This is a genomic window from Bradyrhizobium sp. WSM3983, assembly GCF_000473045.1.
Taxonomy (GTDB): Bacteria; Pseudomonadota; Alphaproteobacteria; order Rhizobiales; family Xanthobacteraceae; genus Bradyrhizobium.
Genome location: NZ_AXAY01000022.1, coordinates 1 through 55,484, shown reverse-complemented (window position 1 = coordinate 55,484; position 55,484 = coordinate 1). Strand labels below are relative to the sequence as shown.

52 protein-coding genes are annotated in these 55,484 nt (G+C 64.5%); 25 read left to right on the top strand and 27 right to left on the bottom strand.

What is annotated here, in order from left to right:
- Positions 1–34: 34 nt before the first annotated feature.
- The gene (locus tag YUA_RS0126445) at positions 35–457 is read right to left on the bottom strand and encodes a cupin domain-containing protein (protein ID WP_027533422.1); all 423 of its coding nucleotides are present in this window, start codon (positions 455–457) and stop codon (positions 35–37) included.
- A gap of 37 nt (positions 458–494) precedes the next feature.
- Positions 495–1,262: a hydroxyacylglutathione hydrolase gene (gloB, locus tag YUA_RS0126440; RefSeq protein WP_027533421.1), complete on the bottom strand. Its 768-nt coding sequence runs from the start codon at positions 1,260–1,262 to the stop codon at positions 495–497.
- 108 nt (positions 1,263–1,370) lie between these two features.
- Here gloB and YUA_RS0126435 point away from each other — a divergent pair, with 108 nt between their 5' ends.
- Positions 1,371–2,114, top strand: a complete 744-nt coding sequence (locus YUA_RS0126435; protein WP_027533420.1) for a methyltransferase domain-containing protein — start codon at positions 1,371–1,373, stop codon at positions 2,112–2,114.
- A gap of 61 nt (positions 2,115–2,175) precedes the next feature.
- On the opposite strand, the gene YUA_RS0126430 is transcribed toward YUA_RS0126435, so the two are convergent.
- Positions 2,176–2,964, bottom strand: a complete 789-nt coding sequence (locus tag YUA_RS0126430) for a DUF4167 domain-containing protein (RefSeq protein ID WP_027533419.1) — start codon at positions 2,962–2,964, stop codon at positions 2,176–2,178.
- A gap of 461 nt (positions 2,965–3,425) precedes the next feature.
- Positions 3,426–4,322 (bottom strand): peptide chain release factor N(5)-glutamine methyltransferase, encoded by an 897-nt coding sequence (prmC, locus tag YUA_RS0126425; RefSeq protein ID WP_027533418.1) that lies wholly within the window; start codon positions 4,320–4,322, stop codon positions 3,426–3,428.
- A gap of 90 nt (positions 4,323–4,412) precedes the next feature.
- Here prmC and YUA_RS0126420 point away from each other — a divergent pair, with 90 nt between their 5' ends.
- Positions 4,413–4,838, top strand: a complete 426-nt coding sequence (locus YUA_RS0126420) for an HIT family protein (RefSeq protein ID WP_027533417.1) — start codon at positions 4,413–4,415, stop codon at positions 4,836–4,838.
- On the opposite strand, the gene YUA_RS0126415 is transcribed toward YUA_RS0126420, so the two are convergent.
- The 4 genes from YUA_RS0126415 to YUA_RS0126400 form a co-directional block, all read right to left on the bottom strand.
- Positions 4,835–5,533 carry an ABC transporter ATP-binding protein gene (locus tag YUA_RS0126415; RefSeq protein WP_027533416.1) on the bottom strand — a complete coding sequence of 233 codons (699 nt, stop codon included), beginning with the start codon at positions 5,531–5,533 and terminating at the stop codon, positions 4,835–4,837. The genes YUA_RS0126420 and YUA_RS0126415 overlap by 4 nt on opposite strands.
- Positions 5,530–7,371, bottom strand: coding sequence for an ATP-binding cassette domain-containing protein (locus tag YUA_RS0126410; RefSeq protein ID WP_027533415.1), 1,842 nt, complete (start codon positions 7,369–7,371; stop codon positions 5,530–5,532). The genes YUA_RS0126415 and YUA_RS0126410 overlap by 4 nt, the downstream gene beginning before the upstream one ends.
- 11 nt (positions 7,372–7,382) lie before the next feature.
- Positions 7,383–8,258 carry a branched-chain amino acid ABC transporter permease gene (locus YUA_RS0126405; protein ID WP_027533414.1) on the bottom strand — a complete coding sequence of 292 codons (876 nt, stop codon included), beginning with the start codon at positions 8,256–8,258 and terminating at the stop codon, positions 7,383–7,385.
- Between the two features lie 94 nt (positions 8,259–8,352).
- On the bottom strand, positions 8,353–9,687 hold the full coding sequence (locus YUA_RS0126400; protein ID WP_027533413.1) for a substrate-binding protein: 1,335 nt from the start codon (positions 9,685–9,687) through the stop codon (positions 8,353–8,355).
- Positions 9,688–9,938: 251 nt separating this feature from the next.
- On the opposite strand from YUA_RS0126400, the gene YUA_RS0126395 reads away from it, so the two are divergent.
- Positions 9,939–10,553 carry a hypothetical protein gene (locus YUA_RS0126395; RefSeq protein ID WP_027533412.1) on the top strand — a complete coding sequence of 205 codons (615 nt, stop codon included), beginning with the start codon at positions 9,939–9,941 and terminating at the stop codon, positions 10,551–10,553.
- 126 nt (positions 10,554–10,679) lie between these two features.
- Positions 10,680–11,162, top strand: coding sequence for a MarR family winged helix-turn-helix transcriptional regulator (locus YUA_RS0126390; RefSeq protein ID WP_027533411.1), 483 nt, complete (start codon positions 10,680–10,682; stop codon positions 11,160–11,162).
- A 22-nt stretch (positions 11,163–11,184) separates the two neighbouring features.
- On the opposite strand, the gene prfA is transcribed toward YUA_RS0126390, so the two are convergent.
- The 3 genes from prfA to YUA_RS0126375 form a co-directional block, all read right to left on the bottom strand.
- Entirely contained in the window at positions 11,185–12,270 is a 1,086-nt protein-coding gene (prfA, locus tag YUA_RS0126385; RefSeq protein WP_027533410.1) for a peptide chain release factor 1, read from the bottom strand.
- A 57-nt stretch (positions 12,271–12,327) separates the two neighbouring features.
- Positions 12,328–14,595 carry a phosphoenolpyruvate--protein phosphotransferase gene (gene ptsP / locus YUA_RS0126380; protein WP_027533409.1) on the bottom strand — a complete coding sequence of 756 codons (2,268 nt, stop codon included), beginning with the start codon at positions 14,593–14,595 and terminating at the stop codon, positions 12,328–12,330.
- A gap of 288 nt (positions 14,596–14,883) precedes the next feature.
- Positions 14,884–16,140, bottom strand: a complete 1,257-nt coding sequence (locus YUA_RS0126375; protein ID WP_027533408.1) for an aspartate kinase — start codon at positions 16,138–16,140, stop codon at positions 14,884–14,886.
- A gap of 151 nt (positions 16,141–16,291) precedes the next feature.
- On the opposite strand from YUA_RS0126375, the gene YUA_RS0126370 reads away from it, so the two are divergent.
- The 3 genes from YUA_RS0126370 (at position 16,292) to YUA_RS0126360 (ending at position 18,704) form a co-directional block, all read left to right on the top strand.
- Entirely contained in the window at positions 16,292–16,759 is a 468-nt protein-coding gene (locus tag YUA_RS0126370) for a PH domain-containing protein (protein WP_027533407.1), read from the top strand.
- Between the two features lie 14 nt (positions 16,760–16,773).
- Complete coding sequence (gene ubiG, locus YUA_RS0126365; RefSeq protein ID WP_027533406.1) at positions 16,774–17,547, top strand: bifunctional 2-polyprenyl-6-hydroxyphenol methylase/3-demethylubiquinol 3-O-methyltransferase UbiG; 774 nt, start codon at positions 16,774–16,776, stop codon at positions 17,545–17,547.
- 257 nt (positions 17,548–17,804) lie between these two features.
- Positions 17,805–18,704, top strand: coding sequence for an EamA family transporter (locus tag YUA_RS0126360; protein WP_027533405.1), 900 nt, complete (start codon positions 17,805–17,807; stop codon positions 18,702–18,704).
- A 46-nt stretch (positions 18,705–18,750) separates the two neighbouring features.
- Here YUA_RS0126360 and YUA_RS0126355 read toward each other — a convergent pair whose 3' ends face one another.
- From YUA_RS0126355 to YUA_RS0126340, 4 genes are read right to left on the bottom strand one after another with little or no spacing between them, the layout of a single operon-like run.
- Complete coding sequence (locus tag YUA_RS0126355) at positions 18,751–19,233, bottom strand: DUF1178 family protein (protein WP_027533404.1); 483 nt, start codon at positions 19,231–19,233, stop codon at positions 18,751–18,753.
- On the bottom strand, positions 19,230–20,108 hold the full coding sequence (locus YUA_RS0126350; RefSeq protein WP_027533403.1) for a carbon-nitrogen hydrolase family protein: 879 nt from the start codon (positions 20,106–20,108) through the stop codon (positions 19,230–19,232). The genes YUA_RS0126355 and YUA_RS0126350 overlap by 4 nt, the downstream gene beginning before the upstream one ends.
- On the bottom strand, positions 20,105–20,380 hold the full coding sequence (gene grxC / locus YUA_RS0126345; RefSeq protein ID WP_027533402.1) for a glutaredoxin 3: 276 nt from the start codon (positions 20,378–20,380) through the stop codon (positions 20,105–20,107). Before grxC ends, YUA_RS0126350 begins: the two co-directional genes overlap by 4 nt.
- A gap of 47 nt (positions 20,381–20,427) precedes the next feature.
- Positions 20,428–21,225 carry a ComF family protein gene (locus YUA_RS0126340; RefSeq protein WP_027533401.1) on the bottom strand — a complete coding sequence of 266 codons (798 nt, stop codon included), beginning with the start codon at positions 21,223–21,225 and terminating at the stop codon, positions 20,428–20,430.
- Between the two features lie 64 nt (positions 21,226–21,289).
- Here YUA_RS0126340 and YUA_RS0126335 point away from each other — a divergent pair, with 64 nt between their 5' ends.
- On the top strand, positions 21,290–22,138 hold the full coding sequence (locus YUA_RS0126335; protein WP_035971917.1) for a methyltransferase domain-containing protein: 849 nt from the start codon (positions 21,290–21,292) through the stop codon (positions 22,136–22,138).
- A gap of 113 nt (positions 22,139–22,251) precedes the next feature.
- Here YUA_RS0126335 and YUA_RS0126330 read toward each other — a convergent pair whose 3' ends face one another.
- The 3 genes from YUA_RS0126330 to YUA_RS0126320 all read right to left on the bottom strand — a co-directional run bounded on the left by YUA_RS0126330 (position 22,252) and on the right by YUA_RS0126320 (position 24,958).
- Positions 22,252–22,662, bottom strand: a complete 411-nt coding sequence (locus tag YUA_RS0126330; RefSeq protein ID WP_027533399.1) for a (deoxy)nucleoside triphosphate pyrophosphohydrolase — start codon at positions 22,660–22,662, stop codon at positions 22,252–22,254.
- 9 nt (positions 22,663–22,671) lie between these two features.
- Complete coding sequence (gene argJ, locus YUA_RS0126325) at positions 22,672–23,913, bottom strand: bifunctional glutamate N-acetyltransferase/amino-acid acetyltransferase ArgJ (RefSeq protein ID WP_027533398.1); 1,242 nt, start codon at positions 23,911–23,913, stop codon at positions 22,672–22,674.
- Positions 23,914–24,043: 130 nt separating this feature from the next.
- Positions 24,044–24,958 carry a peptidylprolyl isomerase gene (locus YUA_RS0126320; RefSeq protein WP_027533397.1) on the bottom strand — a complete coding sequence of 305 codons (915 nt, stop codon included), beginning with the start codon at positions 24,956–24,958 and terminating at the stop codon, positions 24,044–24,046.
- A gap of 353 nt (positions 24,959–25,311) precedes the next feature.
- On the opposite strand from YUA_RS0126320, the gene secA reads away from it, so the two are divergent.
- Positions 25,312–28,152, top strand: coding sequence for a preprotein translocase subunit SecA (gene secA / locus YUA_RS0126315; protein WP_027533396.1), 2,841 nt, complete (start codon positions 25,312–25,314; stop codon positions 28,150–28,152).
- A gap of 86 nt (positions 28,153–28,238) precedes the next feature.
- Here the strand turns inward: secA and YUA_RS0126310 are convergent, their stop codons facing one another.
- Together YUA_RS0126310 and YUA_RS0126305 are read right to left on the bottom strand one after the other, a co-directional pair.
- Positions 28,239–28,574 carry a GYD domain-containing protein gene (locus tag YUA_RS0126310; RefSeq protein ID WP_027533395.1) on the bottom strand — a complete coding sequence of 112 codons (336 nt, stop codon included), beginning with the start codon at positions 28,572–28,574 and terminating at the stop codon, positions 28,239–28,241.
- Between the two features lie 271 nt (positions 28,575–28,845).
- Complete coding sequence (locus YUA_RS0126305) at positions 28,846–29,280, bottom strand: MarR family winged helix-turn-helix transcriptional regulator (protein ID WP_027533394.1); 435 nt, start codon at positions 29,278–29,280, stop codon at positions 28,846–28,848.
- Positions 29,281–29,459: 179 nt separating this feature from the next.
- Between YUA_RS0126305 and YUA_RS0126300 the strand changes: the two genes are divergently transcribed.
- From YUA_RS0126300 to YUA_RS0126270, 7 genes are all read left to right on the top strand, one after another.
- Complete coding sequence (locus YUA_RS0126300; RefSeq protein WP_027533393.1) at positions 29,460–30,644, top strand: substrate-binding domain-containing protein; 1,185 nt, start codon at positions 29,460–29,462, stop codon at positions 30,642–30,644.
- A gap of 154 nt (positions 30,645–30,798) precedes the next feature.
- Positions 30,799–32,313, top strand: a complete 1,515-nt coding sequence (locus YUA_RS0126295) for an amidase (RefSeq protein WP_027533392.1) — start codon at positions 30,799–30,801, stop codon at positions 32,311–32,313.
- A gap of 138 nt (positions 32,314–32,451) precedes the next feature.
- Positions 32,452–33,309 carry a branched-chain amino acid ABC transporter permease gene (locus YUA_RS0126290; protein WP_027533391.1) on the top strand — a complete coding sequence of 286 codons (858 nt, stop codon included), beginning with the start codon at positions 32,452–32,454 and terminating at the stop codon, positions 33,307–33,309.
- A 4-nt stretch (positions 33,310–33,313) separates the two neighbouring features.
- Positions 33,314–34,528, top strand: a complete 1,215-nt coding sequence (locus YUA_RS0126285) for a substrate-binding protein (protein ID WP_027533390.1) — start codon at positions 33,314–33,316, stop codon at positions 34,526–34,528.
- Positions 34,529–34,593: 65 nt separating this feature from the next.
- Positions 34,594–35,682 (top strand): branched-chain amino acid ABC transporter permease, encoded by a 1,089-nt coding sequence (locus tag YUA_RS0126280; RefSeq protein WP_027533389.1) that lies wholly within the window; start codon positions 34,594–34,596, stop codon positions 35,680–35,682.
- Positions 35,672–36,403, top strand: coding sequence for an ABC transporter ATP-binding protein (locus tag YUA_RS0126275; RefSeq protein ID WP_027533388.1), 732 nt, complete (start codon positions 35,672–35,674; stop codon positions 36,401–36,403). Before YUA_RS0126280 ends, YUA_RS0126275 begins: the two co-directional genes overlap by 11 nt.
- Entirely contained in the window at positions 36,396–37,091 is a 696-nt protein-coding gene (locus YUA_RS0126270) for an ABC transporter ATP-binding protein (RefSeq protein ID WP_027533387.1), read from the top strand. Before YUA_RS0126275 ends, YUA_RS0126270 begins: the two co-directional genes overlap by 8 nt.
- 22 nt (positions 37,092–37,113) lie before the next feature.
- Here the strand turns inward: YUA_RS0126270 and YUA_RS0126265 are convergent, their stop codons facing one another.
- From YUA_RS0126265 to YUA_RS45020, 4 genes are all read right to left on the bottom strand, one after another.
- Complete coding sequence (locus YUA_RS0126265; protein WP_245285257.1) at positions 37,114–38,628, bottom strand: murein L,D-transpeptidase family protein; 1,515 nt, start codon at positions 38,626–38,628, stop codon at positions 37,114–37,116.
- A 466-nt stretch (positions 38,629–39,094) separates the two neighbouring features.
- Positions 39,095–40,057, bottom strand: coding sequence for an acetyl-CoA carboxylase carboxyltransferase subunit alpha (locus YUA_RS0126260; protein WP_027533385.1), 963 nt, complete (start codon positions 40,055–40,057; stop codon positions 39,095–39,097).
- A 318-nt stretch (positions 40,058–40,375) separates the two neighbouring features.
- A complete protein-coding gene (xerD, locus tag YUA_RS0126255) occupies positions 40,376–41,356 on the bottom strand; it encodes a site-specific tyrosine recombinase XerD (protein ID WP_027533384.1) in 981 nt (326 codons plus the stop codon).
- Between the two features lie 17 nt (positions 41,357–41,373).
- Complete coding sequence (locus tag YUA_RS45020; RefSeq protein WP_035971915.1) at positions 41,374–41,520, bottom strand: hypothetical protein; 147 nt, start codon at positions 41,518–41,520, stop codon at positions 41,374–41,376.
- Positions 41,521–41,678: 158 nt separating this feature from the next.
- Here YUA_RS45020 and YUA_RS0126245 point away from each other — a divergent pair, with 158 nt between their 5' ends.
- The 3 genes from YUA_RS0126245 (at position 41,679) to YUA_RS0126235 (ending at position 44,832) form a co-directional block, all read left to right on the top strand.
- Entirely contained in the window at positions 41,679–42,290 is a 612-nt protein-coding gene (locus YUA_RS0126245) for a shikimate kinase (protein ID WP_027533383.1), read from the top strand.
- The gene (gene aroB / locus YUA_RS0126240; protein ID WP_027533382.1) at positions 42,287–43,435 is read left to right on the top strand and encodes a 3-dehydroquinate synthase; all 1,149 of its coding nucleotides are present in this window, start codon (positions 42,287–42,289) and stop codon (positions 43,433–43,435) included. Before YUA_RS0126245 ends, aroB begins: the two co-directional genes overlap by 4 nt.
- 92 nt (positions 43,436–43,527) lie before the next feature.
- A complete protein-coding gene (locus YUA_RS0126235) occupies positions 43,528–44,832 on the top strand; it encodes an HlyC/CorC family transporter (RefSeq protein ID WP_027533381.1) in 1,305 nt (434 codons plus the stop codon).
- Positions 44,833–44,951: 119 nt separating this feature from the next.
- On the opposite strand, the gene YUA_RS0126230 is transcribed toward YUA_RS0126235, so the two are convergent.
- Complete coding sequence (locus YUA_RS0126230) at positions 44,952–45,227, bottom strand: BolA family protein (protein WP_027533380.1); 276 nt, start codon at positions 45,225–45,227, stop codon at positions 44,952–44,954.
- 157 nt (positions 45,228–45,384) lie between these two features.
- Between YUA_RS0126230 and YUA_RS0126225 the strand changes: the two genes are divergently transcribed.
- Complete coding sequence (locus YUA_RS0126225) at positions 45,385–46,023, top strand: J domain-containing protein (protein WP_027533379.1); 639 nt, start codon at positions 45,385–45,387, stop codon at positions 46,021–46,023.
- A gap of 179 nt (positions 46,024–46,202) precedes the next feature.
- Here the strand turns inward: YUA_RS0126225 and YUA_RS0126220 are convergent, their stop codons facing one another.
- Positions 46,203–47,297 carry a citrate synthase/methylcitrate synthase gene (locus YUA_RS0126220; protein ID WP_027533378.1) on the bottom strand — a complete coding sequence of 365 codons (1,095 nt, stop codon included), beginning with the start codon at positions 47,295–47,297 and terminating at the stop codon, positions 46,203–46,205.
- An 81-nt stretch (positions 47,298–47,378) separates the two neighbouring features.
- Here YUA_RS0126220 and YUA_RS0126215 point away from each other — a divergent pair, with 81 nt between their 5' ends.
- Positions 47,379–48,596, top strand: coding sequence for a citrate synthase family protein (locus tag YUA_RS0126215; protein ID WP_027533377.1), 1,218 nt, complete (start codon positions 47,379–47,381; stop codon positions 48,594–48,596).
- 151 nt (positions 48,597–48,747) lie between these two features.
- Here YUA_RS0126215 and YUA_RS0126210 read toward each other — a convergent pair whose 3' ends face one another.
- Complete coding sequence (locus tag YUA_RS0126210) at positions 48,748–49,407, bottom strand: DedA family protein (protein ID WP_027533376.1); 660 nt, start codon at positions 49,405–49,407, stop codon at positions 48,748–48,750.
- Positions 49,408–49,703: 296 nt separating this feature from the next.
- On the opposite strand from YUA_RS0126210, the gene cobS reads away from it, so the two are divergent.
- From cobS to YUA_RS0126190, 4 genes are all read left to right on the top strand, one after another.
- On the top strand, positions 49,704–50,702 hold the full coding sequence (gene cobS, locus YUA_RS0126205) for a cobaltochelatase subunit CobS (protein WP_027533375.1): 999 nt from the start codon (positions 49,704–49,706) through the stop codon (positions 50,700–50,702).
- Between the two features lie 144 nt (positions 50,703–50,846).
- Positions 50,847–52,751, top strand: coding sequence for a cobaltochelatase subunit CobT (cobT, locus tag YUA_RS0126200; RefSeq protein ID WP_027533374.1), 1,905 nt, complete (start codon positions 50,847–50,849; stop codon positions 52,749–52,751).
- Positions 52,748–53,818: an esterase-like activity of phytase family protein gene (locus YUA_RS0126195; RefSeq protein ID WP_027533373.1), complete on the top strand. Its 1,071-nt coding sequence runs from the start codon at positions 52,748–52,750 to the stop codon at positions 53,816–53,818. Before cobT ends, YUA_RS0126195 begins: the two co-directional genes overlap by 4 nt.
- Before the next feature lie 147 nt (positions 53,819–53,965).
- Positions 53,966–55,078 (top strand): NADH:flavin oxidoreductase/NADH oxidase, encoded by a 1,113-nt coding sequence (locus YUA_RS0126190; protein ID WP_027533372.1) that lies wholly within the window; start codon positions 53,966–53,968, stop codon positions 55,076–55,078.
- Positions 55,079–55,484: the final 406 nt, after the last annotated feature.

Below are 55,484 nucleotides of genomic sequence, written 5' to 3'. Positions count from 1 at the left end.
CAGTCCTTTTCGGGCGGTCCCGGAATGATAATCGCTACGGCTCCCAGCCTTTCGGCGCGAGGTCGAATTTTGCGAACTCGAAGGCGGGTGCCACGGTGCAGCCGACCAGTGTCCACTCGCCGGTGGTCTCCGCCATTTGCCACGCATCCGCCGGCACGATCGCCTGCGGTCGCTCGCCGCCCACAAGGTCCGTGCCGAGCCGCACCTCGTGCTGGGAGCAGCCGTCATGTGCGATGCGCAGGGTCAACGGGCTGCCGGCATAATAGTGCCAGGTCTCGACCGCGTCGATGCGATGCCAGTGCGAGCGCTCGCCGCGCGCGAGCAGGAAGTAGATGAGGGTCGAGCGCGAGCGGCCATTGGCATCGGTGGTCTGGTCGCGAAAGGTCTCTCGATAATGGCCGCCCTCCGGGTGCGGGCGGAGTTCAAGGCGTGCGATGATCTCGGCTGCGGTCGGCATCGATCCCCGTCAGGACTTGGTCGTGAGGACTTGTACTTCAGGATTTGTTTTTGCGCTCGCGCAGCTCGCCGAACACTGCGGCGGCATCCGCGCCCTTCATGTGTAGCCTGGCTGCGACCGACGGTTCATCAGCGCGCAGGAACACGTTTGCTCGCTTCTCATCACCAAGCAGTGAGGGAATGGTCGGCTTGTTCTCCGCCCGCAGCCTCGTCACTTCGGCCGCGCGCGCCTGGAGCGCCGCATTGTCGGGATCGACGGTCAGCGCGAATTTGACGTTGGACGCCGTGTATTCGTGGCCGCAATAGAGCTTGAAGTCGTCGGGTAGCGCCCGCAGCTTCAACAACGAATCCCACATCATCGGGTAGGTGCCCTCGAATACGCGGCCACAGCCGATCGAGAACAGCGTGTCAGCGGCGAACAGCGTCTTCTCGGTATCGAACACATAGGAGATGTGGTCGAGCGTGTGGCCGGGTGTCTCCAGCACGCGCCCCAGCAGCGTGCCGACCTTGATCACGTCGCCGTTAGCGACGCGCAGATCGACATCAGCAATCTTCGTCGTCTTGTCATGCGGCGCGACGACGCGGCAATTGTATTTCTGCTTGAGTTCGGCGACCCCGCCGACATGATCGCCATGATGATGGGTGATCAGGATGTCGGTGAGCTGCCAGCCCTCCCGCTCCAGTGCCTTGATGATGGGGCCGGCTTCCGGTGCGTCGATCGAGGCGGTTGCCTTGGTTTCCACATCGTGGATCAGATAACCGAAATTGTCGTTTAAACAGGTGAAAGTACGAATTTCGGCGGCCATGACATCTCCATCGGGCTCAGCCCCGTCAGACAAATATGGCGTTAACGTTGCGCAGGCAATGCAATATTCAGCGCGCGGCCGCCGCCTTGTGCATGTTACATTGCCGTCATGACCATCGACGTCGTCGACCTTCGCGAGTTTTATTCCCGTCGCCTCGGGATTGTGGCGCGGCAGATGATCAATCGCGGCATCAGGGAGCGTTGGCCGAATGCCGAGGGCCAGCGCGTGCTCGGCATCGGCTATCCGACGCCCTATCTCGGATTGTTCCGCGAGGACGCGGAGCGCTGCATCGCCTTCATGCCGGCGGCCCAAGGCGTCTTGAAATGGCCCACGGGGCGTCCGGCGCTGGCTTCGCTGGTGGATGAATTCTCGCTGCCGCTTCCCGACGCCGCGGTCGACCGCATCCTGCTGGTCCATGCGCTCGAGATGTCGGACGATCCGGCCGCGCTGCTGCGGGAGATCTGGCGGGTGCTGTCGCCGTCCGGCCGCGTCATGGCCGTGATCCCGAATCGGCGTGGTGTGTGGACGCGCAGCGACAACACGCCGTTCGGCCACGGTCGCCCCTATTCGCGCTCGCAGATCACGGATCTGTTGCGCCAGACCTGGTTCACGCCGACCGGCTGGGGCGAGGCCTTGTTCATGCCGCCCTATGCGGGCCGCTGGGTGCTGAAATCGGCGCAGATGTGGGAGCGCGCTGGCGCTGCGCTGTCGCTGCCCTTTGCCGGCGTCCACATCGTCGAAGCGACCAAGCAGGTCTATCGCGCGATCCCCGCCAAGCGCGAACGGGCGCGGCTGATTCCCTCGTTGAAGCCGGTGCTGGTGCCGTCCTCGACGACGGTGAGGCGGACCTGAAAACAAATCGTCCCGGCGAAGCCGGGACGATGCAGTCCATGAATATCAGAAGATGTGCGGCTTACTCGCCCGGAGCGAGATCGTCGCCGGAAGCGGCCGGAGCCGCCTCGCGCTCGGGGCGCGGGCCGCTATGCGGCCGGCGGCGCCGCCGCGGAAAACGCTCGCCACCACCGCCATTGCCAGCTTCGAAGCCGCCAGGGGCGCCGTTCGTCTGCGGCTGCGCGCCGGTGATGAAGGACGGCAGGCGATCGACGTTGCCGGCGTCGGCAACGACGGGCTGCGGCTGGTTCGGCGGTTGCGGCTGCTGATTATACTGCGGCTGCGGACGGTGGTCGCGTTCGCGGTGCTCACGCGGCTGCTGCTGATCGCGCTGATAGGGCTGTTGGTTGTCGCGCTGCTGATAGTCACGCTGGTGATCGCGCTGACCGTCACGCACGAAGGGCTGCTGCTGCGGCGGCGGCTGCGGAACGAAGCCCGGCTCCTGGCCGAAATTCGAGAAATTCTCGCCGTCATCCTCGCCGTCGTCACCGCTGCTGGTGCTGATCGGCTCATCGCCGCGCGGTTGCTGGTTCTGGCGGAACTGTTCCTGGGCCGCCGCGATCAGGCGGAAATAGTGCTCGGCATGCTGGTAGTAGTTTTCAGCAGCAACCGGGTCGCCGGAGGAGCGGGCGTCACGCGCAAGCTGAAGATATTTTTCGGCAATGTGCGAGGCGGTGCCGCGGATCTTGATGTCGGGGCCGTTCGATTCGAAGACCCGGGTCATCGGGTTCTGGCCGCGCCGGTTATTGTTGTTGTTATTATTATTGTTGTTGCGGTTGCGCATCCGCTGCTTGTTCTGACCGTTTCTCATGTCCTGCCTTTAATTCCAGCCCTAAAGGTTGCACGCATTACTGATTGCTAGGAGTGACCTGATGACAGCGGTTCACATCTCTCGCGCGCACCGCGCGCAAGAGCGGATTGAACCCTGCCGATGTTCGTCGACCGTCGCGTTCAACAAGGACGCGTTCCCCACCCGCCAGCATTCATTGCCAGCGAACCCATTCATATCGCCTGCCGAAACAAGCCCTGCTTTGTTGCGTAAGTATTCAAGCGCAATATCAGGCTTTCGTTCACGTTGCGGTCGGAAAGCAGCGTACCTCAATGGGCCATCGCGCTTAACAGGACCTGCGGCTTGGAACCTAAATCAGTGAAGCTCTCGCCTGAGAGCCCGGCTTTCGCCCGTTAGTCTACGGGGCCGACACCGATGTGCTGATCAGAAGGTAGTCGTTCCCAAGGGATATTCCAAGAGGTTTTTGGCGCCCAATCCGGCTTTTATGGGGGCATTTTTCGGGCCGAGACGGCCCTCGGAATGCCCCCGAGGTCAGATCTGGGCGGCCGGTCCACCGTTAACGCGGCGGCCGTCATCAAGGTTTCAATATCTGCGGCCTGCCCCTGTCCCGCCTCGACGACCAAAGCGCCGCCGGGCACAAGCCGTTCGGCTGCTTGTGGGATCAGGGCACGATAGGCGTCATAGCCGTCATTGCCGCCGTCGAGCGCCAGATGCGGATCGTGCTCGCGCACCTCGATGCTCAATTTCGGAATTTCACCCGCGGGAATATAAGGCGGGTTCGACACAATCAGATCGAACGGGCCCTGAAGGGCCGAAGCATAGGAGCAGGCGACGAACGCGGCGCGGCCGGCAAGGCCGAGCGCCGCGGCATTGCCCCTGGCGGTGCCGAGTGCGGTAAGGCTGAGATCGGTGCCGACGCCGAACGCCTCGGGAATCTCGTGCAGCAGTGCGAGCAGGATCGCGCCTGATCCTGTGCCGATGTCGGCAATGCGCGGGCGCCGTCCCGTGATCGTGCGTTCGCGAAAAATCTCGAGCGCCAGTTCCACCACGGTCTCGGTGTCCGGTCGCGGCACCAGCGTCGCCTCGGACAGGCGGAACGGCAGGCCCCAGAATTCCCGCATGCCGAGAATGCGGGCGACCGGCTCATGCGCGAGCCTTCGCTGCGCATATGCTTCGAGCCGTATAGCCTCCTCGGGCGCGAGATATCGTGCCGCTTGCGTGATCAAGCCGGTCAGATCGAGCCCCAGCGCCGCGCCGACGAGCAGGCGCGCATCGAGAGACGGCTCTTCGATGCCGGCCGATTGCAGCCGCGCCGCGAGCGCGCGCCGCGCACTCTCGATGCTGTGTCCGGAATCGAACCCTGTCGCCAATGGAACCATCCTGCCTGGCATCGTGGATAGATCGGCGGCCTTGCTTGCGTCAACGGAAAGGAGTGCGTTTGATCGTATTGCGCAGCGAAGGAGGGAGCCATGACGGCCTATGACGATCAGAACGTCTTCGCGAAGATCCTTCGCGGCGAGATTCCCTGCTTCGAGGTGTTCAGGGACGACCGCAGCTTCGCCTTCCTGGACATCATGCCACGCTCGCCCGGGCATACGCTGGTGATTCCGAGGGCACCGGCGCGCGGCATTCTCGACATTGCGGACGACGATCTCGCCGGGGTCACCCGGACCGCCAAGCGGATCGCGGTCGCGGCGATGAAGGCGTTCGACGCGGAGGGCATTATCCTGCAGCAGTTCAGCGAGCCCGCCAGCGGGCAGGTGGTCTTTCACCTGCACATGCATGTCATGCCGGTCAGGGCCGGCGTCGATCTGCTGCCGGCGCAGACGCGCAAGGAGGACATGGCCGTGCTCGCCGATCACGCCAGGCGGATGATCGCGGCGCTTGGTGGTTAGACGCCGAGATACCGCTGGAGCAGCTCCGGCTGGACCTTGAGCTCCTGCGCCGGACCCTCGTGGACGATGTGGCCGTTGTTGATGATGTAGATCCGCGTCGCCAGCGCCAGCGTTGCCGCAAGATTCTGCTCGACCAGCACGATGGTCTGGCCGGCGGCCGCGAGCTCGCGGCAGGCCTTGACGAGATCGTGAACGATGACGGGGGCGAGTCCCTCGAACGGCTCGTCCAGCAGCACGATCTTGGGATCGCGCACCAGCGCCCGTGCGATGGCGAGCATCTGCTGCTCGCCGCCGGAGAGCTCGGTGCCGCGATTGCCGCGCCGCTCCTTCAGTCGTGGAAACATCTCATAGATGCGCCCGAGCGGCCAGTGCTTTGGCGCGGTGATGCCGGCGAGGACGATGTTTTCCTCCACCGACAGGCTGCCGAAGATGCGCCGCTCCTCGTGCACGAGCTGCATCCCGGCCTGCGCGATCTTGTGACTCCTGCGGCCGGCGATATCGATGCCGTCGAACTTCACGCTGCCGCTGCGCGGCGTCACGACGCCCATCAGGCTCTTCAGCGTGGTGCTCTTGCCGGCGCCGTTGCGGCCGAGCAGCGCCACCACCTCGTGACGTTCGACATGCATGGCGACGTCGAACAGGATGTGGGAGTCCCCGTAATAGCTGTTCAGGCCGTTGACCTCGATGAGACTCATGCGGCGATCTCTCCGTGCACGCCGCCGAGATAGGCTTCCTGCACTGCGGCGTTGGTCTTGATTTCCTCAGGCGTGCCGGAGACCAGCACGCGGCCCTCCTGCAGCACCGTCACGCGCTCGACCAGCTCGAACAGCGAATCCATGTCGTGGTCGATGATGATCATGGTGCGGCCGCGCGCGATCGATTTGAGCAGCTTGACGGTCTCGACCCGCTCGCGCGGGCTCATGCCGGCGAGCGGCTCGTCGAGCAGCAGCAGGCGCGGCGAGGTGGCAAGCGCCAGCCCGATCTCCAGCCTGCGCTTCTCGCCATAAGCGAGCTCGGACACGGGCGTGTCGGCGCGGCGGGTCAAATTGACCAGCGCCAGCGTGTGCTCCACCTGCTCCGTCAGACCCTTGACGCCGGAGAGCGAGCGGAACAGGTCGAGCCGGAATTTTCCCCGCAATTCCGCGAGGGCCGCAATCCTCAGGTTCTGCCGTACCGTGAGACCAGTGAAGAGCTGGTTGACCTGGTAGCTCTTGGTCAGCCCGAGCTGGCAGACTTCGGTGATCTTCAAGCCGGTGATATCGCGTCCCGCGAACATGATCTGGCCCGAGGTTGGCGGGATCTCGCAGGTCAGCATCTTGAAAAAGGTCGACTTTCCGGCGCCGTTGGGACCGATGATGCCGCGCAGCTCGCCCTGATTGACGCTGAAATCGATGTCGCTGTTGGCGACGAGGCCGCCGTAGCGCTTGGTGAGACCGGTGGCTTTCAGGATCGGTCCGGAATAGGCGGGATGCTCGACCTGCTTGGCCTGCATTGGTGCAGGCGGCGCTTGCTGTGGCGTTTCGACCTCAGCCTCCTCCGTCTCCGCAGCCTTCCGGGCCCGCTTGCCGGAGACGAGGCCATAGAGATCGACGAGGCCGCCGACGATACCGCCGCGGAGGAAGCAGACCAGCAGCACGAACACCACGCCGAGCACGAGCTTCCAGGCCGCTCCCAGACCAAGCGCGGACTGGAGGAAATCCTGCAGGAAGAGCCAGACGGTTGCGCCCACCAGCGGGCCGAACAACGTGCCTCGGCCGCCAATCGCGGTCTGCATCACGAGCTGGCCGGATGTGTCGAAGGTGAAGGCATCGGGTGGCATGAAGGCCTGGAGCACGCCCAGCAGGCCGCCGGCAAAGCCCGCGTAAGCGGCGGCGATCACGAAGGCAGTCAGCTTGTAGCCGTGGATGTTGTGGCCGACCGCGGTGGCACGCAGCGGATTGTCCCGGATTGCGCTGAGAATCGCGCCGACCGGCGAACGCACGATCCTCAGCGCGATGATGACGCCGATGAAATAGCACAGCGCGATGAACTGATAGAGCGACCAGCCATCGGTGAAATGGATGGTGGTGAAGCCCAGATTGAAGCTCGGGGCCGGCACGCCCGGCAGGCCGTTCTCGCCGCCGGTGAAGTCGGAGAGCGGATTGAACTCGACGAAGAAGAACACTTCCGCGATCGCCACCGTGATCATGGCGAAGTAGATGCCGGTGCGGCGCAGTGCGATCAGGCCGACCAGATAGCCGGTCGCAGCCGCTGCGATCATGCCGATGACCAGCGCGCCCAGCACGTTGCTGAAGCCGGCGCGGGTCAGGAGGTACGCGGCAACGAAGCCACCGGTGCCGTAGAAGGCTGACTGGCCGAACGACAGCAGCCCGGTGAAGCCGAACAGGATGTCGAAGCCGAGGCCGAATAAACCCCAGACCAGGATTCGGTTCACCGTGTTCGGCGCGAAGCCGAGATGAGGCAGCACGAAGGGAGCCACGATCAGGCCGATGGCCGTCAGTGTCTCGATCAGGAACGGGCGTTGCTTGAGCATCAGGGATTCACTTATTCGCGGCCCTGGACGCCGAGCAGGCCATGCGGTCGCACCACGAGCACGAGCGTCATCGCCGCAAACAGCATCACATAGGCATAGCCGGGGTTGAACATGGAGGTGACGCTGATGATCTCGCCGGCGATCAGGCCGCCGAGGATCGCGCCGGGGAACGAGCCGACGCCGCCGATCACCACCACCACGAAGGTCTGGACCAGGATGTCGTCACCGATGCCCGGTGTCAGCGAGACCACCGGCGCGTTGACGATGCCGGCAAAGCCGGCGGCCATTGCGCCGATGCCGAACACGACCATGAAGACGCGGTAGACGTTGATGCCGAGCGAATCGACCATCACCGAATCCTCGATGCCGGCGCGCACGATCATGCCGAGCCGGGTGCGGTAGAGGATGATGAACAGCGCGCCGAGCGCGATCGCGACGATGCCGACCACGGCGAGGCGGTAGGTCGGATAGAACATGAAGCCGAGATTGGTGATGCCCTGGAATATCGCTGGCGGCGGCACCAGCTGCGACTGGCTGGAGAAGATCAGCCGGATGATCTCAACGAAGCAGATGCCGAGCCCGAAGGTGACCAGCAGCTGGTCCTCGTGCGGGCGATGATAGAAATGGCGAATGATGGTTCGCTCCATCACGACGCCGAGCAGCATCACGAACAGTGAGCCCGCGATGACGGCGAGGATGAACGATTCGGTGTACTGGTAGGTGACGAAGCCGGCATAGCCGCCGATCATGAACATCGCGCCATGCGCGAGGTTGAGCACGCCGAGCGTGCCGTAAATGATGGTCAGGCCGGAGCTGATCAGCGCAAGCAGGGCGCCGAGCGCGAGCCCGTTGAAAAGCTGCGAAACGAGATTGGGCCAACTAATCATGCAACGATCGCTGTTGTGACGCGCGATGGCGTCAAAAAAGGTGACGCCGCAGGTCCAGAGTAAGGCCTACGGCGTCACAGGGGTTAGCACAGACTCAGGTGTAGTCGCCGAGATGGCAGCCGAACGCGTCCGGCTTCTGCATCAGGCCTTCACCCGGGACGATCTCCACGACGTCGTACCAGTCTTCCTTGTTCTTCATGTCCTTCTGCTGCTTGCCCTTCACGACGATCACCGGGCGAATGCACTGGTGATCCTCGGGCCGGTAATGCACGTCGCCGACCAGGGAGGGGATCGTTTCGCCCTTCTCATAGGCCTTGATCACGTCGGGCGGATTGAAGCTGCCGGCCTCCTCGCACATATGGGCCCAGTGCGCGAAGCTGACATAGGCGTTCTCGGCGCCCCATTCCGGCTTGTAGCCGTACTTCTTCTCGAAGGCCTCGTTGAACATCTTGGCAAGCGGGAACTTGTCTTCGATCGTCCACCAATAGTCGGTCGCGGCGTAGACGCCCTGCATCAGGCCGCCGGTCTCGCGCGCGATGAAAGGCACCTGGTAGGGAACGACCAGCTTCATCTTGTCGAGCACGCCGAACTGCTTGGCCTGCTGGGTCGAGAGCACGGCATCGTGGCCCCAATTGACGTTGATGAGCACGTCGGCGCCGGAGTTCGCGACGTTCAGCAGATACGAGGAATAATCGGGCGCGCCGAGCGGGGCGACCTGGTTGGTCACGGTGGTCCAGCCGGCGCTCGCGAGGAAGTCCTGCATCGACTTGGTCACGGTGTGACCGTAGGTGTAGTCCGGGGTGAGATACGCAGCCTTCTTGCCCTTGCCGAACTCCCGCACCATCACCGGGCCGATCGCGGCCGCGGCGGTCTGGCCGAAGAAGTTTTGGCGCACGCCATAGCGCACACAGTCCTTGCCGGTGGTGTCGTTCGAGCCCGAGATGCCGCACACGAACAGCACGTGCTCGCGCTGGGCGAGCTTGTTCAGCGCGACCGCAACCGCGCTCGAGGTGCCGCCGGTGATCATGATCGCCTTGTTCTCGCTGATGAAGCGCTGTTGCGCCTGCACCGCCTCGTTCGGCTTGGCCGCGGAATCTGCGACGCCGAATTTCAGCTCCTTGCCGAGCACGCCCTTGCTGGTTTTCGGCGAGATCTTCTTGATCAGCTCGTGGCCTTCATTGATGTGCTCGATCGCAAGCTGGTAGCCCTTGAGCTCGTCCTCGCCCTGCACGGCATAGGTGCCGGTGCGCGGCACGGAGATTCCGATGAAGGCGGTGGAACCCGACACGCCCGCGGGATAGGAGCCGATCGCGGGCTTGTCCTCGGCAAACGCCGGCATCGCCGGCAGCACCGAGCCGCCGATGAGGCCCGCTGTGGTCTGGAGCAGGCCACGGCGCGAGAGGCCGCGGCGGATGAGATCGTCAGTCATGGTCGTTTCCTCCGAACATCGTTCTTGTTTGCAGGCAAAACACGACTCGTCCGGCGGCGGCCGGCCTTAAAGGCCTGCCCGCGCCGGGCACGTCACATCCGCGTGTAGCTCTTGGACGTAAGCATTGCTTGTGAAGGCCTTCTGTCAATTTCGCCTTTGGTCGAACGACGAAAATTATGTCGTGAAAACATATCGGATCACGATATATATTAGTCTTTGTGAGTACGAGGCCGGCGGGTTCGGCGAGAGAGATAGCGCGGCAGGCGACAGTGGCAGGTGTCCGGAAGCGACGATCATGGCCGCAGCAGGCGGAGCGGCCTGAGGTGGCGTGGCCCGCGGAGGGCGACGACCAGCGCGCGACGCCGCAGTCCGGCGAGGCCTCCCGCACGCCCGAGTCGCGCAATCGGCCGGCCGGCGAGCGCGGACCGGCCGTCGGCGCCGTTCAGGCCAAGTGCGCTCCGGTGCCGATGAAGAGACTGAGCGTGCGGGCCCAGAATGTCCTGAAGGAGCTCGCGGTCGAGCTCACCGGCGAGCAGCCGCCGATGGGGACTTGGTCGCCCTCGCGCGAGCTGCTGCGCGTGTTGACCGCCGAGCGCCTGGCGACCGCCCGCAACTGCGGGCCGCATACGATGCGGGAGATCGTCGACTGGGCGCAGGGTTGCGGTGTGACCATCAAGCCGGTGCTTCCGCCCGGCGGCTCGCTGTCGCAGATGTGGGCGGAGCTGATTGCGAACGCATCGGCCGGCGCCTTGACCAGTGCGGAGATCGCCGGTGCGCTGCAGCGATCGATCCGGCGGAAGAGCGTCCGCATCCCGATCGCGTTTCAGGTCATTCTGGTGAAAATCCTGCTGTCCAGCTTCGAATAGGCGGCCGGATAGCTGTGTATCCGAAGTCCCGGCCGGTTGGTCCGGCCGCTGCTGCTTGCTACTTTTGGCTGGGCTGCCCGCGTCGCCGGGTGGCAAGCTCGAAGGCGGCAAGGCATGGTTCAAGGCATGGTTCAGGCAAAGAAGGCGCGGCGGTCCGCGGCGGCGATGCCGGCCCAGCGTTCAAATAGCCGCACGATGCGTGACTCCGACTATGCCGCGCTGGCGCAATTCCGCTATCAAATCCGGAACTTTCTGGCCTTCAGCGAGGCGGCCGCAGCACAGCAGGGCTTGACGCCGACGCAGCATCAGGCGCTGTTGGGCATCAAGGGTTTTGTCCGTCCAGGCCCCGCAACAGTCGGCGACGTCGCCAAGTTCCTGCTGATCCGACCTCACTCCGCTGTTGAGCTGATGAACCGGCTCGCGAAGCTCGGGCTGGTCAGTCGCGTTGCCGACCCCGACGACGCCCGGCGTGTTCATCTCAAGCTGACGAAGAAGGGTGAGCAGAAGCTCCAGGCGCTCTCGCGGAAGAACCTTGAAGAACTTCGCCGCGCTGCGAGCCCGGCGTTGAGCCGGCTCTTGAAGTCATTCCGCGCCTCAAGCGAAGCCTGAGCGCCGTGTCAGGCGCGGCCACTTACGCCGCCGCGCCCTGCGCGGCGAGCTGTGCGGCCTGGTGCTCGGTCGTCAGCGCATCGGTCAATTCGCCGAGCGCTTCGCCGGCGATCACCTGCGGCAGCTTGTAGAGCGTCAGATTGATGCGGTGGTCGGTGACGCGGCCTTGTGGGAAATTATAGGTACGGATGCGCTCGCTGCGGTCGCCGGAGCCGACCTTCTCCTTGCGCTCGGCCGAGCGCGCGGCATCGACGCGCTGCTGTTCGGCGTCATAGATGCGCGAGCGCAGGATGTTCATGGCGGAGGCGCGGTTCTTGTGCTGCGAGCGGCTGTCCTGCATCATCACCACGATGCCGGTCGGGATGTGGGTGATACGAATCGCCGATTCCGTCTTGTTGACGTGCTGGCCGCCCGCGCCTTGCGCGCGCATGGTCTCGATCCGCAGATCGTCGTTCTTGATCTCGACGTCGACCTCCTCGACCTCCGGCATCACGGCGACGGTGGCGGCCGATGTATGGATGCGCCCCTGCGTCTCGGTGTCAGGCACGCGCTGCACCCGATGCACGCCGGATTCGAATTTCAGCTTCGAGAACGCACCCCGGCCCTGAACTTCCGCGATGATTTCCTTGAAGCCCCCGACCGTGCCCTCGCTCGCCGAGATCACCTCGACCTTCCAGCCCTGCAAGCTCGCAAAGCGCTCGTACATCCGGAACAGATCGCCGGCGAATAGCGAGGCTTCGTCGCCGCCGGTGCCGGCGCGGATTTCCAGCACGACGTTGCGGTCGTCCATGGCGTCCTTGGGCAGCAGCGCCACGCGAATCTTCTGGACGAGATCCTCGATCTTCGGATTGAGCTCGTCGCGCTCGGCTTCCGCCATGCTGCGCATCTCGGCGTCGGTCGCCGGATCGGCGATCAGCGCCTCGGTGTCGGCGAGCTCCTTCACGGCGGCACGATAAGTCTTCACCGCCTCGATCAGCGGGTTGATCTCGGCGAGCTCGCGCGTGACCTGCACGTAGCGCTCGGAGGAGAGTTGTCCCAGCGATTCGGCTTCGAGCGAGGCGTGATGCGCGAGCAGGACGTCCAGTTTGGCTTCAGGGAGTGACGACATCGGTTTGGTCTCAAAAGGCGGAGGGAGGCGAGGCGGCAAAGACGAGCGGCAGGCCCGCTACAACGCCAGGCCTTCGGCCTCGGCAAATTCCGTCAGCTTCTGCCGGATCGAGACGCTCCCCGCAGGCGCATCCAGCAGCGGGCCGAGCATCGCTTCGGCCTTCTTGGCGTCGAGATCGATCACCATCGCCTTGACCGGGCCGAGCGCGGTCGCCGACAGCGACAGCGAGCGATAGCCCATCGCGATCAGCGCCAGCGCGCCGATCGGCTTCGAGGCCATCTCGCCGCACAGCGACAGCGATTTCTTCGCGGCCTGCGATTTTTGCGCGATGTCGCGCAGCGCGCGCAGGATCGGCGTCGACATCGTGTCGAAACGTTCGGAGACCTTGGCATTGCCGCGATCGACCGCGAACAGGAACTGGAACAGATCGTTGGAGCCGACCGAGATGAAGTCGACCTTCTTCAGAAGCTCGTCCATCTGATAGAGCAGCGCCGGCACCTCGACCATGGTGCCGATGTCGATGCGCTCCGGCAGCGTATGGCCGTGCTGACGCAGATAAGTCAGCTCGCGCTCGACCAACGCCTTGGCCGAATCGAACTCGGCGACCTCCGAGATCATCGGGAACATGATGCGTAGCGCACGGCCGCCGCCGGCGCGGAGCAGCGCACGGATCTGGCCGCGCAACAGGCCGGGACGGTCGAGCCCGAGCCGGATCGCGCGCCAGCCGAGCGCGGGATTCTCCTCGATCACCGTCTCCATATAGGGCAGCGCCTTGTCGCCGCCGATGTCGAGGGTGCGGAAGGTGACGGGCTTCTGGCCCGCGGCATCCAGCACGGCGCGGTAGAGCGCGAGCTGGTCGCTGGTGCGCGGCAGGCTCTGGCCAACCATGAATTGCAGCTCGGTGCGGAACAGGCCGATGCCGGCGCTGCCGGTGTCCTCGATATGCGGCAGGTCGATGGCAAGGCCCGCATTGATCAGGAGTTCGACCTTCTGGCCGTCCTTGGTGACGCAAGGGCGGTCACGCAGTGCCAGATACTGCGCCTGGCGGCGGGCGCGGAAGCGCACACGCTCGGCATAGGCGGCCTCGACTTCCTGCGAGGGCCGCACATAGATCGCGCCCGAGGTGCCGTCGACGATGATGGCGTCGCCGGGGTCGGCGATGCCGGGCGCGTTCGGCACTTCGCCGACGGCGGGAATGCCGAGCGCACGCGCCACGATCGAGACGTGGGAGTTGGCGGTGCCTTCCTCCAGCACGATGCCGCGCAGGCGCTTGCGGTCGTAGTCGAGCAGCGCCGCCGGTCCCATCGCGCGCGCGATGACGATGGCGTTGTCGGGCATCTGCTCGCGCGAGGGCGCATGGTCCTGGCCGACCAGCTGCCGCATCAGGCGGTAGCCGAGGTCCTCGAGATCGTGCAGCCGGTCGCGCAGATAAGGATCGGTCACGCGCAGCATGCGGGCGCGGGTGTCGGACTGGACGCGCTCGACGGCGGCTTCCGCCGTGAGGCCGGTGGCGACCGCCTCGTGCAGCTTGTGCGACCAGCCCTGGTCGTTGGCGAACATGCGGTAGGCTTCGAGCACGTCGCGGTGCTCGCCGCCCTCGGCGACGTCGCCGCGCTCCAGCATGCGATCGAGATCCGAGCGCAGCTTGGCGAGCGCGGTGTCGAGCCGCTTGATCTCCTTCGGCAGATCCTCGGCGATGTAGTCCTTGATGACGACGCGCGGCTCGTGCAGCACGACGTGGCCGAGCGCGATGCCTTCCGAGAGGATCGCGCCGGCCTTCTGGGTGGAATGGCGCGCGGCAGGCTCCAGGCCGGGCTGGGCGAGCGCGGATAATTCGCCCGACGCGATCAGCTCGGCCAGCACCATGGCGGTGGTCTGCAGCGCCTCGAGTTCCTCCTCGACATAAGTGCGCTTGGCGCGGTTCTGCACCACCAGCACGCCGAGCGTGTTGCCGGCGCGCAGGATCGGCACGCCGAGGAAGGAGTGGTAGATTTCTTCACCAGTCTCGGGGCGGAACGAGAAAGCCGGGTGGCTCTGGGCGTCGTTCAGGTTGAGCGGCGTCGCCTCGCTGGCGACGAGGCCGACCAGGCCCTCATGGGCGCTCAGCACGGTATGGTGCACGGCCTCGCGGTTGAGGCCTTCGGTGGCGTAGAGCTCGAGGGTGTTGTCGATGCGCAGCACATAGACCGAGCACACCTCGGCCACCATGTTGGCGGCGATCAGCACCACGATCTTGTCCAGCCGCTCCTGGGCCGAGACCTGCTCCGCCATGGTTTCGCGGAGCCGTCTCAACAAGACGCGGGGACCTCCCGACGCGCTCCGCATGAACCGTCAATCTCCTCCGTCTGCCCGACCCGGCGATATTGGCCGGCGGCTGGCCTAAAATTCCAGAAAAACAACCAAATTGTTTGTCCGGCGCAGGCACAAACCCAAATCTACTCGAGATTTCGCGCTTGCGCCGAATCAGCGCCGCCTGAACTGGGACACAGTCTGCGGCAGCCCACCCTGTTCGCCGTATAGCGAATTGAGGCTTGTTTTGCCAAGCAAAACGCCTGCCAAACGCGAAGGTGTGTACACCTTCGCGTTTGCTGCGACCGCTAAGAGAAAATTAGTCTAAGTCTGATCGAGGCCGTAGAGCGTATGCAGGGTGCGCACCGCAAGCTCGGTATAGGCGGTGTCGATCAAAACCGAGAATTTGATCTCGGAGGTTGTAATGGCCCGGATATTGATATTTCGTCCGGCGAGCGCCGAAAACGCCTGGGCGGCGACGCCGGCATGGCTGCGCATGCCGCTGCCGATCACCGAGATCTTGGCGACGTCGGTCGCGGTATCAAGCCGGGCATAGCCGATCGTGGCCTTGGCGGCGGTAATCGTGTCCTTGGCGCGGTTGTAGTCGGCCGCCGGCACCGTAAAGGTGAGGTCGGTGGTCTTGCCGTCTTCGGAAACGTTCTGAACGATCATGTCGACGTTGATATTGGCATCCGCGAGCGGGCCGAAGATCGACGCGGCCACGCCGGGCTTGTCCTCGATCTGGCGCACCGAGATCTGGGCCTCGTCCTTTGAAAAGGCGATGCCGGTGACGACGTGGCTTTCCATGATCTCCTCCTCGCCGCAGATCAGCGTACCGGGCGGCTGGTTGGCATGCGGGTCGATATCCTCGGGCTTGTCGAAGCTCGAGCGGACGAAGATCGGCATGTTGTGGACCATGCCGAGTTCCACCGAGCGCACCTGGAGCACTTTGGCGCCCTGGGAGGCCAGTTCCAGCATGTCTTCGAACGCGATCTTGTCGAGCCTTTTGGCCTTCGGCACGATTCGCGGGTCGGTGGTGTAGACGCCGTCGACGTCGGTGTAGATGTCGCAGCGGTCGGCCTTGACGGCGGCCGCGATCGCCACGGCCGAGGTATCGGAACCGCCGCGGCCGAGCGTGGTGATGCGGTTGGCCTTGGGATCGATGCCCTGGAAGCCGGCGATGACCGCGACCTCCTTGCGATCCCTAAAGCGGGTAACGATCTCGCTGCCGTCGATGTCCTCGATCCGGGCCGAGGCATGGGCGTCGCTGGTCTTGATCGGGATCTGCCAGCCCTGCCAGGAGCGGGCCTGGATACCCATGCCCTGGAGCACGATGGCCAGCAAGCCCGAGGTCACCTGTTCGCCGGAGGCGACGACGGCGTCGTATTCGCGCGCGTCGTGCATCGGCGAGGCCTCGGTGCACCAGGCCACCAGTTCGTTGGTCTTGCCCGACATCGCCGAGACGACCACGGCGACCTCGTGGCCGGCGTCGACCTCACGCTTCACATGGCGTGCGACGTTGCGGATACGGTCGATATTGGCGACGGATGTGCCGCCGAATTTCATCACGAGGCGGCTCATGACGACGCGTGCATTCCCCTATAAGGATCAGTATGGTGACCCGCGCTGGACGGATGCCTAGGGCATACCGACCGCGCGTATACAGAGGGGCGGAGCCGGGGGCAAGCGGGTTCCTGCGGGGCCCAATCCGGGCAATGGGTTAATCGAGGTTATGGCGCGCTATATTGACGAGATTCTGCAGCCCGGCGAGCGGGTGCTGTATTCGACCAATGCGCACTGGATCTTCTATGTCCCGGCAATTCTGGCCTGGATCGTGGCTCTTGCCCTGTTTGTCCTGTCCCGGCAAACCATCGTTGAAGGGTTCGTGCTGCTGTGTCTCGTCGGCTCCGGCCTGGCGGCTCTGGCAGCCCTGTATTTGACCGTAAAGGCTTGGTTCCATCGCTGGACCACAGAGACCGATGTGACCAATCTGCGGGTCGTCCACAAGACCGGTTTTATTACCCGGAAGACCTTCGAAATGAGCCTCGACAAGGTGGAGAGTGTCGACGTCGATCAGTCGATTCCTGGACGTATTCTCAATTACGGCGATGTGACGATTCGCGGTGTTGGGAAGGGTTTCGAGAAAATTAAGACGATCGCCTCGCCGCTGGCTTTCCGTAATTCGATCACCGCGCGATAGAGCGCCGCGTCACCATGAGCATGCAGCAAGATACTTCCGCAACCGCAAGCCCCCCGCCGGGCTCGACCGTCGATGCCGCCGAGATCGCGAAATTCTCAAAGCTCTCGGCGGAGTGGTGGGACCCCAAGGGCAAGATGGCGCCGCTGCATCGGATCAATCCGCTGCGGCTCGGCTATATCCGCGACTCCGCCTGCCGCAAGTTCGAGCGCAATTTGCGCAGCCTCAACTGCCTCGGCGGCCTGCGCGTGCTCGACATCGGCTGCGGCGCTGGCCTTTTGTGCGAGCCCTTGTCGCGTCTCGGCGCGCAGGTCATCGGCGTCGATCCCTCGGCCAGCAACATTGCGGCGGCGAAGCTGCATGCCGACAAGAGCCATCTGTCGATCGACTACCGTTGCACCACGGTGGAGGAGATCGATCCGCGCGAGCGTTTTGACATCGTGCTGGCGATGGAAGTGGTCGAGCACGTCGTCGACGTCGGCGTCTTCCTGAAGCGCTGCGCCTCGATGCTGAAGCCGAACGGCCTGATGATCGTGTCTACCCTCAACCGCAATTGGAAGAGTTTTGCGCTCGCCATCGTCGGCGCTGAATACGTCCTGCGCTGGCTGCCGCGCGGCACCCACGAATGGAACAAGTTCGTCACCCCCGACGAGCTGACCAAATATCTCCTCGACAACCGCCTCGTCATCACCGAGCAAACCGGCGTCGTCTACTCCCCCTTCGCCGACAAATGGACCCTCTCGTCGGACATGGACGTGAACTACATGGTGGTGGCGGAAGGGATGGTGTGAGGAAAGGGCCGCGCTGCATCCACATTTCCGATGTCGTCCCGGCGAAGGCCGGGACCCATACTCCCAGTGGCAGTTGTAGCGCGAACCTGATCACCCCAAGTCTTCGCTAAATCAAATCCGGTGGTTATGGGTCCCGGCCTTCGCCGGGACGACAGGGGTGTCTGTAGCGCGAGCATCGCTCCTATGACGTGAGCATGATTGACCTGCCGCCACGCCATCGCCAGGTTGCGTCAACATTCCCGCAGCAGTCCCCTCCCATGCTCACCGTCACCAGCCTCTGGATTCCCTTCACCGTCATTGCTGCGCTCGGCCAGGTCGCGCGCAATGCGATGCAGCGATCGCTCACCAAGCCACTGGGGACCTGGGGCGCGACCAATATCCGCTTCCTGTTCGGCTTCCCGTTCTCGCTGCTGTTTTTAGGCGCCGTGCTGGTCGCCTCCGGCGATCATTTGAGCTTGCCGCCGTCTGCGTTCTGGCCGTGGCTGCTGCTGGGCGCGCTCAGCCAGATCGTTGCCACCGGGTTGATGCTGCTCGCGATGAACGACCGCTCTTTCGTGGTGACGACGGCCTATCTCAAGACCGAGGCAATCCAGACCGCCATCTTCGGCTTCGTCTTCCTCGGCGACCACCTGACATGGCTGAAGGTGCTGGCGATCGTGATCGCGACCGTCGGCGTCGTCGTCACGGCGCTTCGGCCTGGTGGCGAGAAGAGCTTTGCGGAGTTGAAGCCGACCATCCTGGGGCTTGTAGCGGCCGCGGCGTTCGCGCTGTCCGCAGTCGGCTTCCGCGGTGCCATCATCAACGTGCCGAACGTATCCTTCGTGACGGCGGCCTCCTTCACACTGGTGCTGGGCCTGTTCGTGCAGACGGCGATCCTGTCGAATTATCTGCTCTGGCGCGCCCCGAAAGTGCTCCAGGCGATCCTTGGCCTGTGGAAGCCGTCGTTGTTCGCCGGCTTCATGGGCGCCTTCTCCTCACAGTTCTGGTTTCTGGCGTTTGCGCTGACCGCGGCGGCCAATGTCCGCACGCTGGCACTAATCGAGGTGTTGTTCGCGCAGGGCGTGGCGTATTACTCGTTCAAGCAGCCAATCGCGCCGCGGGAAATCGTGGGCATCGTGCTGATCGTGGTCGGCGTCGCGGTGCTGGTGGGCTTCTGACTTTCTCAACCGCCGTCAAGCCCGGCCATGACGAGAAGAGAGAGCCTCAGTTCCGGTCTTCCGGCAGTGTCGGCAGCGGCGACACCTCGATGCCCTCGTCGATCAGCGACTTGGCCTCGTCGGGCGAGGCCTCGCCGTAGATCGGGCGGTGCTCCTTGTCGCCGTAGTGCATCGCGCGGGCTTCGTTCGCAAAGCGCTCGCCGACATTGTCGGCATTCTTCACGATGTGGTCGCGCAGCTCCTTCAGCTTGGTACGGAGCTCGCGCTCCTGCGCCATCATCAGCGAAGTGGATCCAGGCTGCGCAGCCTCGGGCGCGGGCGTCGTCGTCGGCTCCGGCGGGGACGTTGCGGGTCCGCGCCCCTTCTTGCCGACGATGCGCGGCGCCATGATCGCCTTGTCGACCTTGGCGGAGCCGCAGATCGGGCAGGTCACGAGCTTGCGCTTCACCTGCGAATCGTAAGCCGACGAACTCTGGAACCAGCTCTCGAATTGGTGGTCGCGGTCGCAATGGAGCGCGTAGCGGATCATGCCGATCCCCGCACCAGATGCAGATGGTCCGGCCCAGCCTTGGGATCGGAGACGCCGAAGCGGCGGCCGTGCTGGAGCGAGGGGATCGCGCGGCGTGCGGTCTCGACCTTGGCCGGGTCGATCTTGGCCACGATGACGCCGGGCTCGACATCGCCCTCGGCGAGGATCTCGCCCCAGGGGTCGATGATCAGCGAGTGACCATAGGTCTCGCGCTTGTTCTCGTGGGTGCCTGCCTGGGCAGCCGCGAAGATGAAGCAGCCGGTCTCGATCGCGCGCGACCGTAGCAGGATGTGCCAGTGCGCCTCGCCGGTCTTGCGGGTGAAGGCCGACGGCACCGTGATGAAAGAGGCGCCGCTCTCGGCCAGTGCGCGATAGAGCGCGGGAAAGCGCACGTCGTAGCAGATCGTCAAGCCAACGCGGCCCCAGGGCAGGTCGGAGATCACGGCGGTCTCGCCCGGCTGGTAGTTGGCGGATTCGCGATAGCTCTCGCCGTCCGGCAGCTCGATGTCGAACATGTGGATCTTGTCGTAGCTCGCGAGCACTTGGCCCTCGGGCCCGATCAGGAAGGAGCGGTTGACCGCCTTCTCCGGCGAGAAGCGCAGCGCCAGCGAGCCGACATGGATGTGGATCTTCAGCTCGGCCGCGAGCGCGCGATACGCCTTCAGCGAGGCGTCGTCCTCTTCGCTCTGGAGATGCTCGAACAGCGCCTTGCGGTTCACCTGCATCATATTGCTGACTTCGGGCGTCTGCACGTAGTCGGCGCCCTTGGCAGCCGCCTCCCGGATCAGTTTTGTTGCCTGTGCGAGGCTCGGCTCGGGCATCAGCCCGGTGCGCATCTGCACCATGGCGGCGGTGAAGGTCCTGTTGTCGCTCATGAGACCGCCTTGATGCTTTCGAGCAGGCCGTCGAGCTTGCCTTCGCGATCGAGCGCGTAGAGGTCGTCGCAGCCGCCGATATGGGTTCCGCCGATCCAGATCTGCGGGAAGGTCGAGCTCTCGCCGGCGCGGTCGTACATCTCCTCGCGCCAGGACGGGTTCTTGGCGACGTCGAATTCCGTGAAGCTAGCCTTCTTGCGGGTCAGCAGCGACCGAGCCGCGGAACAATAGCCGCATCCCGGCCTGGTGTAGATCTCGACAGCAGCGTTCATGGCGTCCAGCGCTCTCATGTCATGAATTTATTGAATTATATGGGAGTTTAGCGGCTCTCGACAACCCGGGCAAAGACCAGCACGTCGACCTGGGCCGCCTTGGCGCGAAGCAAAGCGCGTGCGCAGGCATCCAGCGTCGCACCCGAGGTCAGGACGTCATCGACAAGGATGATGCGCCGGCCCTGAACCTCGGCCTGACGGTCGGGGGATACCTGGAATGCCCCCTGCACATTGGTGGCGCGCTGGGCCCGTGACAGGCCGATCTGCTGCTCGGTGGCGCGCACCCGGCGCAGCACCTCGCCGCGCACCCTGACCCCGCTCTGCCGCGCAATGATGTGCGCCAGCGCGCCGGACTGGTTGTAGCGGCGGCGCCAGGCCCGGCGCCAATGCAGGGGCACTGGCACCAGCATGTCGGCGCCGGCGAGCAGCTCGCCGCCCGCGCGCGCCATCCAGCGGCCCATGGCGGGCGCCAGATCGGTGCGGTCCTGGTATTTCAGCGCATGCACCAGCGTGCGCGCGACATCGTCATAGCGCACCGCCGCGCGTGCCCGCTGGTAGGCCGGCGGGCTCGCGATCGCCTCCATCGACAGCATGTCGGGGCCGGGATCATAGACGAAGGGAATGCCGAGCCGCGGGCAGTAAGGCCGCTCGATGAAGGACAGCCGCGACCAGCAGGCCGCGCACACGCCTTCACCATCGACCGGCTCGCGGCAGGACACGCACAGCGTCGGCAGCGCAATGTCGAGCGCAAGCCGCGCCGCACGCGACAGCACGTGGCGGCCGGCCGTCCATGCGGCACGGAAGGGTGCAGCGATGAAACGGGTGGGTGCGGCGTTGGCGTCCATGAGGGGAGGCTAGCGCCGCATGCACCGGATTGCCAGAACCGTCGTGATCGGCGTAACCAGCAGCATGGCTCAGAACCCGCAGACCCCACCCGCCTTGTTCGATCGTGCATTGCTGCATGCGCGGCAGCAGCGTGCGCAGGCGCAGGGGCCGGCCTCCTTTCTGCTCGATCGGGTCGCCGAGGACATGTCCGAGCGGCTGGCTGCGGTGATGCGCGAGTTTCATGCGCCGGCCGATCTCTGGACGCCCGGTGAGGGGCTCGCGGGGCTGCGGGCGCGGCTGCCTTCCATCCAACGGATCGCGCTCGATGACGCGGGTGCGGAGAAATTGCCGTTCGCGCCGGAAAGCCTCGATCTTGTCGTTTCCGCGCTGGCGCTGCAATTCGTCAACGATCTTCCCGGCGTGCTCGCGCAGGTTCGCCGCGCGTTGAAGCCGGACGGGCTGCTGCTCGCCGCGATGATCGGCGGCGACAGCCTGACCGAGTTACGCCAGGCCTTTGCCGCGGCTGAAGCTGAACGCGAAGGCGGCGTGTCGCCGCGCGTGGCGCCGTTCGCCGATCTGCGCGACATCGGCGCACTGTTGCAGCGGGCAGGCTTTGCGCTGCCCGTCACCGACGTCGATCGCGTCGTGGTACGCTATGGCAACGCGTTCGCGCTGATGCACGATATCCGCCGCATGGGCGCGGCCAATGTGCTGATCGAGCGGCGGCGTGCGCCGAGCCGGCGCGCGACGCTGCTGCGCATGGCTGAAATCTACGCCGAGCGCTTTGCCGATGCCGACGGCCGCATTCGCGCGACCTTCGACATCGTCTGGCTCTCCGGCTGGGCCCCGCATGCAAGCCAGCAGCAGCCGCTGAAGCCCGGTTCGGCCAAAGCGAGCCTGGCGGAGGCGGTGAAGAAGGCGGGGAAAGAGTAATCCTCATGGTAAGGGGGCGCGTCAGCGCCGTCTCGAACCATTGAGGCCCGGCTAGTGCCATGTGGCCATCCTTCGAGACGCCGCTTCGCGGCTCCTCAGGATGAGGCCCGGCCTCACATCAGCAAATCAATCAAATGCGGGATCAGCGGAATGTCCGCGGGCGGCATCGGATAGTCGCGCAGCTTGTTGGCGCGGACCCAAGCTAGCGTCTGGCCTTCGCGGGCTTCGACGATCCCTTCCCAGCGGCGGCAGATATAGAGCGGCATCAAGAGATGAAAGGTCTCGTAGCCGTAGCTCGCGAAGGTCAGCGGCGCCAGGCAGGGCTCGGCGACGGTGATGCCGAGCTCCTCGTTGAGCTCGCGGATCAGGCTCTGCTCCGGCCGCTCTTCGGGTTCACACTTGCCGCCGGGAAATTCCCAGAGGCCCGCGAGCGTCCTGCCCTCGGGACGCTGCGCGATCAGAACGCGCTTGTCGGCGTCGACGAGCGCGCACGCCACCACCAGTGTCAGTTTGAGGTCGGTCATCGGCTCCGCTTAAGACCTGTAGTCCCCGTTGATCGCGACATATTCCTTGGTGAGGTCGCAGGTCAGCACGCGGTCGCGACCCTTGCCGAGGCCGAGCGAGACCTTGATCGCGATCTCCGGAGCTTTCATCGCTTCCGACACCTGCGCCTCGTCGTAGGACGGATCGCGCGCGCCGCTCTTGGCGACGCGGATGCCGTTGAAGGAGATCGACAGCTTGTCGCGATCGGCCGGCTCGCCGGCCTTGCCCACGGCCATCACCACGCGGCCCCAATTGGCGTCCTCGCCTGCGATTGCGGTTTTCACCAGCGGCGAGTTGGCAATCGACATCGCGATCTTGCGTGCCGAGGCTTTGGTCTTGGCGCCCTCGACGGTGATCTCGACCAGCTTGCGCGCGCCTTCGCCGTCGCGGGCGACCTGCTCGGAGAGATTGGCGAGCACTTGGTTGAAGGCCTTGGTGAAGGCCTTCAGGCGCGGATCGCTGGCTCGGCTGATCTTTGGTGCACCGTGCTCGGCAGCGGCACCCGTCGCAAATGCCAGCAGCGTGTCCGAGGTCGAGGTGTCGCCGTCGATTGTGACCGCATTAAAAGTGTCCTCGACGCCGGCCTTGAGCAGCGCCTGGAGCGCAGCGGGCGCGATCGGCGCGTCGGTGAAGATGAAGGACAGCATCGTCGCCATGTCTGGGGCGATCATGCCGGCGCCCTTGGCCATGCCGTTGATGGTGACCTTGGCCTTGCCGAGCTTGACGGTCGCGGTCGCGACCTTGGGGAAGGTGTCGGTGGTCATGATCGCCTTGGCGGCGGCGAGGTAATCGCCGGCTTCTGCGGTCTCGGCAAGGCGTCCCAGCACGCCGTCGAACTTGGTCGCATCCAGCGGCTCGCCGATCACGCCGGTCGAGGCCAGGAAGATCTCGCCCTCGCTGCAGCCGACGGCCTTGGCCGCGATCTTCGCGGTCAGTGCGGTCGAGCCGCGGCCGGTCTTGCCGGTGAAGGCGTTGGCATTGCCGGAATTGACGACCAGCGCGCGGGCCTTGCCGCCCTTCAACCTGGCGCGGCACCATTCGACCGGCGCGGACGGGCATTTCGACTTTGTGAAGACGCCGGCCACCGCGGTGCCCTTGTCCATGATCGCCAGCAGCACGTCGGTGCGATTCTTGTAGCGGATGCCGGCCTCGGCCGTCGCGAGACGGACGCCCGCGATCACGGGCATGTCGGGAACGTTCTTCGGGGCGAGCGGGGAGACGGTTGAGGACATCGCGGGGGGCCTTGGTGAGGTCTGGATACGCAGATGGCCGGGCCTCCAGTGCGAAGACGTGCTGCGCACTTTAGGCCCGGCCATTGCGATGCTTAGATACTCTTGGCGTCACCGAAGTGACAGCAGATTTTTACTTCTTGGCCGGAGGAGCCATCTTGCTGTCGGAGGGCTTCGCCGCATCGGCCGGCTTGGCGTCTGCCGCCGGCTGGTCCGTCCGCTCGACCTTGGCTTCGGCACGCAGCTTGGCGACGTAGTCGGCCTGGGCCTTACGAGTGACGTACTGCTCGATCTGGGCCTTGACCTGCTCGAAGTCCGGCGCCTTGCGGTTACGCTTTTCTTCGACCTTGATGATGTGCCAGCCGAACTGCGACTTCACCGGATCGGAGATCTTGCCCGGCTCGAGCGTGAACGCGACGGCCGAGAATTCAGGCACCATCTGTTCCTTGGTAAAGAAGCCGAGGTCGCCGCCGTCGGCGGAGCCCGGATCCTTGGACTTCTTCTTGGCGAGCTCGGCGAAATCGGCGCCCTTGTCGAGCTCGGCCTTCACCGCCTTGGCCTCGTCCTCGGTCTCGACCAGGATGTGGCGGGCGCGCACTTCCTGCTCGCCGGTGATCTGCTTGGAGGCCTCCTCATAGACCTTCTTCATGGCGTCGTCGGTGGTGCCGGCCTTGCCTTCCTGGGCCAGCAGGCTGTCCATCAGCAGGCGGTTGCGGGCGAACGCCATCCGCTTCTTGAATTCCTCGCCGTCGGCGACCTTCTTGTCCTCGGCGGCCTTGGAGACGATTTTCATGTCGATCAGGAACGACAGGACGTTCTCGTCCTTGGTCGCCGGGTCCATCTGGGCGAGGCTCGGTCCGAGTTCCTCCTCGGCCATTGCGACGTCGCTCTTCTTGATTTCGGCGCCATTGACCTTCGCCAGGACCGGATCGTCGGCGGCCCGGAGCGGGCCCGCGAACGCCAGGGTCAGCGCCAGGGCCAGGCCTCCAGCCAGGGCAGACGCATGGCGGAAACGCAGGCCGGTGGTTACCGGGAACGAGGTGGTCATGGAAAATCCTTTTGTTGAAGCAGGGGGCTGCTCGAGCGGGGCGGACACTCGCCCAATTCAGGGGGGCTTGGCAACGCGAAAAGTCTGTCAAAATGATGAATTAGCCGCAATGCGGCCGCCGTTGACAAGGCCCTGACCGGGCCATATCTCTGCCCGGTCGCGACCATGGCGATGGCGTTTATTTTGCTGCGTTTTTGGCCGTTGAACCCTGACTTGCCCAATTCCCACCCATATGGCGGATGACCCCCGCAGTCCGGGCTCTGACGCCATCAGGCGTCACGGTGTGTTGATAGGCAAGCGGGTGACAACCTTTCGGCTGCAACGCGGTTAAATCGCGAACACAGGAACTAGGCATGATCGGCGCGCTCGCCCGCAAGTTTTTCGGCTCCGCCAACGACCGGCGGGTGAAGGGATACCAGTCCCGCGTCAGCGCGATCAACGCGCTGGAGGCAGAGGTCTCGGAGCTCTCCGACGAGGCGCTCAAGGCCCGCACGGTCGAGTTCAGGAAGCAGCTTGCCGAGGGCAAGACGCTCGACGACCTGCTGGTGCCTGCCTTCGCCACCGTGCGCGAGGCCGCCAAGCGCACGCTCGGCCAGCGCCATTTCGACGTCCAGCTGATCGGCGGCATGGTGCTGCACGAGGGCGACATCGCCGAGATGAAGACCGGCGAAGGCAAGACGCTGGTCGCGACGCTCGCCGTCTACCTCAACGCGCTCGCCGGCAAGGGCATCCACGTCGTCACCGTCAACGACTACCTCGCTCGCCGCGACTCCGGCTGGATGGGTCAGATCTATGGCTTCCTCGGCATGACCACGGGCGTGATCGTCCACGGCCTCGACGATTCCGAGCGCAAGGCGGCCTACGCCTGCGACATCACCTACGGCACCAACAACGAATACGGCTTCGACTATCTGCGCGACAACATGAAGTACCGGCTCGAGGACATGGTCCAGCGGCCGCACTTCTACGCCATCGTCGACGAAGTCGACTCCATCCTGATCGACGAGGCGCGCACGCCGTTAATCATCTCCGGCCCGCTCGACGACCGCTCGGACTTCTACAACACGATCGACGGCTTCCTGCCCAAGCTCGACAAGACCGACTACGAGGTCGACGAGAAGCAGCGCACCGTGACGCTCACCGAAGCCGGCATGGAGAAGATCGAGACGCTGCTGCGCGACGCCGGCCAGCTCAAGGGCGAGTCGCTCTACGACGTCGAGAACGTCTCGGTCGTGCACCACATCAACCAGGCCCTGCGCGCCCACACGCTGTTCACCCGCGACAAGGACTATATCGTCCGCGAGGACGAGGTCGTCATCATCGACGAGTTCACCGGACGCATGATGGCCGGCCGCCGCTATTCCGAAGGCCTGCATCAGGCGCTGGAAGCCAAGGAGCACGTCACGGTTCAGCCGGAAAACCAGACGCTGGCCTCGATCACCTTCCAGAACTATTTCCGGATGTATGAAAAGCTTGCCGGCATGACCGGCACGGCGTTGACCGAAGCCGACGAACTCTTTGACATCTACAAGCTCGAAGTCGTGGAGATCCCGACCAACGTGCCGGTCGGCCGCCTCGACGAGGACGACGAGGTCTATCGCACCCAGAAAGAAAAGTACCAGGCCATCCTCGCCGAGATCGAGCGGGCGAACGCCCGGCTCCAGCCGGTGCTGGTCGGCACCGCGTCGATCGAGAAGTCGGAGGTGCTTGCCGAATTCCTTAAATCAAACGGCTACAAGCAGATCGACTTCGGCAAGGAGAACGCGCTCGACAAGCTCTATGCCGCTGCCCGGGCCGGTAAGCCGGCCAAGCTGTTCGCGGTGCTGAACGCGCGCTTCCACGAGCAGGAAGCCTATATCGTGGCTGAAGCCGGCGTGCCCGGCGCGATCACGATCGCGACCAACATGGCCGGCCGCGGTACCGACATCAAGCTCGGCGGCTCGCTCGATATGCGCATCCCGAAGGAGACTGCGGGCATCGAGGACGAGGCCGAGAAAGCCAGGAAGATCGAGCAGATCAAGGCCGACGTCGAGCGTTTCCGCGACATCGTGCTCAAGGCGGAAGAGATCGTGGAGATCGAGCCGGCCAAGGGCTCCAAGCCCGCCAAGACGGTGACCAAGCCCGGCGGCCTCTACATCATGGGCTCCGAGCGGCATGAATCCCGCCGCATCGACAACCAGCTGCGCGGCCGTTCCGGCCGTCAGGGCGACCCCGGCCGCTCGAAGTTCTTCCTGTCGCTGGAAGACGATCTGATGCGCATCTTCGGCTCGGATCGTCTCGACAGCATGCTCCAGCGTCTCGGCCTGCAAGAGGGCGAGGCCATCATCCATCCCTGGATCAACAAGGCGCTGGAGAAGGCGCAGCAGAAGGTCGAAGCCCGCAACTTCGATATCCGCAAGAACCTCCTCAAGTTCGACAACGTCCAGAACGACCAGCGCAAGGTGATCTTCGACCAGCGCGTCGACCTGATGAAGGACGAGAGCGTCGCCGAAACCGTCACAGACATGCGTCATGCCTTCATCGACGATCTCGTCGCCAAGCATGTGCCCGAGCATGCCTATGCCGAGCAGTGGGATGTCGCCGGCCTCAAGGAAGAGCTGAGGCGCGTGCTCGATCTCGACCTGCCGGTCGACGACTGGGCCAAGGAAGAGGGCATCGCCGACGAGGAGCTGCTCAAGCGCATCGAGACCAAAGCCGACGAGCACATGGCAGCCAAGGTCGGGCAATGGGGCCCCGACGTGATGCGTTACGTCGAGAAGACCATCCTGCTGCAGACGCTCGACCATCTCTGGCGCGAGCACCTGATCATGCTCGATCATCTGCGCCAGGTCATCGGCTTGCGCGGTTACGGCCAGCGCGATCCGTTGCAGGAGTACAAGACCGAGGCCTTCAATCTCTTCCAGGAGATGAGCGCGCATCTGCGCGAGGCCGTCACGGCGCAGCTGATGCGGGTCGAGATCGTCCCGCCGGAGCAGGAAGCCCCGATGCTGCCCGCGATGGAAGCGCACAAGCTCAATCCCGACACCGGCGAGGACGAGATGGCGCTTGCCAGTGTCACGCTCGCCCCACAGGCCACCGACGCAGCGCTGCGCGACCCGAAGAACCCGGCCAGCTGGGGCAAGATCGGCCGCAACGAGGACTGCCCGTGCGGCTCAGGCAAGAAGTACAAGCACTGCCACGGGCGGTACGCGTAACCAAGGGCCGGTACGCCCTTCCCGCAGGGGTGCCCCGGCTTGGCCGGAGCACCCACGCCGCTGCTGCTCGAGTATATGCGCGGCCGTTAGCCGCCGGGCGGCACGTACTTGCCGCGCAGCTCGATTGCCTTTTGCCGAACCTGCATAATTTCGTCCTGCGTCCATAGACGCATGAGGTTCACATGGTGGATGGCACCGGATGCCACCACGGTACCGGAGATCGCCGGCGCTGCACTGGGGTCAGGCACGTCGAAGATGACCAGCACGCCAGGACCTTCGGCAGCGGTGCTGTACATCGAAACCAATTTGCCTCCCGCGGCTTCGATCAGAGTCTTGGCCGCTTCGTAGCGATTGGTCTTGGGATTCTCCATGATGCTGTTGAGCGATTTGGGCGTGTACTGTCCTGTCATACAGAAATGCATGCGACTTCTCCCCTCGGGAAGCGAGTGATGAATGCAGTGTATGCTGTCCACACGGCGCGATGAAAAAGCGTCAGCTCAAAAATATATCGAGCAAGGATTGCGAGCCCGCCGTGGGCAAATTGCCGCTAATGAACTGGCGGGCCTTCGGCACGACCCGATGGCGGCTGGACGGCAGTCTACGTCAGTCGCCGATCGAGTGGAAGCGCTTTGAGACGGTGCTCGAATGCCTTTGCATCGTGCCTGGCACGCGGCCCGACTCTCGATCTCGATTTCAATTCGAACTGTCGATCAAGCTCTCCAGCAGCCGCTTCAGCTCGCTCGTCGATTTGTCGCCGTAGCTCTCCAGGATGTGCTCTTCCTGGTCGACCGCGAGCGAGTTGAGCTTCTTGCACAGCACCTTGCCGCGGTCGGAGATGAACATCAGCACCTTGCGGCGGTCGTTGGGATCCTGCACGCGATAGACCAGCGTGTCGGAGACCATGCGGTCGATCATCTTGGTCAGCGTTGGGTGGTTGAGCAGCACGGCATCCGCAAGCTCGCCCATCGAATGGCCATCGCCGTCCGACAGCACTTTCAGGATGCGCCATTGCTCGACGGGAACCCTCTCCTTGCTCAACCGCAGTTCCAGCTGCCGGTTGATCTCCCGGTTGGCTTGCGCGAGCAGATAAGCGAGGTGTTCGGTGATTGGAGCGTTCGATTTTGCCACGGCTAAGACTTCGTCTTGACCCAAATGAGTGAATGTCTTGCAATCAATGCTGCTTCTATATGCACTTCAATTCTTGAATATTCAATATTTTCAAAATAGGATCATTGCCCAACAAAAGGGCGGAAGCCGCGGCCGCCTGCTCAATGTGCTTTCAGGTCTGGGACCAGACAGGAGTCGGCGTGCGCGCGACGGTAAACTTCCCGGCTCACGGCGGCCCGGCATTGCCGCCGTCGATGCTGCTCAGGAATCTGTCGTCATCGGCGGCTGATGCTGCGCTGTCGCCGGGCGACCATGCCTTCTTCAAACGTCGCGGCACGAACAAGCTTCGCATCGGAGGCTTCATCTGCTGCACCGGCTCGCCTGGGGTCTGGGGTCCGTGCGCGACCAACAGCGCGCAGCTCGCGGTCGCCGAAATCAACAAGCGCGACGGCATCCTTGGACGTGAGATCGAGCTGTCGATTTACGACGCCGGCGGGCCGCTCGACGAGATCTTGAACCGCGCCGAGCAGGCCATTGCCTTCGATGAGGTCGACCTGATCGTCGGGCTGCATACCAGCGCGGTCCGCGTCGGCCTGCGCGACGTCACCACGTGTCATCGCATTCCCTACATCTACACGCCCGTCTACGAGGGCGGCGAGCTGACGCCGGGCGTGATGGCGATCGGCGAAACGCCGCGCTGGCAGAGCCGCCCTTCGATCCACTGGCTGGCCGACGTCAAGAAAGCAGCGCGCTGGTACCTGATCGGCAGCGACTATGTCTGGCCGTGGCAATCGCATCGCGCGGTGAAGCGCTACATCAAGGAAACCGGCGGACGCGTCGTCGGCGAGGAGTTCGTCCCTCTCGGCGAGGACAACCACGAGTCGCATCTGGAGCGCATACGGGCGGCAAGACCGGACGTCGTCCTGATCTCTCTGATCGGCACCGACAGCATCACCTTCAACCGCGCCTTCGGCGAGTGCGGTCTCGCCGCGACGACGCTGCGGCTGGCCGGTGCGATGGATGAGACCGTGCTGCTCGGCATCGGCGCCGACAACAGCGAGAACATGTTCTGTGCCTCCGGCTATTTCCCCGGTGTCGGTTCGCGCGCCAATGATGATTTCCAGAGCCGTTATCGCCAGATGTTCGGACCGAACGCCGCGCCGATCGGCTCGGTCGGCCAGTCCAGCTATGAGGGCCTGCGCTTCCTTGAAGCCGTCGCGAACAAGGCCGGTTCGTTGGCGATGGGGCCGATGCTCGCGGCGGGGCGCAACATCGTTTACGGCGGCGCGCGGGGCCCAGTCGTCGTTCGCAACGGTCACGCCCGGATGCAGATGTATCTCGCCGAGGCCGATGGCCTCGACTTCAAGCTGATCAAGCCGGTCTGAGACACCAGCGACAATCCGGACACGCGCAAACGTAAAATAATACTTGAAAAGGAAAATATTTCCGTTTTGAATGTTTCGGCGAGGCCGATGGTGCGTGCGTCGTGCCGGGGCGGCCGCGCCCAACGTTCGTTCCAAGAAACTTCAGGAGAGCGCCGTGACAGTTGTCCTTCCCACACCAGCCCAACTCCGCAGCGTCGCCGAGCAGTGCGGCCTCGCGCTGACCGACGCCGACGTCGCCTCGTTCCGTGGCCTGATGCAGGGCTCGATCGATGCCTACAATCTCGTCGGCGCGATGCCGGACGAGGTGCCGGAGGTGAAATATCCGCGCACGCCCGGCTATCGCCCCTCACCCGAGGAGAATCCGCGCAACGCGTGGTACCGCAAATCGACCGTGAAGGGCGCTCCCAGCGGCAAGCTCAAGGGCAAGACCGTCGCTCTGAAAGACAACATCATGCTCGCCGGCGTGCCCATGATGAACGGTTCGACAACGCTCGAAGGTTACGTCCCCGATTTCGACGCCACCATCGTCACCCGCATGCTCGATGCCGGTGCCGAGATCGCCGGCAAGGTGCATTGCGAATCCTTCTGCATGTCCGGCGGCAGCCACACCAACGCGGTGGGAGCCGTCCATAATCCCCACAAGATGGGATATTCGGCCGGCGGCTCGTCCTCGGGCAGCGGTGTCGTCGTTGCGCTGGGTGAAGTCGACATGGCGATCGGCGGCGACCAGGGCGGCTCGATCCGCATGCCGTCCTCGTTCTGCGGCACCTACGGCATGAAGCCGACCTGGGGCCTGGTGCCCTACACCGGCATCATGCCGATCGAGATTTTCGTCGATCACACCGGCCCGATGACGGCGACCGTCGCCGACAACGCGCTGCTGCTCGAAGTGCTCGCCGGCGATGACGGCTACGATCCCCGCATCAAGGCGCCGAAGATCGAAGAATACACCAAGGCGCTCGGCCAGGGCGTGAAAGGCATGAAGATCGGCATGCTGAAGGAAGGCTTCGAGCAGGCGAATGCCGAGGCCGCCGTCAACGAAAGCGTTCGCGAGGCCGCCAAGCGTTTCAAGGATCTCGGCGCCACCGTCGAGATCGTCTCGATCCCGATGCACCTCGCCGGCCCCGCGATCTGGACGCCGATCGGCACCGAGGGCATGACCCAGACCATGATGTACGGCGACGGTTATGGTCTTAGCCGCGCCGATCTCTACTCGACCACGCTGATGGACTTCCATCGCGGCTGGCGGCGTCAGGCCGATTCGCTGTCCGAGACCACAAAGCTGTTTTTGATGCTGGGCACCTATATCAACAACACTTTTGGTCCCCGCTACTACGGCAAGGCGCTCAATATCTCGCGGCGCCTGACCGCAGCCTATGACAAGGCTTTCAAGGATTACGATCTGCTCTTGCTGCCGACGACGCCGATGAAGGCGACCAAGCTGCCGGAGCCGACGGCTAGCCGCGAAGACTACGTCGCCCGCGCGCTGGAGATGATCTCCAACACCGCGCCGTTCGACATCACCCATCATCCCGCGATGTCGCTGCCCTGTGGCATGGTCGACGGCCTGCCGGTCGGCCTGATGCTGGTCGGCCGCATGTTCGAGGAATCCACCATCTACCGCGCCGCGCACGCTTTCGAGCAGATCGGCGACTGGAAGAAGATGTGAGCGAGGCATTGATGCAGGCGGACGGAACAGCAGGGCGATTTCGAGCGAAGTGGATACCGGTTCGCGTCAAGAAAACGCATCAAAACGAGAATCCAGAGCCCCGTTCCGATTCCATCGGAACGGGAAGGGCTCTGCCGCATGACTAACGCGTTCGTCGCGGCGTTCGAAATCCTGAGCTTTGGCGCGATCATCGTCCTGATCGTGCTGGGGCTCGGGATCATTGCGAGCATGATGGGCATCTTCAACTTCGCGCAGGGCGAGTTCGTCCTGCTCGGGGCCTACATCACCTATCTCGCTTACGCCAAGGGCCTGCCGATCTGGACCGGCATGGTCGCAGCGCCGTTCCTGGTCGGCGCGCTCGGCTTCGTGCTGGAGGCGCTGATCATCCGCCGCTTCTACGCCGCGCCGATCGTGGCGATGCTTGGCACCTACGCGCTCGGCCTGATCATCCGCGAATCCGTGCGCGGCCTGATCGGCGGCTTCTATCTCACGGTGCCCGAGCCGATCGGCGGCTCGATCGATATCGGCTCCATGCACATTTCGGCGTGGCGCTTCACCATCATTGTCATCACGTTGCTGGTGATGGTGGGCTGCTATCTCCTGCTGTCGCGCACGAGCTTTGGTCTACGCATGCGCGCGACGCTGGAGAATCCGTCGCTGGCGCGCGCATCGGGCATCTCCACGCCCCTGATGTACGGCGCCACGTTTGCCTTTGGGTCGGCGCTCGCCGGCCTTGCCGGCGCACTGATTGTGCCGGTGTTCAGCCTCTACGCCGATCTCGGCATCCGCTTCCTGATCCAGGGCTTTGTCGCCGTCATGGTCGGCGGTGTCGGCTCCTTCATCGGCCCGGTCGCCGGCGCCGGTGTGATCGGCACGCTCAGCGCGGCGCTGCCCTGGGTCATGGCGCCCGTGGTCGCCGATGTCCTCGTTTTCGTTCTCGCCATTGCCTTCATCAAATTCCGGCCGCAGGGCCTCATCGCTGGAAAAGGGGTTTAATCACATGTTCGATCGCCAACTCTCACGCCGCCGCTTGCTGTCCAATTTCGCGTTCGCATCCGGTGCGGTCGCAACCGGGGTCGGCAGCTGGGTGGTCCCCGCGCCCTGGGCCAACGCGGCCGAAGCCCCGATCAAGGTCGGCATCGCCACCGATCTCACCGGTCCGATCGCCTACGCCGGCAATGCCGACGCCAATGTCGCCAAGATGGTGATCAAGGAGATCAACGCCTCGGGCGGTCTGCTCGGCCGGCCGCTCGAGCTCTACATCGAGGACACCGCATCGAACGAATCCGTCGCGGTCGGCAACGTGCGAAAACTGATCCAGCGCGACAAGGTCGACATGGTGCTCGGTGGCATCACCTCGTCGATGCGCAACGCGATCAAGGACCCGATCGTGGCGCGCGGCAAGACGCTCTACATCTATCCGCAGCTCTACGAAGGCAAGGAGTGCACGCCCTATCTGTTCTGCACCGGGCCGACGCCGGCGCAGCAGTGTGACGAATTCATCCCCTGGCTGATCAAGAACGGCGGCAAGAAATTCGCATTGCCGAGCGCCAATTATGTCTGGCCGCACACGCTCAACGTCTATGCCCGCAAGGTGATCGAAGCCAATGGCGGCGAGGTCGTGTTCGAGGAGTATTACCCGCTCGACCAGGTCGATTTCTCCGCGACCGTCAACCGCATCATCTCCAACAAGGTCGACGTCGTCTTCAACACCGTCATCCCGCCGGGTGTCGGCCCGTTCTTCAAGCAGCTCTATGAAGCCGGCTTCCTCAAGAACGGCGGCCGCTTGGCCTGCGTCTACTATGACGAGAACACGCTCAACATCAACCAGGCCGCCGAGATCGAGGGCCTCGCGAGCTGTCTCGACTATTTCAAGGTGCTAACCAAGGAGAACCCGTTCGACGCCAAGATCCAGGCGGCCTACGAGAAGGATTTTCCGGGCAACTTCCTGTTCGCTGCCGGCAGTGCCGCGACCGGCACCTATCGTGGCCTCAAGCTGTGGGAAGCGGCCGTCAAGGAAGCCGGCAAGATCGACCGCGACTCGGTTGCCGCCGCGCTCGACCACGCCAAGATCGCGGAAGGGCCGGGTGGACCGGCCGAGATGGTGCCGGGCAAGCGGCACTGCAAGATGAAGATGTACACCGCGGTCGCCAAGGCCGGGAACTACGAGATCGTCGGACGCAGCGACGGTCTCGTCGACCCCAAGGAATGCTGAGACTTTCTTCACCTCTCCCCGTTGGGGAGAGGTGCAGACACCGCCACAAGGTGCTTTAACTCGGAATACTGAAATCCATGGGTGCAGCTAAACAGGCCGTCCACGCCGACGTCGGGGATGAGACAGACGTTTCGGTGACGGAAAGCGCACCGATCAAGCGATCGTCGGTGCGAAAAGTCCTGCCGATCGTTGAGGGCGTGGTGCTTATCGCCGCGCTTCTCGCGCCGCTGGTGCTGCAGGATTACCTCACGGTGTTCGCAACGCGCGTGATCATCCTTGCGTTGTTTGCGCTGTCGTTCGATCTGGTGTGGGGCTATGCCGGCATCATGAGCTTTGGCCAGGCCCTGTTCTTCGGCTCGGCCGGCTACGGCGTCGCGCTGCTCGCGCGCGATCTGGACATCACCAACATCCTCCTGGTGCTCCCTGCGGGCACCATTATCGGCCTCACATTCGCGCTCCTGCTCGGCGGTTTCCTGCTGCTGGGCCGGCATCCCTCCAGCGTGATCTTCGTGTCGCTCGGCACGCTCACCGGCTCCTACGCCGCCGATCGGCTGGCGCGCGGCTGGTATTATCTCGGCGGCCAGAACGGCATTCCCTCGATCTCGTCGATGACGCTCGGTGGCTACGAATTCTCTGAGGGGCCGGCGTTCTACTATCTCGTGCTCGGCATCCTCGTCGTCGTCTACCTGCTCTGCCGCTTCCTGGTGCGCTCGCAGTTTGGCCTCGCGCTGGCAGGCTTGCGTGAGAACGAGCAGCGCATCGCCTTCTTCGGCTACAAGGCGCAGCACCTCAAGGCGATCATCTTTGCGATCGGCGGCGCCATCGCCGGCCTTGCCGGCAGTCTCTATGCCTTCCACGAGGGCTTTGTGTGGCCCAACATGGTCGGCGTCGTCGTCTCGACGCAGGTCGTGCTCTACGTGCTGTTCGGCGGCTCCGGCACGCTGATTGGCGCCGTCATCGGCGCCGTCATCGTCGAGGGCGTCAGCTTCTGGCTGTCGGACAATTATCGCGACATCTGGCCGATCATTTTGGGATTGTTGCTGCTGCTCGTGATCCTGTTCCGGCCGCTCGGCCTGATCAGTTTTGTCCTCGGCGAACGCGAGCGCGTCGGCAGCTTCGGTGCTACACGCAAGGAGAAGCAAAATGCTCCTTGAGGCCGCGGGCATCTCAAAAATATTCGGCAAGCTCACTGCGCTCGACGGCGCCGCGCTGACCGTCGGCGAGAACGAGTTTCACGGTCTGATCGGCCCGAACGGCTCCGGCAAGAGCACGCTGATGAAGTGCATCGCCGGCGCCGAGGTGCCCACGCAAGGCAAGGTGAGCTTCGTCAATGCCGACATCACCTCGTTCACGCCGACCGAGCGTGCTCGGGCCGGCATGAGCCTGAAATTCCAGATCACGAGCGTGCTGCCGTCGTTGACGCTGTACGACAACATCCTGCTCGCGCTGCAGGCGCAGTCCTCGCTGCTCGACCTCGTTTTTTCGTGCACGCGCGGGCTGCTGCATGATCAGGTCATGACCATGCTGACGCAATTCCGTCTTGCCGAGCGCGCCTTTGATGCGGCGGCCGCTCTGTCGCATGGCCAGCAGCAATGGCTGGAGATCGCGATGGCGCTCGCGGGCAAACCCAAGCTCCTTTTGCTCGACGAGCCGACCGGCGGCATGAGCCTGGAGGAGCGCCGCGTCACCGGCGAATTGCTGCAGCCGATCAAAAAACATTGCTCGCTCGTCATCGTCGAGCACGACCTCGATTTCATCCGCGACATCTGCGATCGGTTGACCGTGCTCGACCAGGGCAAGGTGCTGGCATCTGGCACCGTGTCCGAGATCCAGGCCAACAAATCCGTCCAGGAGATTTATCTGCGCCGTGCCTGAATTTTTGGACATCAAGCATCTCGACGCCGGCTATGGCCGCAGCCAGGTCCTGTTCGACGTCAACCTCGGCATTCCCTGGCGCGGCGGGGTCGCGGTGCTCGGGCGCAACGGCGCCGGCAAGACCACGCTGATGAAGACCATCGTCGGCGAGCTGCCGACGTGGAGGGGTGAGGTCGGCTTCGACGGACGCGATATCAGCCGCAGGCGGCCTGAGGAGCGTGTTCGCGCCGGCATCGGCTACGTGCCGCAGGAGCACTCGGTGTTCGCGCGCCTGTCGGTGCGCGACAATCTCGCGGTCGGCTCGCTGTTCAACAAGGACGCCACCGCGGTCGACCGCGTGCTGGCCATCTTCCCGAAACTCGGCCAGCGCCTCGACCAGCCCGCCGGCACGCTGTCCGGCGGCGAGCGCAAGATGCTCGCCATCGGGCGCGCCATGCTGGGCGATCCGAAATTGCTGCTGCTGGACGAGCCGACCGAAGGCGTCTGGATCGGCGTGATCGAGGAGATCACCGAGCGCCTGATCGAGCTCGCCAGGAATATCGCCGTCATCATCGTCGAGCAGCACCTCGACCTCGCACTCCGCGTCGCGGATTATGCCTACGTGCTCGATCGCGGAAGAGTCGCGCTGCAAGGCGCGGCGGGCGAGGTGAGGGGCAATCCGGAGCTGATGCGCTATCTGGCGCCGTAGGAGTTGCAGGCGGAACGCTCGCCTACTTGACCGCGCCAAACCGGCTGTCGAACGAGTTCGACGACACCACCGGTGCCGCACCGGCCATCTGCGTGCCGTCACCCGCACCATCGTTCACCGACGGTTTTAGCGCGGGCCGCGTTGCCGCGACCTTGGTCTCGGCGGGCTTGGCCGGCTCGGCGGATTTGGTGCCAACTGCCGGCTTGTCCTTCGAGGCATCGTGGTGGCCCGGCACGAAGCGCGTCACTGCGGCCTTCAGCCTGGAGGCCGTGCTCGGCGTGGCGGGCGCCGGGGTCACCGACGCGGTTGCTTGCGGCGGCGACGTGGTCGCTGTGGTGTCGGCGCTGCCGAGGCCCATCTTGCGGCCGAGGTTGGAGAAGAAGCCGCCTGATTTCTCGGCCGAGGCGACGCGGGTGTTGGTCGCGGGTGCCGCGACCGCAACGACCGGCTCTTCCCGCGGCGCGGTCGCGGCGGGCTCGAGATTCGGTTTCGGCGGGTTGACGGTGCCGGGGATGGTGCCCGGCGCCTTCGACATCGCCAGCATCTGCAGCGTATTGCCTTCGGCGCCCTCCGACAGGCCGGTCGAGCCTTCCGGAATCTTGGAAGCGAAGACCTTGTTCATGCCGCCGTCGATGCCGGTGTTCATGCGTGCCACCGGCGTGCCCTTGGCGACGAGCTTGTTGTACTCGGCTTCGTCGCGCTGCTCTTTCTCGCGCACGGCGCTGGCGATGTCTTCGGGGATGACATAGGCCGGGCACTTCGCCGAAGCGTCGAACACGGGATCCCGCTTGGCATCGGGTGCCTTGGCGGCGTCGAACACATACTTCTTCTCGCAGAAGTCGACCTTCGGCTCCTGTCGTGTCACCTCGAAATGATCATAGCCTTCCTTGATCATCTTCCAGAAGGCCATGTTCGGATTGTTGCGGTGCTTGGCCATGTTCACCGGCGTCATCTTGAAAGGATACGCCTGGAACTGGAACGCCTTCTGGCCGCCGAAGAACGACTCGCGCCCCAACGAATAGATCTCCGCGATCTGCTCGTCCGTCATCGCGTAGCAGCCGCGCGACGAGCAATCGCCGTGCACCATCAGCTGCGAGCCGGTGCGGCCGAGCGCCTTGTCGAACGCGTTGGGGAAGCCGGTGTTGAACGACAGGTAATAGGCCGACTGCGGATTCATCTGGCTCGGGTTGATCGAGTAGAATCCTTCCGGCGCCTGGCGGTCGCCTTCGCGCACCTTCGGGCCGAGATCGCCCGACCAGCGGCAGATCGGGTAGGTCTTGAGCAGCGCGAACTGTCCGGAGCGGGTCTGCTTCCAGATCTCGAGCTCGGCTTCCTGCTTGAACAGGCGGATCAGGATCGGCGATTGCAGATCCATGTCCTTCTCGCCCATCGCGGCGACGAGCTTTGGCGAGACCGGCTGGTTGGCCTTGGCGTTGGTCGCGAGCGAGACCTGGTCGGTGTCGCAGCCGGCCAGCACAATGCTGGCGGCAAGCGCGACCGAAGCCAAAAGCGCACGGGCAAGCGAACGAGAATTCAAGATGGACCCCACAACGTGCCGGGCAAGGAGCGCGAACCCCGATCTTTGGAGCATGGCCTGACCGGAACTCCGGACTTAATTCAGACCAAGCCCCAGCGCTTATGCCCTGAAGCCATTGATTAAAATTCTAACCTCCGCACCGAGGGGTCGCAACCCGACCGGGGATCACGAGCCCGTTGGCGAGGCGGCGTGGTCAACAGAGACTTAAACTGGGTCGGAACTTGGGACTCAATTGGGCTTTGCAGCCGAATCAGGACTGAGATCGCTGATTTGGGCAAAAAAAGGGTTAATGCGGGGTTACCGGGGCCTCTTCACCTCTCCCGCTTGCGGGAGAGGTCGGCGCGAAGCGCCGGGTGAGGGTTCTATCCTCTGGGGGAGTGTCCCGTTGTTGAGACACCCTCTCCCCAGCCCTCCCCCGCAAGCGGGGGAGAGAGCGCACCGGTGGTGCGGCCCAAATCCGTCCGAATCAGCCCAGTTTCCGGCCGATATCGAGGAATTTCTGCCGGCGCTGCTTGCGGATGGCGTCGCCGTCCAGGCCGCGCATCTCATCGAAGGCCTTGGCGATGGCATCGCCCGTGGTGGCGATCATGGCGGCGGGGTCGCGATGGGCGCCGCCGACCGGCTCCTTCAAAATGCTGTCGATCACCCCGAAGCGGAGCATGTCCTGGGCGGTGATCTTCATGCTGTTGGCGGCTTCCTGCGCCTTGCTGCCGTCGCGCCAGAGGATGGAGGAGGCGGCCTCGGGCGAGATCACGCTGTAGATTGCGTGCTCCAGCATCAACACCTTGTTGGCGGTGGTGATGGCGATGGCGCCGCCCGACATGCCCTCGCCGGTGATGATGGCGACGTTCGGCACGGTCAGCGCCATGCAGGCATCGGTCGAGCGCGCGATGGCTTCTGCCTGGCCGCGCTCCTCGGCTCCGATGCCGGGGTAGGCGCCGGCGGAATCGGCGAGCGACAGCACGGGCAGGCCGAACCGCTCGGCCATCTCCATCAGCCGCACGCATTTGCGATAGCCCTCCGGCCGCGCCATGCCGAAATTGTGCTTGATGCGACTCTCGGTGGAATCGCCCTTTTCCTGGCCCATCACGCAGATGGCTTCGCCGCGGAAACGGCCGAAGCCCGCGACCAGCGCCTCGTCCTCGCCGAACTTGCGGTCGCCCGCGAGCGGGGTGAATTCGGTGATCAGGCCCTTGATGAAGTCGTTGAAATGCGGCCGCTGCGGATGCCGCGCCACCAGCGTCTTCTGCCACGGCGTCAGGTTCTGATAGAGGTCGGCCAGCGCCTGCGCCGCCTTGTCTTCGATCCGGCCGATTTCCTCCGCGATGTCGGTGCCGGAGGCAGCTAACGTCCTGAGCTCGTCGACCTTGGAGTCAAGCTCGGCGACAGGCTTTTCGAAGTCGAGATAGCTGCGCATCTGGTCTGGCATCAACTCAATATAGAGGGGCGGGGCGAGAGAGCGAAACGAGGTTGGCTTCTCGGAAAGAAGTGTAGCTTCTTCAAGGGGTTGATCTGTGCCCTCCCGGGAGCGCGCCAAATCACGAATGAGGCCACGGCTCTTTCTGCGGAGATGTGGCCGAAGTCAAGGCGGTTTCGGTTGTCGTCCCGATTAAGGATCTCGTGTCCCGGACGCGCTGCAGCGCTTCTATAGCGCTGCTGCGCAGAGCCGGGACCCAGCAAGCGGCATGGGCCCCGGCTCTGCGTCGCACCGTTTCACGCTGCGCCGCGTCCGGGGCACGAGACCTCCTCACTTTTCCGCCAGCGGGTGCAGGTCGCGCACCAGGCTCTTCAGGCGCTCCTCGACCACATGGGTATAGATCTGGGTCGTCGAGATGTCGGTATGGCCGAGCAGGGTCTGCACGATGCGCAAATCGGCGCCGTTGTGCAGCAGGTGGCTGGCAAACGCGTGCCGCAGCACGTGCGGGGAGACCAACTGGGCTTGAAGCCCCGAGGCGACCGCGAGCTCCTTCAAGTCGCGGGCAAAATGCTGCCGCGTCAGATGTCCGCTCTCGCCGAACGAGGGGAACAGCCATTTCGTGGCGGCGACGCTGCCCCTATTCTTATTCTCGCCCTTCGCCGCTTCCGTCGCCGCGAGATAATCCGCCATCGCCTGTCGCGAGGCCTCGTTCAGCGGCACTAGGCGTTCCTTGTCGCCCTTGCCGCGCACCACGATCATGCGGGCATCGCGTTTTGCCGCCGTGCGCGGCAGCGACACCAGCTCGGAGACACGCAGGCCCGTGGCGTAGAGCACCTCGAGCAGGCAATAGAGCCGCAAAGCGCGCAGCCGCTGCGAGGGCGAAGCATCTGCTGCCTCGCTCGTCTCCTTGGCGCGGCGGAGCATGCGGTCGACATCGGCGATCGACAGCACCTTTGGCAGGCCGCGGCCGCGCTTGGGCCCGGACAGGATCGCCGCGGGATCTTCGGCTCTGATGCGCTCGTTCAGGAGAAAGCGGAACAGGTGCCGCATCGCCGACAGCCGCCGCGCGACGCTGGAGGATTTGAAGCCGCGCGCGTCGAGATCGCCAAGATAGTCGCGCAGGACTTGCGTTTCGGCGTCCGCAAATGTGTGGCCGACACGGCCGAGAAACTCGGAGAAATCGGTGAGGTCGCGGCGGTAGGCGTCGAGCGTGTTGAGGCCGGCACCCTGTTCCGCCGCGAGCATGTCGAGGAACAGGCCGGTGAGCTTGGTATTGGTATCTGAGGACTTGCTGGCGGACGGTTTGCGCATGCCCCGGAGGCTAGCTCCTATTTCTTGAGAAACTTATCCGGTGGGATCGTCACCGTCATTTCCCGCGACTTCGGATTGACGAAGTTGGCCAGCGCGAAAACCGCGCCATAGACGATGCCGGCGATCACGGCGACGACCGTCAGGAAGCGGAACAGGCTGGGCATCGGGAAAGGTCTCGGGCGTCCAAATTAACCAATGAAATCATCCAACATGTTCGCCGTTTCGTGGCAAGAGTCCTCTGGCGAGGGCCCCGAGGGGGTCGTATAGGTGGCCTGGATGCCGTCTTTGGCGGCAAATTGAGTGAGATCCAGAGCAAGGTCCAATGTCCGACGCCGTGTTGCCAGCACAAGCGAGCCCTGAGGCCGACATCCTGTCGGCGCTGGGCGCGCGTTCGATCGTGCTGGTCGGCATGATGGGCGTCGGCAAGTCGACCATCGGCCGCCGCATCGCGGCGCGGCTCAAGCTGCCGTTCATCGACGCCGACACCGAGATCGAGGCGGCAGCCGGCATGACCATACCAGAAATATTCGAGCGCCATGGCGAGCCGCATTTCCGCGACGGCGAGGCGCGGGTGATCGCACGCCTGCTCGACGGCGGACCGGTGGTGCTGGCGACCGGCGGCGGCGCCTTCATGCGCGAGGAGACGCGCAGCCGCATCGCGGCGAAAGCGATCTCGATCTGGCTCAAGGCCGACCACGACGTGATCATGCGCCGCGTCCGGCGCCGCGCCGACCGGCCGCTGCTGCAGACTGCCGATCCCGAAGGAACCGTGACGCGCCTGCTCACCGAGCGCGAGCCGGTCTACGGCAATGCCGATCTCACCATCGCCTCGCGCGATGTGCCGCACGACAGAATCGTCGATGAGACCATCGAGACGCTGCATGCGTATCTCTGCGGCCAACCACCAGCCGACCTCGCGAGTGCCGTTCGATGACTGCGCCCCTGAAGCATTCCGACCCCGTCAACGTCGACGTCGCACTCGGCGACCGCGCCTACGACATCGTCATCGGCCGCGGCGTGCTGTCCTCGCTCGGCGAGCGGGTCGCCGCGTTGCGCCCCGGCGTGCGCACGGCGATCGTCACCGACCGCACCGTCGCGAAATACTGGCTCGAGCCCGCTGAAGCCTCGCTTGCAGCCGCTGGCATTCCGACCGCGCGCGTCGTCGTCGAGGAAGGCGAAATCTCCAAAACCTATGCCGGCCTCGAAAAGGTCAGCGAAGCCCTGATTGCCGCAAAGATCGAGCGCAACGATCTCGTCATCGCGCTTGGTGGCGGCGTGGTCGGCGATCTCGCCGGCTTTGCTGCCGCGATCCTGCGCCGCGGTGTCGATTTCGTGCAGGTGCCGACCTCGCTGCTGGCGCAGGTCGATTCCAGCGTCGGCGGCAAGACCGGCATCAACTCGCCGCAGGGCAAGAATCTGCTCGGCGCCTTCCACCAGCCGGTGCTGGTCATCGCTGACACCGCTGTGCTCGACACGCTGTCGCCGCGGCAATTCCGCGCCGGCTATGCCGAGGTCGCCAAATACGGCGTGCTCGGCGACGAGGCCTTCTTCGCCTGGCTGGAGAAGAACCACGCGGACATCTTCAAGGGCGGCTCAGCGCGTGAGCACGCCATCGCGACCTCCTGCCGCGCCAAGGCGGGCGTCGTCTCGCGCGACGAGCGCGAGACCGGCGAGCGCGCGCTGCTCAATCTCGGCCACACCTTCGGTCACGCACTGGAAGCCGCAACCGGCTTCTCCGATCGCCTGTTCCACGGCGAGGGCGTTTCGATCGGCATGACCCTGGCGGCGCAGTTCTCGGCGAAGCTCGGTATGATCGGCGAGGCCGATGCGGCCCGCGTCGAACATCACCTCATCGAGGCAGGTCTTCCGACCCGCCTGCAGGACATCGCCGGCTTTGCGCAGGAAGGCCTCGCGGATGCCGACGCGTTGATGGCGCTGATGGCGCAGGACAAGAAGGTCAAGCGCGGCAAGCTCACCTTCATCCTGCTGGAGGCCGTGGGGCGTGCCGTCATCGCGAAAGACGTGGAGCCTCTTCCTGTGCGCGACTTTTTGAAAGAGAAGCTCGCGCAAAGGGCCTGAAACGCGGCTGAATGGCGCTAAAGCGTTTTCGAGCGAAGTGGATACCGGTTCGCGTCAAGAAAACGCGTCAAAACTAGAAACCAGAGTGTCTCATGGACTGGCTCGGCTTCACCATCGTCCTTATCTGCCTGCTCGTATCCGGCTTCTTCGCCGCGAGCGAGACCGCGCTGACCGGCGCCTCGCGCGCCAGCATGCTGCGGCTCTCCAGGCAGGGTAACCGCGACGCTGACGTAGTCTCGCAACTGCTCGACATGCGCGAGCGCCTGATCGGCGCGCTGCTGCTCGGCAACAACATCGCCAATATCAGCGCTTCGGCACTGGCCACCAGCATCTTCACCGCGTGGTTCGGCGATGTCGGCGTGCTCTATGCCACCGGCGTGATGACGGCGCTGGTCGTGATCTTCGCGGAAGTTCTGCCCAAGACCATCGCCATCAACGCGCCGGACCGGATGGCGCTCGCTGTCGCGCGCCCGATGCGGTTGACCATGTACGTGCTGGGGCCGCTGCTGCGGATAGTCGAAGTTATCGTGCGGCTGTTGATGCGCCTGTTCGGCCTCGCCGGCGAGCACCAGGCGATCCTGTCGCCGACCGAGCGCCTGCGCGGCGCGGTCGACCTGTTGCACCACGAGGGCAAGGTCGAGAAGCAGGACCGCGACATGCTCGGCGGCCTCCTGGACCTGCGCGAGCTTCAGGTCTCTGACGTCATGATCCATCGCACCGAGATGATCATGATCAACGCCGATTTGCCGGCGGATGAGCTGGTGCGTGAGGTGCTGGCGACCGAATACACCCGCATCCCGCTCTGGCGCGAGAAGCCGGAAAACATCATCGGCGTGCTCCACGCCAAGGACCTGCTGCGCGCGATCCGCGCCGCCGACGGCGACACCTCGCGCATCGACGTTTCCACTATCGCGCTGCCGCCGTGGTTCGTGCCGGAGATGCGCCCCGTCTCCGAGCAGCTCAAGGCGTTCCGCCGACGCAAAACCCATTTCGCGCTCGTGGTCGACGAGTATGGCGAAGTTGAAGGTCTCGTGACGCTGGAAGACATTCTGGAAGAGATCGTCGGTGACATCTCCGACGAGCACGATGTCGTGGTCGCCGGCGTGCGCGCCCAGCCGGACGGCTCCGTCGTGGTCGACGGCTCGGTGCCGATCCGCGACCTCAACCGCGCCATGGACTGGCGCCTGCCCGACGAAGAGGCAACCACGGTTGCCGGCCTCGTCATTCACGAGGCCCGCTCGATCCCCGACCGCGGCCAGAGCTTTACGTTCCACGGCTTCCGCTTCCGCGTTCTCCGCCGCGAGCGCAACCGCATCACCGCGCTCCGTATTTCACCGGTCCCGCGCGACGCGGAGCTGGAAGAGGCCAAGCCGCGCCGGGCCGGAACGTCGTTTTGACGCACGGTGTCATCGCCCGCGAAGGCGGGCGATCCAGTACGCCGTGGCAGATCGCTTCTAGCCGCGCGGTCTCGGAGTACTGGATGCCCGCCTTCGCGGGCATGACGGGCGATTGGGAGCTAACTCCCACCTTCCCCCGGCGCCTGCGCGCGGATCGCCAGTGCATGCACGCTGCCGGAGAGTTCCGCCGCCAGCGCCGCATTTATCATGCGGTGACGGTCGATCCGGCTCTTCCCTTTGAAGGCCTGCGACACGATATACACACGGAAGTGCGTCTCGCCGCTTGGCCGATGGCCGGCGTGGCCCTCATGCAAATGGGACTCGTCGACGACCTCGAGGCTTTCCGGGCTGAAAGCTTCCTGCAACTTGTTGCTGATAGTGTCTTTCATAACCATGAGTGCCATTAAATCCTGCGATCGCGCTCCGTCAATTGCCATAGGCCGCCTCTGGCGGCCGTTCTAAAACCGCCGAAATGAAACTTCGGCTACGGGTAGTCAGCTAATTGCAATGTCAAGACTTGAAGGTTTTTGCATTGCGTAGTCAAAGTCAGCCATGCCGATCGATTCATCAAAGTTCTTCGACTCCATCCGCGTGAAGCCGCGGGGCAAGCAGCCCGAGGTGAAGCCGCGCGACACTGTGGTCGCCTGCGAATGGACCGGGTGTCAGAACAAGGGCGCGCACCGCGCGCCCAAGGGCCGTGATAACCAGCGCGAGTACTGGCACTTCTGCCTGGACCACGTGCGTGAGTACAATCAGAACTACAATTTCTTCTCCGGCATGAACGCCGATGCGGTCGCGCGCTATCAGAAGGATGCGCTGACCGGCCATCGTCCGACCTGGAAGATGGGGGCCAACGGCGGCGTCAAGAAGGGTGCGGAAGCCGAGATCGACGGCGCCTTCGATCCGTTCAGCATGTTCCAGGAGCTCAACGGCCGCACCGGCTGGCGGAAGGGTCCTGAGGCCGCCCAGCCCAAGGTCGAAACGCGCAAGGTGATGAACGCCGAGCGCAAGGCGCTCCAGGTGATGGGCCTCGGTCCGAGTGCCACGCTCGCCGACGTCAAGAGCAAGTACAAGGCGCTGGTGAAGCAGCACCACCCCGACGCCAATGGCGGCGACCGCTCCACCGAAGACCGTCTGATCGAGATCATCAAGGCGTATAATTATCTGAAGACGGTGGTGCGGGAGGCCTAAGGCCTCGCGGCATTCTCTGGTGTCGTCCCTGCCTTTGCCGCGATCACTGTATCGTAGGGTGGGCAAAGCGAAGCGTGCCCACCACTTCTGTTGCAGTTTCGGATCGATGGTGGGCACGGCGCAAGCGCGCCTTTGCCCACCCTACGATTTCGGACTCGCGGCAACATCCCCACTACGACTCACACCTCCGGCATCGCTCCCACATACGACGAACTCGGCCGGATCAATCGCCCGGTCCGCTGCTGCTCGCGCGCATGCGCGGTCCAGCCTGCTGCGCGGGCGACCGCGAAGATCGGCGTGAAGGCCTGCCTCGGGATCGCCAGCGCATCGAGCAGGATCGCGGTAAAGAACTCCACGTTTGTCTCCAGCGGCCGCTCCGGATTCTTCTTGCGCAGGGCGCCACGAATATAGGCCTCGACCTCGCCGGCAAACGGCAGGTCGGTGCCGTTGGAGGCGAGCGCCTCGACCGCGGTCTTGAGCACATCGGCACGCGGATCGCGGACGCGATAGACGCGATGGCCAAAGCCCATCATCCGCTCGCCGCGCGCCAGCGCCGCATCCACCCAGGGTTGGATCCGTTCGCGCGAGCCGATCGCATCGAGCATTTCCAGCACCGGCTCCGGCGCGCCGCCATGCAGGGGACCGGTGAGCGCGCAATAGCCGGCGGTGACGGCGGCGAACAGATCGGCCTGCGTCGAGGCCACCACGCGCGCGGTGAAGGTCGAGGCGTTCATGCCGTGGTCGCTGGCGGTGACGAGATAGGCATCTAACGCAGCGACCTCGCGCGCTGCCGGCGCGCGCCCATGCAGCATGCGCAGCGTATCGGCGGCATGGCTCACGGTCGGATCGGGCGCGACCGGATCGAGCCCTTTCGCGCGCCGGACCAGCGCGCCCGCGATCACCGGAAACGCGCCGACAATGGTCGCTTCGTGCTCCAGCCCGTGCTCGGCGCGCAAGCCCGCGACCGCCGCGCGAAACCCGTCGATGATGCCCATGCCGCTTGTCCCGGGCAGCAAATCCGGCAGCCGCGCGAAGGCACGTTCGCGCGCCGCACCCAGGCTCGCCCGGACATTGGCTTCGCTTAAGCTGCTCTTGCTGGCGCCGTTCCAGAGCCGGGCGGTGACGCCCTCAAAGCTCGATTTGGCGGCGAGGCGGCCGACATGCTCGCCGGCGATGATCAATTCGCCGCGCTCGCCGTCGACATGGCTCAGCACGGTTTCGGCCGCGGGAACGCCGTCCAGCCCGATCTGGCTTTTGGTGAGGTGGATGTTCATGGCCCAAATCTCCCTTTGCACTGCACCAGGAGAAAATCAGGCCTCTCGACAGCTTGATCAATCTTGATTATATCAATCAATATGAAAAATTCGGAAGGTCTCTACCTCTCCGCCCGGGAAGCCGCCGCCGAGCTCGCGATCTCGCCGGCCACGCTCTACGCCTATGTCAGCCGCGGCCTGATCCGCTCCGAGCCGACGCCGGATTCGCGCAAGAATCGCTATCGCGCCGAGGACGTCCGCGCCCTGAAGGAGCGCCGGGTGCCGTCGCCGGAGCCGCGCGGCCTGCGCAGCTTCGATGCCGATCTGCCTGTCATGGATACGGAGATCTCCACCATCACCGAGGAGGGCGCGATCTACCGCGGCGTCAATTGCGTCGATCTCGCCGAGAACGACACGCTGGAGCACACCGCGACGCTGCTCTGGGATGTCTCCGACGTCGATCCCTTCGCGCCGGACAATCAGCCAAAAATCTCCGACGAGATGCGTGCGATTGCGGAAGCCACGCACCGCGCAGCTCCGATCGATCGCGCCATCGCGGTGCTAGCGCTTGCGACCAGCGCAGATTCGCGAGCCTTCACGCGCGCCCCCGATGGCCGCGCGATGGTCGGCGGACGCATCGTCCGGCTGCTGGTCGCGACCATGCTCAATGCCGACCCGTCGCCTGAGCCGCTGCATCAGCAGATCGCGCGGGCCTGGGCAGGCGACAACAAGCATGCGCCCGATCTTATCCGCCGCGCGCTGGTGCTGCTGGCCGATCATGAATTGAACGCCTCGACTTTCACCGCGCGCTGCGCGGCCTCGACCGGGCTCAATCTCTACGACTCCGTCATCGCTGGCCTCGCCGCGCTGAAGGGACCGAAACACGGCGGCGCCGGCGTGCTGGCCTCGCAACTGGTCAAGACGCTAATCGACCGCGACGTCGAGCCGATGGTGCGCGAGCGCGTTGCGCTGGGCGAGCGCTTTCCGGGCTTTGGCCACGGCGTCTACAAGCACGGCGATCCCCGTGCGCAATCGCTGCTGAATGCCTTGGCGCGCGCCGGCGCGCCGCGCAAATTCACCCGTGAGGTGCCCGAGCGCATCGCGGAGGCGACCGGAGAGTTCGTCAATATCGATTATGTGCTCGCCGTGCTCGTGCATGCGCTGCGCCTGCCGCCCGGCAGCGAGCTCGCATTGTTCGCCATGGCCCGCAGCGTCGGCTGGATCGCACATGCGAGCGAGCAATTGCAGTTCGGCAAGCTGATCCGGCCGCGGGCAAGGTATGTGGGACCTGCGCCGGGGCGGAGGACGGGGGGTTCTTAACCTCTCCCGCTTGCGGGAGAGGTCGGCGCGAAGCGCCGGGTGAGGGCTTTCTCCTCTTGGGGGTTCTCGATTGCCGTGAGACCCTCTCCCCAACCCTCTCCCGCAAGCGGGAGAGGGAGCGCACCTCCGTCGCGTTCGCATCCAAGGTCAATTAACCCCGCGGCTTCGCCTCCGCGACGCCGCCACCATTCCGCCGGCGATAAAGCCACACCGCCACGCCCAGCACGATCGCCACGCCGACGACAGTCAAAATCCACATGTGCTTGTATGGGTGCCCATGGTGCGGCAGCCCGGCATATTCGTGCAGGGCCGACACCGCCAGCACGCCCGGCAGTACATGGGCTGGCGCCCAGACCAGGATCGCCGGAATGTTGACCGCGTAGAACTTCGCCGGCGGCATCCCTAGTGCACCGGCCGTGACCGGCACGAAGGCGCGGATCGGCGGCACGAAGCGGGCGAAGAACACGGCCCAGGTGCCGAAGCGGTTGAAGAAGGTTTCGCTCTCCTCGACCACGCGCGGATAATTGGTCAGGGGCCAGGTGTTGAGGATTTCGCGCTGCTGTCGGTGCCCGAGCCAGTAGGCCGAGCCGTCGCCCAGCACGGCGCCGACGGCCGCCGCCAGCAACACCCATTGCAGCTTCAGGTCCCCGCCCGGAACCAGCGCGCTCAGCGCCAGGATGATGGTCGAGCCAGGGATCACCGATCCCACCACCGGGACGGCTTCGAGAAGCGCTGCGAGGAACAGGGTCAGATAGGCCAGCCACGCATGGACTGAGACGAAGGATATCAGGGGATCAAGGAAGGACGTCACGTGGTCTCTGTAGCGGGCTGGGGCAATCGGGTTCAGACCCTACATAAGTAGGAAGAGCCGAAGAAAGTGCCATTCGCTTGGGCAGAGCGCCTCTCCGGCGCGAAATTTGGGCGAGATTTGCAGGGCAGCCTTCCAAAAATCGCGTTCCTTGCTTATCTAAATGAAAAGACAGCGGAACTTTGATTGGCGCACGGGCTTCTTCCGGCCCGTCGTCTCTGATAGGTTTGCAGTCGCACCCAGCCGCAGCCAACGTGCAAATAACTGGTCTCGGGATCGCCCGTGGCCTCGGAGGATTGATGACGACCGCCGCGATGTCCAAAGTTGAGGAAGTTTCCGGTATGCCCGACATGAAGGTGTCGGTGCGCCAGGTGTTCGGGATCGACAGCGATCTCGAAGTGCCGGCCTATTCCGAAGTCGATCCTCACGTCCCTGAAGTCGATTCCGACTACCGCTTCGACCGCGCCACCACCCTTGCCATTCTCGCCGGCTTCGCCCGCAATCGTCGCGTGATGGTGACCGGCTATCACGGCACCGGTAAATCCACCCATATCGAGCAGGTCGCCGCCCGCCTGAATTGGCCCTGCGTGCGCGTCAACCTCGACAGCCACATCAGCCGTATCGACCTCGTCGGCAAGGACTCGATCGTGGTCCGCGACGGCAAGCAGGTCACCGAATTCCGCGATGGCATCCTGCCCTGGGCGCTCCAGAACAACGTCGCGCTGGTGTTCGACGAATACGACGCCGGCCGCCCGGACGTGATGTTCGTGATCCAGCGCGTGCTGGAGGTCTCCGGTCGGCTGACGTTGCTCGACCAGAACAAGGTGATCAAGCCGCACCCGGCGTTCCGCATGTTCTCGACTGCGAACACGGTCGGCCTCGGCGACACCTCGGGTCTCTATCACGGCACCCAGCAGATCAACCAGGGCCAGATGGATCGCTGGTCGATCGTCACCACGCTCAACTACCTCAGCCACGACGAGGAAGTGGAGATCGTGCTGGCGAAGGCCAAGCACTATCGCACGCCCGAGGGCCGCGACATCGTCAACAAGATGGTTCGTCTTGCCGATCTCACCCGCAACGCCTTCGCCAATGGCGATCTGTCGACGGTGATGAGCCCGCGCACGGTGATCACCTGGGCTGAGAACGCTGACATCTTCGGCGATATCGGCTTTGCGTTCCGCGTCACTTTCCTCAACAAGTGCGACGAGCTCGAGCGTCCTCTGGTCGCCGAGTTCTACCAGCGCTGCTTCAATGCGGAGCTGCCGGAATCGGCAGTCAACGTGGCGCTCAGCTGATCTGTCTCGGTGGGTCGTCCCGGCGAATGCCGGGACCCATACCGCGTGACGTCCCGATTGAAGCGACGCTGATAGTTTTCCCTGACGCACCAACCGTCGGTGGCTATGGGTCCCCGCCTTCGCGGGGACGACGGTGAGATCGAGATGAGCACGCCCTCCAACTCCAAATTCCGCAACACCAAGGAAGCCCCGACCGAGCCGTTCAAGCGCTCGGTGGCGTCCTGCCTGAAGGCGATCGCGAAGACGCCTGAGCTCGATGTCTCCTTCGCGGCCGAGCGCCCGGGCCTCGCGCCCGGCAAGGCGCGGCTGCCGGAGCCGGCGCGAAAAATGACCAGGCGCGATGCGGCGATCGTGCGCGGCCACGCCGACTCGATCGCGCTCAAGATCGCCTGTCACGACGCAAAACTGCATCGCAAGCTGATGCCGGGCAATCCGCAGGCGCGCGGCGTGTTCGAGGCGGTCGAGCAGGCCCGCGTCGAGGCGATCGGCGCGCGCCGCATGGCGGGCGTCGCCAAGAACCTCACCGCGATGCTCGATGATCACTTCCATCGCGGCAAGTTCGACGAGATCACCGACCGTGCCGACGCGCCGCTCGCCGATGCTTTGGCGATGCTGGTGCGCGAGCGCCTGACCGGCATGGCGCCCCCCACGGCCGCGAAAAAGATGGTCGATCTCTGGCGTCCCATCCTCGAAGACAAGATCGGCAAGCGGCTCGACCGGCTTGATAACCTCGTCGAGGACCAGACCAGGTTCGGCGACGCCGTGCATGATCTGCTGACCGCGCTCGAGCTCGGCGACGAGCGCAGCGCCGACAGCGAAGACAATGAGGACAACGACGAGAACCAGGACGGCGACAACGATCAGTCCGGCGCCGAGGGCTCGCCCGACTCCGACGCCGCCCAGGAGATGAGCGCCGACCAGGCGCAGGCCTCGAGCGAGGAGATGAGCGACAGCGCGATGGAAAGCGCGCAGGCCTCCACGTCTGACACGTTCGACGACGGCGAGCTCGGCGACGACGAGACGCCGGGCGAGGCGACGCGTCCGAACGCGCACGGCAAGAACGAGCCGCGCGGGCCGGAATATCACGCCTTCGCGCCGAAATTCGACGAGGTCATCTCCGCTGAAGATCTCTGCGACCATGACGAGCTGGAGCGCCTGCGCGCCTATCTCGACAAGCAGCTCGCGCATCTGCAGGGCATCGTCGCCCGTCTCGCCAACCGGCTGCAGCGGCGGCTGATGGCGCAGCAGAACCGCGCCTGGGAGTTCGACCTCGAAGAGGGCATCCTGGATCCGGCGCGCCTCTCGCGCGTGGTGACTGATCCCTATCACCCGCTGTCCTTCATGCACGAGAAGGAGGCGACGTTCCGCGACACCGTGGTGACGCTGCTGCTCGACAATTCCGGCTCGATGCGCGGCCGCCCGATCACGGTTGCCGCCACCTGCGCCGACATTCTGGCGCGCACGCTGGAGCGTTGCGGCGTCAAGGTCGAGATTTTGGGTTTCACCACGCGCGCCTGGAAGGGGGGGCAATCGCGTGAAGCGTGGCTTGCCGCCGGCAAGCCGGCCAATCCCGGCCGTCTCAACGATCTCCGCCACATCATCTACAAATCCGCCGATGCCCCCTGGCGCCGTGCGCGGAAAAACCTTGGCCTGATGATGCGCGAGGGTTTGCTGAAGGAGAACATCGACGGCGAGGCGCTCGACTGGGCGCACAAGCGCCTGCTCGGCCGGCCCGAGCAGCGCAAGATCCTGATGATGATCTCGGACGGTGCGCCGGTCGACGATTCCACGCTGTCGGTCAACCCCGGCAACTATCTCGAGCGGCACCTGCGCCACATCATCGAGGAGATCGAGACCCGCTCGCCGGTCGAGCTGATCGCGATCGGCATCGGCCATGACGTGACGCGCTACTACCGCCGCGCGGTGACGATCGTGGACGCCGAAGAGCTCGGCGGCGCCATCACCGAAAAGCTCGCCGAACTCTTCAGCGAGACCAACACGGCGCCCACGCAACCGGCCCATCGCCCGCGACGCAAATTGCATTCGTGAGCACCAGCCAATCCCGCCGCAGCTTTCTTGGCCACGCGGCGGCGGGATTTTCCACTCTCTTGACTGATCGGCTCGCGCAAGCGCAGGCCGCGCCAAAACCGGCGCAGGCCGAGCACGCCGTCACCGAAGCCGTCAGCATCGAAGTCAACGCGCGGCCGATCCCCGATTTCGAGCCGCGCGATCGCTCGCGCAGGCGTTTCGGCTCGTTGCAATATCGCAGCGGCCTGGTGCTGACCTCGCCGCATCGCGGCTTTGGCGGCCTGTCGGGCATTCGCTTCCTCGATGACAAGGGCGAGCGCTTTCTCGCGCTGTCCGACCAGGGCACCTGGTTCACCGGCGCTATCCGCTATTCCGGCAGCAAGATGGTCGGGCTCGACGATGTCGAGGCGGCGCCGATGCTGAACGCCGAGGGGCGGCCGATCACGGAGAAGCGGCTCTGGTACGACACCGAGTCGCTCGCGCGCGACGGCTCGCTTGTTTATGTCGGGCTCGAGCGCGTCAACCAGATCATGCGCTTCGATTTCGCCAAAGGCGGCACCCGCGCCCGCGGCGAGGTGGTGCCGACGCCGCCGGGGTTACGCAAGCTGCCCTACAACAAGGGGCTCGAGGCGCTGGTGTTCGTGCCCAAGGACATGATGGGACAGCCGCTCGCGGGCACCTTGATCGCCATGTCCGAAGGCGGCTTCGATGCCGATGGCAATCTGATCGGCTTCCTGATCGGCGGCCCGTCGCCCGGCCAGTTCAGCATCAAGCGCACCGACAAGCAGTTCATCAGCGACGCCGTGCTGCTGCCGTCCGGTGAACTCCTGATCCTCGAACGCAAATTCTCCTGGTTCACCGGCATCAACATCCGCATCCGCTCGATCCCGTTGAAGGCAATCGCGCCCGGCGCTGTCGTCGACGGCCCGGTGCTGTTCGAGGCCGATCTCGGCCACGAGATCGACAACATGGAAGGCATCGACGCCCATGTCACGTCGGGCGGCGAGACCGTGCTGACGATGGTGTCGGACGATAATTTTTCGTTGCTCCAGCGCACCCTGCTGTTGCAGTTCACGCTGGTGGACTAGCCCGCTGTCGTCTCGGCCTCCCGTCAAACCCGCATTGGCAATGCATGGCGCCGCGGGCGGCCATGCCGCCTGCGCAACTGGCAATTCGCCATCGGCTCACTAAACTTCATGCAATCGCTTCCATCCCTCCATCTCCGGATCCCCCGCATGAGCGCCCTGTTTTCCCCGATCAAGCTGCGCGGCCTGTCGCTGAAGAACCGTGTCGTGGTCTCGCCGATGTGCCAATATTCGGCCGAAGACGGCGTGCCTACCGACTGGCATTTCACCCACATCAACAATCTGGCGCTGTCGGGCGCGTCGATGTTCTGCATCGAGGCCACTCATGTGGAAGCGATCGGCCGCATCACGCCGGGCTGTCTCGGGCTCTACAGCGACGCTGCGGAAGCCGCGCTGAAGCAGATCCTCACCTCGGTGCGAAAACATTCCACCACTGCGATCGCGATGCAGCTCGCGCATGCCGGCCGCAAGGCCTCGAGCGCGCGGCCCTGGGACGGTGGCCAGCTCATCCCCGAGACGCAAGGTGGCTGGCAGTCGGTGGCGCCGTCGGCGGTGCCGCACAAGGAAGGTGAGGCCGCGCCGCTGGCGCTCGATGCCGCGGGCCTGAGGCGCATTCGCGACGCCTTCGTCGACGCTGCGAAGCGCGCGCAGCGCATCGGCATCGACGCGATCGAGCTGCACGGCGCGCACGGCTATCTCATGCATCAATTCCTGTCGCCGATCTCGAACAAGCGCACCGACGAATATGGCGGTAGCCTGCAGAATCGCATGCGCTTCCCGCTCGAGATCTACGACGCGGTGCGCGCTGTGTTTCCGCACGACAAGCCTGTTGGCATGCGGGTGTCGTCGACCGACTGGGTCGAAGGCGGCTGGGACCTGGCGCAGACCATCGAGTTCGCGAAGGCGCTGAAGGCGCGCGGTGTCGACTGGGTCGATGCCTCCTCCGGCGGCGTCTCTGCCTTGCAGAAGATCGCGCTCGGCCCCGGCTATCAGGTGCAATTCGCGGAGGCCATCAAGCGCGAGACCGGATTGCCGACCATCGCGGTCGGCCTGATCACGGAAGGCAAGCAGGCTGAAGAGATCGTCGCATCCGGCAAGGCCGACATGGTCGCGCTCGCCCGCGGCATGCTCTACGACCCCCGCTGGGGCTGGCACGCCGCCGCCGAGATCGGCGGCGAAGTCGAAGCCCCGCCGCAATACTGGCGCTCGCAGCCGTCGACGCAGAAGGCGCTGTTCGGCAGGACCACGTTCGGGGCGAGGTAGCTTCTGTCTTCGCCTCTCCCCGCATGCAGCAGGGCAATCGCATGTGAAAACTTGTCCCTGCGGCCATCCTTCGAGACGCCCGCTTTGGGCGGGCTCCTCAGGATGAGGGCGGAGTATGCGGCAGCAGTTTCGCGGAGTATGCGGCAGCAGTTTCAAAGGGGCACTGACGCTGGTTAGCCTCATCCTGAGGAGGCGCGTAAGCGCCGTCTCGAAGGACGAGGCGTGCGCACAGGTCGCCGCAACGAGTCATATGCGATTGCCCTGCCGCATGCGGGGAGAGGTGGTAAAGATCCACCTCACGCATCCGTAACCCTCCTCACCTTCCGCCCGTCGCAAAACTGGCCTAACCTCCGCCGATCCGGGGCATCACGGAGGTCCGCCATGCGGTTTCGTGTTCGCAAGACTG

Bases quoted from the DNA above. Each gene is read 5' to 3' on its own strand.
- YUA_RS0126190 (WP_027533372.1), top strand. From the start codon at position 53,966: ATGAGCGCCCTGTTTTCCCCGATCAAGCTGCGCGGCCTGTCGCTGAAG.
- secA (WP_027533396.1), top strand. From the start codon at position 25,312: ATGATCGGCGCGCTCGCCCGCAAGTTTTTCGGCTCCGCCAACGACCGG.
- YUA_RS0126355 (WP_027533404.1), bottom strand. From the start codon at position 19,233: ATGATCCGCTACGCGCTCCATTGCGACCGCGACCACCAATTCGAGAGC.
- cobT (WP_027533374.1), top strand. From the start codon at position 50,847: ATGAGCACGCCCTCCAACTCCAAATTCCGCAACACCAAGGAAGCCCCG.
- YUA_RS0126340 (WP_027533401.1), bottom strand. From the start codon at position 21,225: ATGGACGCCAACGCCGCACCCACCCGTTTCATCGCTGCACCCTTCCGT.
- YUA_RS0126245 (WP_027533383.1), top strand. From the start codon at position 41,679: ATGTCCGACGCCGTGTTGCCAGCACAAGCGAGCCCTGAGGCCGACATC.
- prfA (WP_027533410.1), bottom strand. From the start codon at position 12,270: ATGTCGTCACTCCCTGAAGCCAAACTGGACGTCCTGCTCGCGCATCAC.
- YUA_RS0126420 (WP_027533417.1), top strand. From the start codon at position 4,413: ATGACGGCCTATGACGATCAGAACGTCTTCGCGAAGATCCTTCGCGGC.
- xerD (WP_027533384.1), bottom strand. From the start codon at position 41,356: ATGCGCAAACCGTCCGCCAGCAAGTCCTCAGATACCAATACCAAGCTC.
- YUA_RS0126225 (WP_027533379.1), top strand. From the start codon at position 45,385: ATGCCGATCGATTCATCAAAGTTCTTCGACTCCATCCGCGTGAAGCCG.
- YUA_RS0126290 (WP_027533391.1), top strand. From the start codon at position 32,452: ATGACTAACGCGTTCGTCGCGGCGTTCGAAATCCTGAGCTTTGGCGCG.
- YUA_RS0126435 (WP_027533420.1), top strand. From the start codon at position 1,371: ATGACCATCGACGTCGTCGACCTTCGCGAGTTTTATTCCCGTCGCCTC.
- YUA_RS0126350 (WP_027533403.1), bottom strand. From the start codon at position 20,108: ATGAGCGACAACAGGACCTTCACCGCCGCCATGGTGCAGATGCGCACC.
- YUA_RS0126400 (WP_027533413.1), bottom strand. From the start codon at position 9,687: ATGACTGACGATCTCATCCGCCGCGGCCTCTCGCGCCGTGGCCTGCTC.
- YUA_RS0126235 (WP_027533381.1), top strand. From the start codon at position 43,528: ATGGACTGGCTCGGCTTCACCATCGTCCTTATCTGCCTGCTCGTATCC.
- cobS (WP_027533375.1), top strand. From the start codon at position 49,704: ATGACGACCGCCGCGATGTCCAAAGTTGAGGAAGTTTCCGGTATGCCC.
- argJ (WP_027533398.1), bottom strand. From the start codon at position 23,913: ATGTCCTCAACCGTCTCCCCGCTCGCCCCGAAGAACGTTCCCGACATG.
- YUA_RS0126370 (WP_027533407.1), top strand. From the start codon at position 16,292: ATGGCGCGCTATATTGACGAGATTCTGCAGCCCGGCGAGCGGGTGCTG.
- ptsP (WP_027533409.1), bottom strand. From the start codon at position 14,595: ATGCGGAGCGCGTCGGGAGGTCCCCGCGTCTTGTTGAGACGGCTCCGC.
- YUA_RS0126415 (WP_027533416.1), bottom strand. From the start codon at position 5,533: ATGAGTCTCATCGAGGTCAACGGCCTGAACAGCTATTACGGGGACTCC.
- aroB (WP_027533382.1), top strand. From the start codon at position 42,287: ATGACTGCGCCCCTGAAGCATTCCGACCCCGTCAACGTCGACGTCGCA.
- gloB (WP_027533421.1), bottom strand. From the start codon at position 1,262: ATGGCCGCCGAAATTCGTACTTTCACCTGTTTAAACGACAATTTCGGT.
- YUA_RS0126220 (WP_027533378.1), bottom strand. From the start codon at position 47,297: ATGAACATCCACCTCACCAAAAGCCAGATCGGGCTGGACGGCGTTCCC.
- YUA_RS0126430 (WP_027533419.1), bottom strand. From the start codon at position 2,964: ATGAGAAACGGTCAGAACAAGCAGCGGATGCGCAACCGCAACAACAAT.
- grxC (WP_027533402.1), bottom strand. From the start codon at position 20,380: ATGAACGCTGCTGTCGAGATCTACACCAGGCCGGGATGCGGCTATTGT.
- ubiG (WP_027533406.1), top strand. From the start codon at position 16,774: ATGAGCATGCAGCAAGATACTTCCGCAACCGCAAGCCCCCCGCCGGGC.
- YUA_RS0126375 (WP_027533408.1), bottom strand. From the start codon at position 16,140: ATGAGCCGCCTCGTGATGAAATTCGGCGGCACATCCGTCGCCAATATC.
- YUA_RS0126360 (WP_027533405.1), top strand. From the start codon at position 17,805: ATGCTCACCGTCACCAGCCTCTGGATTCCCTTCACCGTCATTGCTGCG.
- YUA_RS0126405 (WP_027533414.1), bottom strand. From the start codon at position 8,258: ATGATTAGTTGGCCCAATCTCGTTTCGCAGCTTTTCAACGGGCTCGCG.
- YUA_RS0126410 (WP_027533415.1), bottom strand. From the start codon at position 7,371: ATGCTCAAGCAACGCCCGTTCCTGATCGAGACACTGACGGCCATCGGC.
- YUA_RS0126335 (WP_035971917.1), top strand. From the start codon at position 21,290: ATGGCTCAGAACCCGCAGACCCCACCCGCCTTGTTCGATCGTGCATTG.
- YUA_RS45020 (WP_035971915.1), bottom strand. From the start codon at position 41,520: ATGCCCAGCCTGTTCCGCTTCCTGACGGTCGTCGCCGTGATCGCCGGC.
- YUA_RS0126310 (WP_027533395.1), bottom strand. From the start codon at position 28,574: ATGCATTTCTGTATGACAGGACAGTACACGCCCAAATCGCTCAACAGC.
- prmC (WP_027533418.1), bottom strand. From the start codon at position 4,322: ATGGTTCCATTGGCGACAGGGTTCGATTCCGGACACAGCATCGAGAGT.
- YUA_RS0126215 (WP_027533377.1), top strand. From the start codon at position 47,379: ATGAAAAATTCGGAAGGTCTCTACCTCTCCGCCCGGGAAGCCGCCGCC.
- YUA_RS0126275 (WP_027533388.1), top strand. From the start codon at position 35,672: ATGCTCCTTGAGGCCGCGGGCATCTCAAAAATATTCGGCAAGCTCACT.
- YUA_RS0126390 (WP_027533411.1), top strand. From the start codon at position 10,680: ATGGTTCAGGCAAAGAAGGCGCGGCGGTCCGCGGCGGCGATGCCGGCC.
- YUA_RS0126320 (WP_027533397.1), bottom strand. From the start codon at position 24,958: ATGACCACCTCGTTCCCGGTAACCACCGGCCTGCGTTTCCGCCATGCG.
- YUA_RS0126260 (WP_027533385.1), bottom strand. From the start codon at position 40,057: ATGCCAGACCAGATGCGCAGCTATCTCGACTTCGAAAAGCCTGTCGCC.
- YUA_RS0126230 (WP_027533380.1), bottom strand. From the start codon at position 45,227: ATGGTTATGAAAGACACTATCAGCAACAAGTTGCAGGAAGCTTTCAGC.
- YUA_RS0126285 (WP_027533390.1), top strand. From the start codon at position 33,314: ATGTTCGATCGCCAACTCTCACGCCGCCGCTTGCTGTCCAATTTCGCG.
- YUA_RS0126445 (WP_027533422.1), bottom strand. From the start codon at position 457: ATGCCGACCGCAGCCGAGATCATCGCACGCCTTGAACTCCGCCCGCAC.
- YUA_RS0126330 (WP_027533399.1), bottom strand. From the start codon at position 22,662: ATGACCGACCTCAAACTGACACTGGTGGTGGCGTGCGCGCTCGTCGAC.